General features: G+C 73.8%; 44 protein-coding genes, 1 pseudogene and 1 riboswitch (1 of these 46 running past the window's edge). Of the genes and pseudogenes, 34 read left to right on the forward strand and 11 right to left on the reverse strand.

Going from position 1 to position 57,671, the window contains the following annotated elements:
• Nucleotides 1–213: 213 nt before the first annotated feature.
• The 12 genes from SM450_RS11210 to SM450_RS11265 all read left to right on the forward strand — a co-directional run bounded on the left by SM450_RS11210 (nt 214) and on the right by SM450_RS11265 (nt 12,161).
• Nucleotides 214–621, forward strand: coding sequence for a hypothetical protein (locus SM450_RS11210; protein WP_281584384.1), 408 nt, complete (start codon nt 214–216; stop codon nt 619–621).
• Entirely contained in the window at nt 621–830 is a 210-nt protein-coding gene (locus tag SM450_RS11215) for a DUF6186 family protein (RefSeq protein WP_282288781.1), read from the forward strand. The genes SM450_RS11210 and SM450_RS11215 overlap by 1 nt, the downstream gene beginning before the upstream one ends.
• A 661-nt stretch (nt 831–1,491) precedes the next feature.
• Nucleotides 1,492–2,001, forward strand: a complete 510-nt coding sequence (locus SM450_RS11220) for a P-loop NTPase family protein (protein ID WP_474619659.1) — start codon at nt 1,492–1,494, stop codon at nt 1,999–2,001.
• 47 nt (nt 2,002–2,048) lie between these two features.
• Complete coding sequence (locus tag SM450_RS11225; RefSeq protein WP_474619660.1) at nt 2,049–3,374, forward strand: MATE family efflux transporter; 1,326 nt, start codon at nt 2,049–2,051, stop codon at nt 3,372–3,374.
• Between the two features lie 94 nt (nt 3,375–3,468).
• Complete coding sequence (gene truB, locus SM450_RS11230; protein ID WP_474620056.1) at nt 3,469–4,311, forward strand: tRNA pseudouridine(55) synthase TruB; 843 nt, start codon at nt 3,469–3,471, stop codon at nt 4,309–4,311.
• Between the two features lie 57 nt (nt 4,312–4,368).
• Nucleotides 4,369–5,295 carry a bifunctional riboflavin kinase/FAD synthetase gene (locus SM450_RS11235; protein WP_474619661.1) on the forward strand — a complete coding sequence of 309 codons (927 nt, stop codon included), beginning with the start codon at nt 4,369–4,371 and terminating at the stop codon, nt 5,293–5,295.
• 172 nt (nt 5,296–5,467) lie between these two features.
• On the forward strand, nt 5,468–5,737 hold the full coding sequence (gene rpsO / locus SM450_RS11240) for a 30S ribosomal protein S15 (RefSeq protein WP_184683203.1): 270 nt from the start codon (nt 5,468–5,470) through the stop codon (nt 5,735–5,737).
• A gap of 216 nt (nt 5,738–5,953) precedes the next feature.
• Entirely contained in the window at nt 5,954–8,323 is a 2,370-nt protein-coding gene (locus tag SM450_RS11245; protein WP_474619662.1) for a polyribonucleotide nucleotidyltransferase, read from the forward strand.
• Between the two features lie 121 nt (nt 8,324–8,444).
• Complete coding sequence (locus tag SM450_RS11250) at nt 8,445–9,776, forward strand: M16 family metallopeptidase (RefSeq protein ID WP_474619663.1); 1,332 nt, start codon at nt 8,445–8,447, stop codon at nt 9,774–9,776.
• A gap of 58 nt (nt 9,777–9,834) precedes the next feature.
• Nucleotides 9,835–10,608, forward strand: coding sequence for a 4-hydroxy-tetrahydrodipicolinate reductase (gene dapB, locus SM450_RS11255; protein ID WP_474619664.1), 774 nt, complete (start codon nt 9,835–9,837; stop codon nt 10,606–10,608).
• A 72-nt stretch (nt 10,609–10,680) separates the two neighbouring features.
• Nucleotides 10,681–11,628: a helix-turn-helix domain-containing protein gene (locus SM450_RS11260; protein WP_474619665.1), complete on the forward strand. Its 948-nt coding sequence runs from the start codon at nt 10,681–10,683 to the stop codon at nt 11,626–11,628.
• Between the two features lie 65 nt (nt 11,629–11,693).
• Nucleotides 11,694–12,161, forward strand: coding sequence for a GNAT family N-acetyltransferase (locus tag SM450_RS11265; protein WP_474619666.1), 468 nt, complete (start codon nt 11,694–11,696; stop codon nt 12,159–12,161).
• Between the two features lie 70 nt (nt 12,162–12,231).
• Here the strand turns inward: SM450_RS11265 and SM450_RS11270 are convergent, their stop codons facing one another.
• Entirely contained in the window at nt 12,232–14,346 is a 2,115-nt protein-coding gene (locus SM450_RS11270) for an amylo-alpha-1,6-glucosidase (protein ID WP_474619667.1), read from the reverse strand.
• 147 nt (nt 14,347–14,493) lie between these two features.
• On the opposite strand from SM450_RS11270, the gene SM450_RS11275 reads away from it, so the two are divergent.
• From SM450_RS11275 to SM450_RS11290, 4 genes are all read left to right on the forward strand, one after another.
• The gene (locus tag SM450_RS11275) at nt 14,494–15,483 is read left to right on the forward strand and encodes a LacI family DNA-binding transcriptional regulator (RefSeq protein ID WP_474619668.1); all 990 of its coding nucleotides are present in this window, start codon (nt 14,494–14,496) and stop codon (nt 15,481–15,483) included.
• Nucleotides 15,484–15,509: 26 nt separating this feature from the next.
• Entirely contained in the window at nt 15,510–16,757 is a 1,248-nt protein-coding gene (locus SM450_RS11280; RefSeq protein ID WP_474619669.1) for a sugar ABC transporter substrate-binding protein, read from the forward strand.
• An 83-nt stretch (nt 16,758–16,840) separates the two neighbouring features.
• Nucleotides 16,841–17,959, forward strand: coding sequence for a carbohydrate ABC transporter permease (locus SM450_RS11285; RefSeq protein WP_474619670.1), 1,119 nt, complete (start codon nt 16,841–16,843; stop codon nt 17,957–17,959).
• A gap of 1 nt (nt 17,960) precedes the next feature.
• Nucleotides 17,961–18,845, forward strand: coding sequence for a carbohydrate ABC transporter permease (locus tag SM450_RS11290; RefSeq protein WP_474619671.1), 885 nt, complete (start codon nt 17,961–17,963; stop codon nt 18,843–18,845).
• Here the strand turns inward: SM450_RS11290 and SM450_RS11295 are convergent.
• Nucleotides 18,803–19,411 carry an N-acetyltransferase family protein gene (locus SM450_RS11295; RefSeq protein ID WP_474619672.1) on the reverse strand — a complete coding sequence of 203 codons (609 nt, stop codon included), beginning with the start codon at nt 19,409–19,411 and terminating at the stop codon, nt 18,803–18,805. The genes SM450_RS11290 and SM450_RS11295 overlap by 43 nt on opposite strands.
• A gap of 35 nt (nt 19,412–19,446) precedes the next feature.
• Here SM450_RS11295 and SM450_RS11300 point away from each other — a divergent pair, with 35 nt between their 5' ends.
• Nucleotides 19,447–20,760: a glycosyltransferase 87 family protein gene (locus SM450_RS11300; protein ID WP_474619673.1), complete on the forward strand. Its 1,314-nt coding sequence runs from the start codon at nt 19,447–19,449 to the stop codon at nt 20,758–20,760.
• Here the strand turns inward: SM450_RS11300 and SM450_RS11305 are convergent.
• Entirely contained in the window at nt 20,659–21,210 is a 552-nt protein-coding gene (locus SM450_RS11305) for an N-acetyltransferase family protein (protein WP_474619674.1), read from the reverse strand. The genes SM450_RS11300 and SM450_RS11305 overlap by 102 nt on opposite strands.
• Nucleotides 21,211–21,289: 79 nt before the next feature.
• On the opposite strand from SM450_RS11305, the gene SM450_RS11310 reads away from it, so the two are divergent.
• The 6 genes from SM450_RS11310 to SM450_RS11335 all read left to right on the forward strand — a co-directional run bounded on the left by SM450_RS11310 (nt 21,290) and on the right by SM450_RS11335 (nt 28,736).
• On the forward strand, nt 21,290–22,519 hold the full coding sequence (locus tag SM450_RS11310) for a winged helix-turn-helix domain-containing protein (RefSeq protein ID WP_474619675.1): 1,230 nt from the start codon (nt 21,290–21,292) through the stop codon (nt 22,517–22,519).
• The gene (locus tag SM450_RS11315) at nt 22,509–23,138 is read left to right on the forward strand and encodes a DUF2752 domain-containing protein (RefSeq protein ID WP_474619676.1); all 630 of its coding nucleotides are present in this window, start codon (nt 22,509–22,511) and stop codon (nt 23,136–23,138) included. The genes SM450_RS11310 and SM450_RS11315 overlap by 11 nt, the downstream gene beginning before the upstream one ends.
• A gap of 421 nt (nt 23,139–23,559) precedes the next feature.
• Nucleotides 23,560–24,297 (forward strand): FAD-dependent thymidylate synthase, encoded by a 738-nt coding sequence (gene thyX / locus SM450_RS11320; protein WP_474620057.1) that lies wholly within the window; start codon nt 23,560–23,562, stop codon nt 24,295–24,297.
• Nucleotides 24,298–24,349: 52 nt separating this feature from the next.
• Nucleotides 24,350–25,276, forward strand: a complete 927-nt coding sequence (gene dapA / locus SM450_RS11325) for a 4-hydroxy-tetrahydrodipicolinate synthase (RefSeq protein ID WP_474619677.1) — start codon at nt 24,350–24,352, stop codon at nt 25,274–25,276.
• 51 nt (nt 25,277–25,327) lie between these two features.
• Nucleotides 25,328–27,016, forward strand: a complete 1,689-nt coding sequence (locus SM450_RS11330) for a ribonuclease J (RefSeq protein ID WP_474619678.1) — start codon at nt 25,328–25,330, stop codon at nt 27,014–27,016.
• A 175-nt stretch (nt 27,017–27,191) separates the two neighbouring features.
• Nucleotides 27,192–28,736, forward strand: a complete 1,545-nt coding sequence (locus tag SM450_RS11335) for a S1 family peptidase (RefSeq protein WP_474619679.1) — start codon at nt 27,192–27,194, stop codon at nt 28,734–28,736.
• A gap of 70 nt (nt 28,737–28,806) precedes the next feature.
• Here the strand turns inward: SM450_RS11335 and SM450_RS11340 are convergent, their stop codons facing one another.
• Together SM450_RS11340 and SM450_RS11345 are read right to left on the reverse strand one after the other, a co-directional pair.
• Entirely contained in the window at nt 28,807–30,393 is a 1,587-nt protein-coding gene (locus SM450_RS11340) for a YbjN domain-containing protein (RefSeq protein WP_474619680.1), read from the reverse strand.
• A complete protein-coding gene (locus SM450_RS11345; protein ID WP_474619681.1) occupies nt 30,390–30,869 on the reverse strand; it encodes a type III secretion system chaperone family protein in 480 nt (159 codons plus the stop codon). The genes SM450_RS11340 and SM450_RS11345 overlap by 4 nt, the downstream gene beginning before the upstream one ends.
• Before the next feature lie 113 nt (nt 30,870–30,982).
• Between SM450_RS11345 and SM450_RS11350 the strand changes: the two are divergent.
• Nucleotides 30,983–34,906: pseudogene (locus tag SM450_RS11350) on the forward strand (DNA translocase FtsK 4TM domain-containing protein); the annotation flags it as partial.
• An 80-nt stretch (nt 34,907–34,986) separates the two neighbouring features.
• Here the strand turns inward: SM450_RS11350 and SM450_RS11355 are convergent.
• Nucleotides 34,987–35,226 (reverse strand): hypothetical protein, encoded by a 240-nt coding sequence (locus SM450_RS11355; protein WP_474619682.1) that lies wholly within the window; start codon nt 35,224–35,226, stop codon nt 34,987–34,989.
• 85 nt (nt 35,227–35,311) lie between these two features.
• Nucleotides 35,312–35,626, reverse strand: coding sequence for a DMT family transporter (locus SM450_RS11360; protein WP_474619683.1), 315 nt, complete (start codon nt 35,624–35,626; stop codon nt 35,312–35,314).
• A 51-nt stretch (nt 35,627–35,677) separates the two neighbouring features.
• Nucleotides 35,678–35,741, reverse strand: a riboswitch (guanidine-III (ykkC-III) riboswitch).
• 95 nt (nt 35,742–35,836) lie between these two features.
• Here SM450_RS11360 and SM450_RS11365 point away from each other — a divergent pair.
• The 7 genes from SM450_RS11365 (at nt 35,837) to pspM (ending at nt 41,969) form a co-directional block, all read left to right on the forward strand.
• Nucleotides 35,837–36,760, forward strand: coding sequence for an ornithine cyclodeaminase family protein (locus SM450_RS11365; RefSeq protein WP_474619684.1), 924 nt, complete (start codon nt 35,837–35,839; stop codon nt 36,758–36,760).
• Nucleotides 36,761–36,823: 63 nt separating this feature from the next.
• Entirely contained in the window at nt 36,824–38,320 is a 1,497-nt protein-coding gene (gene rimO / locus SM450_RS11370) for a 30S ribosomal protein S12 methylthiotransferase RimO (RefSeq protein ID WP_474619685.1), read from the forward strand.
• A 47-nt stretch (nt 38,321–38,367) separates the two neighbouring features.
• Nucleotides 38,368–38,949: a CDP-diacylglycerol--glycerol-3-phosphate 3-phosphatidyltransferase gene (pgsA, locus tag SM450_RS11375; protein ID WP_474620058.1), complete on the forward strand. Its 582-nt coding sequence runs from the start codon at nt 38,368–38,370 to the stop codon at nt 38,947–38,949.
• Between the two features lie 50 nt (nt 38,950–38,999).
• Entirely contained in the window at nt 39,000–39,548 is a 549-nt protein-coding gene (locus SM450_RS11380; protein WP_474619686.1) for a CinA family protein, read from the forward strand.
• A gap of 211 nt (nt 39,549–39,759) precedes the next feature.
• On the forward strand, nt 39,760–40,209 hold the full coding sequence (locus SM450_RS11385) for a helix-turn-helix domain-containing protein (RefSeq protein ID WP_474619687.1): 450 nt from the start codon (nt 39,760–39,762) through the stop codon (nt 40,207–40,209).
• A gap of 127 nt (nt 40,210–40,336) precedes the next feature.
• Entirely contained in the window at nt 40,337–41,188 is an 852-nt protein-coding gene (locus SM450_RS11390) for a PspA/IM30 family protein (RefSeq protein ID WP_474619688.1), read from the forward strand.
• A 16-nt stretch (nt 41,189–41,204) separates the two neighbouring features.
• Nucleotides 41,205–41,969 (forward strand): phage shock envelope stress response protein PspM, encoded by a 765-nt coding sequence (gene pspM, locus SM450_RS11395; protein WP_474619689.1) that lies wholly within the window; start codon nt 41,205–41,207, stop codon nt 41,967–41,969.
• 559 nt (nt 41,970–42,528) lie between these two features.
• Here pspM and SM450_RS11400 read toward each other — a convergent pair.
• Complete coding sequence (locus tag SM450_RS11400; RefSeq protein ID WP_474619690.1) at nt 42,529–46,152, reverse strand: multicopper oxidase domain-containing protein; 3,624 nt, start codon at nt 46,150–46,152, stop codon at nt 42,529–42,531.
• Nucleotides 46,153–46,319: 167 nt separating this feature from the next.
• Entirely contained in the window at nt 46,320–47,111 is a 792-nt protein-coding gene (locus tag SM450_RS11405; protein WP_474619691.1) for a DNA-formamidopyrimidine glycosylase family protein, read from the reverse strand.
• Nucleotides 47,112–47,218: 107 nt separating this feature from the next.
• On the opposite strand from SM450_RS11405, the gene SM450_RS11410 reads away from it, so the two are divergent.
• Entirely contained in the window at nt 47,219–48,454 is a 1,236-nt protein-coding gene (locus SM450_RS11410) for a hypothetical protein (protein ID WP_474619692.1), read from the forward strand.
• 151 nt (nt 48,455–48,605) lie between these two features.
• Here the strand turns inward: SM450_RS11410 and SM450_RS11415 are convergent, their stop codons facing one another.
• Nucleotides 48,606–49,415, reverse strand: coding sequence for an SAM hydrolase/SAM-dependent halogenase family protein (locus SM450_RS11415; RefSeq protein WP_474620059.1), 810 nt, complete (start codon nt 49,413–49,415; stop codon nt 48,606–48,608).
• Nucleotides 49,416–50,190: 775 nt separating this feature from the next.
• Nucleotides 50,191–54,789, reverse strand: a complete 4,599-nt coding sequence (locus SM450_RS11420; protein WP_474619693.1) for an ATP-dependent helicase — start codon at nt 54,787–54,789, stop codon at nt 50,191–50,193.
• A gap of 176 nt (nt 54,790–54,965) precedes the next feature.
• Between SM450_RS11420 and SM450_RS11425 the strand changes: the two genes are divergently transcribed.
• Both SM450_RS11425 and SM450_RS11430 read left to right on the forward strand, forming a co-directional pair.
• On the forward strand, nt 54,966–55,319 hold the full coding sequence (locus SM450_RS11425; protein WP_474619694.1) for a hypothetical protein: 354 nt from the start codon (nt 54,966–54,968) through the stop codon (nt 55,317–55,319).
• A gap of 175 nt (nt 55,320–55,494) precedes the next feature.
• Nucleotides 55,495–57,671, forward strand: partial view of a Na+/H+ antiporter subunit A gene (locus SM450_RS11430; protein ID WP_474619695.1) — the 5' portion only. 637 nt of this gene lie beyond the right edge of the window; the window shows 2,177 of its 2,814 coding nt (coding positions 1–2,177); its start codon is at nt 55,495–55,497; the stop codon falls past the right edge of the window.

The raw sequence follows: 57,671 nt of genomic DNA on the forward strand, positions 1-57,671 counted from the left end.
GAGGCCGCCCAGACCGTCCAGGTGTCGGCCTACCCGGACGCCTACGCCCAGTGGGAGAACCAGGCCACCGACCTCGTCACCACGCACTGGAACAAGTAACAGACACGCAGAAGGCCGGCACCCCGTCACGGAGTGCCGGCCTTCACGCGTTTCGGACCAATCACGAGGCGTGCCGGTCTTCCCGCCTTACGTCACGCTGGGGACAATCGGGTGATGGATCACTCCCGCGAGCTCACCGTCGAGGCGCCCCGGGTCTGGGACCGCCCCGTCGTCTCCGTACCGGTGTTGATCTGCCTCTCCCTTGTCGGTGGTCAACTGCCGTCGTTCTCGACCGCGGCGAACCTCTACATCCTCGGCACCGGTGGGGGGCTGATCTGGGTCGGCCTGAACAACCGGGTGCCCCGGCGGCCGGCGCCGCGCCGGCTGCCGTCGGCGGCGCTGTGGTGGCTGCTGCCGGTCACCGTCTTCGGGGTCTTCGAGGGGGCGACCTTCGTGCTGTCCGTGGGCGACGACTTTCCCACGTTCTCCCGGCTGGCCGACCCGCTGCTGGAGGACCACCTGGTCCGCTCGGCGGCCTGGTTCACCTGGCTGGCCGCGTTCTGGGGACTGGTCCGCCGGTGATGCGCGCACTTGCCATCGGCGGGTTCCTGGCCGCGCTGCTGCTGTTCGCGGTCGTCGAGTGGGCCGCGCGCCGGGAGGGCTCGCGGATCCCGTCCCTGGCCGACGTCTGCGCCTTCGTCATGCGATACGAGGTGGGCCCGGTGCCGGTGGGCCGGATCGGTCTGTTCGGCTTCTGGTGGTGGCTGGGCTGGCACTTCCTGGCCCGCTGAGACGTCCTCCGACGACGGTTTGTCCTGTCCGCATCGCGGGAACAGTGGGCAGTATCTGGAAAGTGAACGTTAATTTGGGTGAGGGACCGGCGCTTCGCGGCGCTGGTCACGGGCGGTGGTGCCACACCCGGCATCCCCTCCCTCCAGGGTCAGACCGACCCGGGCTCACGCTGCCAGGCGAGCCGCTCCGGTGATCCCGGACCGCTGCCGGGCGCTCAGCAGGCCGACGACTTCCGGTCGCGGCGCGACTGTCGTCGCGGCGAGCCGGAGCGTCGGGCGCCCGTAGGGCCGCCGTGCCTCGGCGGTCCGCACCCTGGAAGGACACTCACATGCCCAGCAAGCGCAAGCCGCAGACCGAGACCACCACCGACGAGGCGCGCGAGCAGATGCGCCGCGCGCTGCAGACGTCGATGGACACTCGTCAGTGACGCACGCCGCCCGGCGGTGACGCCGGCTGGTCCCGGCGCCGCAGCGCGGCGTCCGACCACGTGCCGACGTCACCGCCGCACCGGTCACCGGAGCCCACGCCAAGGCTGAACAGCACCGACATCACCACCGCCTCCGGCCGGACAGCGCCGCCGCCGGACAGCGTGTCACCGTCGGGACTGCGTCACCGCCATGCCGGTCGCCCGACGAGGGGCGACGACGCTACCGTCCTCCCGTGCGCCGCATCCTGGTCGTCGGCAGCTCCGGCGCCGGCAAGACCACACTCGCCGGCGAGTTGGCCCGGCGGCTCGACCTTCCCCTGATCCATCTCGACCGGCACTACTGGCGGCCCGGCTGGACCGCGCCGGCCGGTGCCGACTTCCGCGCCGAGGTGGCCGCGCTGGCCGCCCGTCCGGCCTGGGTGATGGACGGCAACTATGCCAGCACCCTCGATCTCCGGCTGCCCCGCGCCGACCTGCTTGTGCTCTGCGACCCGTCCCGGTGGCGATGCCTGGCCCGGGTGCCGCGTCGCCGCTGGGCCCGCCGTGCCGCGCCCCGGCCCGATCTTCCCGACGGCTGCCCGGAACGGGTCGATCTCGGTCTCCTGCGCTATGTCTGTCGCTACCCCCGCGACTCCCGTCCCCGGGTGCTGGCGGCGGTCGCCGAGTACGCCCCCACCCTGCCGGTTCATCGCGTCCGCGGCCGGCGCGACGTGGCACGCCTCCGGAGCAGCCTGAGTAAGTAGTCACGAGGCTTGCGTACCTTACTTGTCTCGTGTCAGGATCGGCGGCGATGAGCACGATCACCGCCCTACCCGCCACCGCCGCCTCGCCCCGGCGGATCGCCGCGCTCGCGCTGCCCGCCCTGGTGGTGCTGGCCGCCGAGCCGATCTACGTGCTCGTAGACACGGCGGTGGTCGGCCACCTCGGCCGGGTGCCGCTCGCCGCGCTCGCGATCGGCGGCACCGTCATGACGTTGACCGCCTGGATCGGCGCGGTCGTCGCGTACGGCACCACCGGACGGTCCGCCCGCCGGTTCGGTGCGGGTGACCGTGCCGCCGCGGTGGCCGAGGGCGTCCAGGCGTCCTGGCTGGCGCTTACCGCCGGGGTGCTGGTGGCGGTCGCCATGGCGATCGGCGGGGGCGCGCTGGCGCGTACCCTCGTCGGCGGCCCCGGCGAGGTGGCCGACGCCGCCGCCGGATGGCTGCGGATCGCGGTGCTCGGCGCGCCCGGCCTGCTGCTCGCCGCCGCCGGCAACGGCTGGTTGCGGGGGATCCAGGACACCCGCCGGCCGCTCCTGTTCGTGCTCGCCCCCAACCTGCTCTCCGCGCTGCTATGCCCGCTGCTTGTCTATCCGGCCGGGCTGGGCCTGGTCGGTTCGGCGGTGGCGAACGCGGTCGCGCAGACGCTCTCCGGCTGTCTCTTCGCGGCGGCGCTGGTGCGCGAGCGGGTCCCGCTGCGGCCCCGGCCCCGAGTGATCGTCCAGCAGTTGGTGCTCGGCCGTGACCTGCTGGTCCGGGGCGTGGCGTTCCAGGCGAGCTTCCTGTCCGCGACCGCCGTCGCGGCCCGGTTCGGCGCCGCCGCGGTCGGGGCGCACCAGATCGCCGTACAACTCTGGTTCTTCACCACGCTGGTGTTGGACGCCCTCGCGATCGCCGCGCAGTCGCTCGTCGGGGCCGCGCTCGGCGCCGGGGACGCGGCCGGCGCGCGGTTCCTCGCCCGCCGCGTCGCCCTGCTCGGCGGGCTGTGCGGTGTGGCGTTCGCGGTGCTTATCGCCGCCGGCGCCGGCCTGGTGCCGGGCTGGTTCAGCTCCGATCCGCAGGTACGGGAGCAGGCCATGGTGGCCTGGCCATGGCTCGCGGCGCTCCAGCCGATCGGCGGCGTGGTGTTCGCCCTCGACGGGGTGCTGATCGGCGCCGGCGACGTGCGCTACCTGCGCAACCTGACCATCGTGGCGGCGTTCGGCGGGTTCCTGCCGGCGATCTGGCTGGCCTACGGCCTCGACCTCGGGCTGGGTGGGATCTGGGCCGGGCTGACGCTGTTCGTGGTGCTCCGGCTGGTCGCCCTGCTGCTGCGGCTGCGTTCCGGCGCGTGGGCGGTGGTCGGCGCGGTCCGCTGACGCGGTATCCCCCGGCCGGGCCGATCGTCGCCATCTGGCAGGCTTTGCGGTCGTGAGCGCAGACGGTCTGATCGTGGTCGACAAGCCCGGCGGCATGACGTCGCACGACGTGGTGGCCCGCGTCCGGCGGCTGGCCCGGACCCGTCGGGTGGGGCACGGCGGCACGCTCGACCCGATGGCCACCGGCGTGCTGGTGATCGGGGTGGGCCGGGCGACCCGGCTGCTCACCTACGTGATCGGCGCCGGCAAGAGCTACGCCGCGACGATCCGGCTGGGCCAGTCCACGGTCACCGACGACGCCGAGGGTGACGTGGTCGCGAGCACGCCGGCCGGCGCGGTCACCGACGACGCGGTGCGCGCCGCGCTGGCGGCGCTGACCGGCGAGATCGACCAGGTGCCGAGCGCGGTCAGCGCCGTCAAGATCAACGGTGAGCGGGCGTACAAACGGGTCCGCGAGGGGGAGAGCGTCGAGTTGCCCGCCCGCCGGGTCACCATCGCCGAGTTGGACGTGCGGGCGATCCGCCGGGACACCCCGGACGTGGTGGACGTGGACGTGGACGTGACCTGCTCGTCCGGGACGTACATCCGGGCCGTCGCCCGGGACGCGGGCCTGGCGCTCGGGGTCGGCGGGCACCTCACCGCGTTGCGCCGCACCGCCGTCGGCGGCTTCGACCTGGCCGAGGCGGCCACCCTGGCGCAGTTGGAGGAACGCGCGCCGGAGGTGGTGAACCTGCCGCTCGACGCCGCCGCCGGGCGGTTCTTCCCGCGCCGGGACGCGACCGAGGCGGAGGCCCGCACGCTGTCGCACGGCGGACCGCTGGACCCGGCCGGGATCGCCGGCCCGTACGCGGTGTTCGGGCCGGCGGGCGGCTTGATCGCTATCGTCAGCGAGCGGGACGGGCGGGCCCGCGCGGAGATCGTCCTGGCCCCGGCCTGACGGCGCGGGCAGAGCGCGCCCCGGCCTGACGGCGCGGGCGGACAGGGGAGGAGCGGCATGCAGCGGTGGCGGGGGTACGAGGCGGCGCCCGGCGGTTGGGGGCGCTCGGTGGTCACCATCGGCGTCTTCGACGGGGTGCACCAGGGGCACCAGGCCACCATCGGCCACGCCGTGGCCCGCGCCCGGGAGTTGGGCGTCAGGTCGGTGGTGGTGACGTTCGACCCGCACCCGGCCGAGGTGGTGCGCCCTGGCTCGCACCCGGCGGTGCTCACCGAGCCGGCCCGCAAGGCGGAGCTGATCGAGGCGCTCGGCGTGGACGTGCTCTGCGTGGTGCCGTTCACCGCCGAGTTCTCCCGGCTGCCGGCCGAGGCGTTCGTGCACGACATCCTGGTCGAGCACCTGCACGCCGCGCTCGTGGTGGTCGGCGACAACTTCCGGTTCGGGCACCGGGCGGCCGGCGACGTGGCGCTGCTGGAGCGCCTGGGCCGCACGTTCGGCTTCGGCGTCGAGGGCGCCCCGCTCGTCGCCGAGGCGGGCACCGTCTTCTCGTCCACGTACATCCGGTCCTGCGTCGACGCGGGCGACGTGCGGGCGGCGGCGGTCGCGCTCGGTCGCCCGCACCGGGTCGAGGGCGTGGTGGTCCGCGGTGACCAGCGCGGGCGTGAGCTGGGTTACCCCACCGCCAACCTGCTCACCCACAGGTACGCGGCGGTGCCCGCCGACGGCGTCTACGCGGCCCGGCTGGTGCGCCGTGGCGGCGACCCGCTCGCGGCGGCGGTGTCGATCGGGACGAACCCGACCTTCTCCGGCCGGGAGCGCCGGGTCGAGGCGTACGCGCTGGACTTCACAGGTGACCTGTACGGCGAGCGGCTGGCCCTGGACTTCGTGGCGCACCTGCGCGAGCAACGGACGTACGACGCGATCGAGCCGCTGGTCGCCCAGATCGCCGAGGACGTGGAGCGTACCCGCCGGGCGGTGTCCTGACCGCGCGCCGGCCGCCCCGGGCCGGGGCTGGTAGGCTGACGGAGACGTCGGCTGACCGACGGGGGCCTCGCGTGCCTGCACGACGCCGCGGGTGCGAGGAACCGGTCCGTCGCACCGGTCATCACGACCGCTCCGACGAACCTCATCGAACCACCCACGAAACAGGGAGAACATGGCGCTCGACCAGGAAGCCAAGGCCAAGATCCGCCAGGAGTACGCGACCGCCGAGGGCGACACCGGTTCGCCGGAGGTGCAGGTCGCGGTCCTGACCAAGCGGATTGCGGAGCTGACCGAGCACCTGAAGGTGCACAAGCACGACCACCACAGCCGCCGTGGGCTGCTGCTGCTGGTCGGCCGGCGCCGTCGGCTGCTCAACTACGTCCAGAAGAAGGACATCAGCCGCTACCGGTCGCTCATCGAGCGGCTCGGCCTGCGCCGATGACCTGACGGGGGAGTGGCCGCTCGGTCGCTCCCCCGTTCCGGTACCACTGAGAAATCCGGCCGCGACGACCCGAGAGGGAGCCGGTCAGCACCGGTCTCCGGTAGTGGCCCCCGGGAACCCGGCAGACAAGCCGGCCCCCGGGCGCTTCGATCGAAGACCGGCCGCCTGAGCAGTTCCCGTGTCGTCGGCCGACGACGCGAAGGAGCACCACAGCACATGACCGAGACCAACCTCGGCACCGAATCCCGCACCGCCGTGATCGACAACGGGTCCTTCGGCACCCGTGAGATCACCTTCTCCACCGGCCGGCTGGCCCGGCAGGCCGCCGGCTCCGTCGTCGCCCAGCTCGGCGAGACGGTCGTCCTCTCCGCCACCACGGCCGGGAAGCAGCCGCGCGAGTCGTTCGACTTCTTCCCGCTGACCGTCGACGTCGAGGAGCGGATGTACGCCGCGGGCCGGATCCCCGGCTCGTTCTTCCGCCGCGAGGGCCGGCCCAGCGAGGACGCCATCCTCACCTGCCGGCTGATCGACCGGCCGCTGCGCCCGTCGTTCGTCAAGGGCCTGCGCAACGAGGTCCAGGTCGTCGAGACCATCCTCGCGCTCGACCCGCTGCACCCGTACGACGTGGTGGCCATCAACGCCGCCTCGATGTCGACCAAGCTCTCCGGCCTGCCGTTCTCCGGCCCGATCGGGGCGACCCGGGTCGCGCACGTGGACGGCCAGTGGGTCGCCTTCCCGACCCTGGAGGAGCTGGCCCGGGCCACCTTCGACATGGTCGTGGCCGGCCGCACCCTGGCCGACGGCGAGGTCGCGATCATGATGGTCGAGGCCGAGGCCACCCCGAACGCGGTGACCCTGATCTCCGGCGGCGCCACCGCGCCGACCGAGGAGATCGTGGCCAGCGGCCTGGAGGCCGCCAAGCCGGCCATCCGCGAGCTGTGCCGGGCGCAGAGCGAGCTGGCCGAGGTGGCCGCCAAGCCGGTCGCCGAGTTCCCGATCTTCCTGGACTACCAGGACGACGTGTACGCCGCGGTGGCCGACGTGGCCCGCGCCGACGTCACCGAGGCCCTGAAGATCGCCGGCAAGGCCGACCGCGAGGAGGCCCTGGACCGGATCAAGGCCAAGGTCGCCGAGGAGCTGACCGGCCGCTTCGAGGGCCGCGAGAAGGAGCTGTCCGCCGCCTTCCGTTCGCTTACCAAGTCCGAGGTCCGCAACCGGGTGCTGCGCGAGCAGGTCCGCATCGACGGCCGCGGCCCGCGTGACATCCGCCCGCTGACCGCCGAGGTCGGCGTGCTGCCGCGGGTGCACGGCTCGGCGCTGTTCGAGCGCGGCGAGACCCAGATCCTGGGCGTCACCACGCTGAACATGCTGCGCATGGAGCAGATGGTGGACACGCTGTCCCCGGAGAACCGCAAGCGCTACATGCACAACTACAACTTCCCGCCGTACTCCACAGGTGAGACCGGCCGGGTCGGCTCGCCGAAGCGGCGCGAGATCGGCCACGGCGCGCTTGCCGAGCGGGCGCTGATCCCGGTGCTGCCGTCGCGCGAGGAGTTCCCGTACGCCATCCGGCAGGTCTCCGAGGCCCTCGGCTCCAACGGCTCCACCTCGATGGGTTCGGTCTGCGCCTCGACGCTGGGCCTGCTCTCGGCCGGTGTGCCGCTGAAGGCGCCGGTCGCCGGCATCGCCATGGGCCTCATCTCCGACGAGGTCGACGGCAAGACGCAGTACGTCACGCTCACCGACATCCTCGGCGCCGAGGACGCGTTCGGTGACATGGACTTCAAGGTCGCCGGCACCCGGGACTTCGTCACCGCGCTCCAGCTCGACACCAAGCTGGACGGCATCCCGTCGGACGTGCTCGCCGCCGCGCTCCAGCAGGCGCACGAGGCCCGGCAGACCATCCTCGACGTGATGCAGCGGGCCATCGAGACGCCGGCCGAGATGTCGGACTACGCGCCTCGGGTCACCACCGTCAAGATCCCGGTCGACAAGATCGGCATGGTGATCGGCCCGAAGGGTCAGACCATCAACGCCATCCAGGACGAGACCGGCGCCGAGATCTCGATCGAGGACGACGGCACGATCTACGTCGGCGCGACGAACGGCCCGTCGGCCCAGGCCGCGGTGGACCGGATCAACGGCATCGCCAACCCGACCCTGCCGAAGGTGGGGGAGCGGTTCCTCGGCACCGTGGTGAAGACGGCCGCGTTCGGCGCGTTCATCTCGCTCCTGCCGGGCCGCGACGGGCTGCTGCACATCTCCAAGGTGGGCGACGGCAAGCGGGTCGACAAGGTCGAGGACTTCCTCAACGTCGGCGACAAGGTCGAGGTCGAGATCGCGGACATCGACGCCCGCGGCAAGATCTACCTGGACAAGACCCGTCCCGAGGGCGCCGAGGCGCCGGCCGCCGGTGAGGCCGCCGGCGGCGAGCGTCCGGCCGGCCGGGACCGCGGTGGCGACCGTGGCCCGCGCGACCGGGGCGACCGCGGCGGTGACCGCGGTGGCGACCGGGAGCGCGGCGAGCGTCGCCCGGAGGGTGGCGACGGCGGCGACCGCCCGCGTCGCCGGACCCGGCACAGCTGATCGACCGACCGGCCCGGGCGACGTGCGCGTCGCCCGGGCCGGCACACGGCTCCAGGCCGCGCCGCGGGCTGGAGCCGTTGTTCGTCCCACCCGTCCCTCGTCGTACGGAGAGCAGGTCCTCGTGAGTTCGTCTTCCCCGGGACGGGCGGTCACCCGCACCCTCAGCGACGACCCGCTCGGCGGCACCGTCCGCCGCACCGTGCTCCCCAGCGGCCTGCGGGTGCTCACCGAGGCGATCCCGGCGATGCGCAGCGTCTCGTTCGGCATCTGGGTGGCGGTCGGCTCGCGGGACGAGACCGGGCCGCAGGCCGGCGCCGCGCACTTCCTGGAGCACCTGCTGTTCAAGGGCACGAAGAAGCGCAGCGCGCTGGAGATCTCGGCCGAGATCGAGGCGGTGGGCGGCGAGACGAACGCGTTCACCACGAAGGAATACACCTGCTACTACGCCCGCGTGCTGGACGAGGACCTGCCGCTCGCCATCGACGTGATGTGCGACGCGGTCGCCGACTCGGTGCTGGCCGCCGCCGACGTGGAGACCGAGCGCGGCGTCATCCTCGAAGAGATCGCCATGCACGACGACGAGCCCGGCGACGAGGTGCACGACCTGTTCGCCCGCGCGGTCTACGGCGACCACCCGCTGGGCCGGCTCATCTCCGGCACCGAGGAGACTGTCACGCCGATGACCCGGCGGCAGATCCAGGGCTTCTACCGCAGCCGCTACACCGCGCCGCAGATCGTGATCGCCGCCGCCGGCAACCTCGACCACGCCGCCGTGGTCAAGCTGGTCCGGCAGGCGCTGCGGGGCACCCCGCTGGACACCGAGCCGGCCGTGCCGGCGCCGCACCGCCCGACCACCCCGGCGGTACGCACGCAGCCGGCCGCCACGCTCGTCGAGCCGAAGGAGACCGAGCAGGCGCACATCCTGCTCGGCTGCCCGGCGATCGACCGCACCGACGACAGGCGCTTCGCCCTGGGCGTGCTCAACAACGTGCTCGGCGGCGGCATGTCCAGCCGGCTGTTCCAGGAGATCCGGGAGCAGCGCGGCCTCGCCTACTCGGTCTACTCCTACGCCAGCCAGTACGCCGACAGCGGCGTGTTCGCCGTCTACGCCGGCTGCGCGCCGGGCAAGGTGGACGAGGTGCTGGACCTGACCCGCGCCGAGCTGGCGCGGGTGGCCGCCGACGGGGTCACCGAGGCGGAGCTGGCCCGGGGCAAGGGGATGAGCAAGGGCTCGTTCGTGCTCGGCCTGGAGGACACCGGGTCCCGGATGAGCCGGCTGGCCAAGGGCGAGCTGCTCTACGGCAACCTGATGCCTGTGGACGAGCTGCTGGCCCGGGTGGACGCGGTGACCCTGGCGGATGTGAACGCCCTCGCCGCCGAGCTGCTGGGCCGGCCGATGTCGCTGGCCGTGGTCGGCCCGTTCGACTCCTCCGCCTTCACCGTCCCGGGCTGACCCCGGCGTACCCCGTCCGCCCGGTGCGGCGCGTCCCGATTGGGATAGGTTGTGCCCCGTGACTGACGTGCGGGAGAAGGGCCCGGCCGAGTCGGCCCGGGTCGGCGTGCTGGGTGCCCGGGGCCGGATGGGCATGGAGGTCTGCAAGGCGGTCGACGCCGCGTCCGACCTGGAGCTTGTCGTGGCTGTGGACCAGGGCGACGACCTCGCCGAGGTGGCCGACGCCGGCGCCGGCGTGGTGGTCGACTTCACCACCCCCGACGCGGTGATGGACAATCTGCGCTGGTGCGTGGAGCGGGGCATTCACGCCGTGGTGGGCACCACCGGCTTCACCGAGCAGCGGCTGGACCAGGTGCGCGACTGGCTGGCCGACCGGCCCGGGGTGGGCGTGGTGATCGCCCCCAACTTCGGCATCGGCGCGGTGCTGATGATGCAGTTCGCCGCCCGCGCCGCCCGGCACTTCGAGTCGGTGGAGATCGTCGAGCAGCACCACCCGCGCAAGCTGGACGCGCCGAGCGGCACCGCCACCCACACCGCGCGGCTGATCGCGGCGGCCCGGGCCGAGGCCGGTCTCGGCCCCGCGCCGGACGCCACCCGCGACGAGGTGGCATGCGCCCGCGGCGCCGACATCGACGGGGTACGCGTGCACGCGGTCCGCGCCACCGGCTTGGTCGCCCACCAGGAGGTGCTGTTCGGCACCACGGGCGAGACGCTCACCATCCGGCACGACTCGTACGACCGGGCCTCGTTCATGCCCGGCGTGCTGCTGGCGGTCCGCGAGGTCGGCCGCCGGCCGGGTCTCACCGTCGGCCTGGACGCGCTGCTCGACTGAGCGCGTCCCGCGCTCCTCAGGTGCGCAACGGCGATCAAGCGGTACCGCCCGTGGCGGGTGCACGCTGAGCGCATGAACCGGAACGACGGACTCACCGGCCTCCTCGACCTCCTCCAGGTCGCGCTCGACGATCCGGCGGCGGGCCCGGCCGGCCTGGCCGCCCGGGCCCACCTGTCCCGGTTCCATTTCGACCGCCTGGTCGCCGCGGCCACCGGGGAACCGCCGGGCGCGCTGCGCCGGCGGTTGCTCCTGGAGCGCGCGGCGCATCGGCTCGTCACAAGCGACCGGACCGTCCTCGACATCGCCGTCGAGGCCGGGTACGGCTCGCACGAGGCGTTCACCCGCGCCTTCCAACGGTCGTACGGCTTCGCCCCGACCGCGGTCCGGCGGCGCCCGCCGCTGGTCTTCGGCGAGCTGGAGCTGCCCTGCCCCAGCGGCGTCCACTTCCAACCGCCCGGTGGCCTGCGGCTGCCGGCCGCACGTCAGGAGACTGCGATGAACGTTCTGCAACACCTGGTCGACCATCACGTCGAGACCCTCACCGCGATCATCGACCGTGCCGGCGGACTCGACGAGCGGGTGCTCGACCAACCCGTCACCGTGTCCGTGGAGACGATCGACGAGCAGCCGACGCTCCGGTCGCTGATCAACGCCATGGTCACCCAGGAGGAGCACTGGCTGTCGGCTCTGCGCGGCGGCGCGTGGCCCGACGAGAGCGACCGTTCGGTGACCGGCCTGGCCGCCCGGCACGCGGTGGCCGGGCGCGACTGGCGGGCCTTCGTGGCCCGGACGCTTGCCGCCGGCACGCTTGCCGACACCTTTGTCGACACCACCTGCACGCCTCCGACCACCCACACGCTCGGCGGCACCATCGGTCACGTGATCACCTTCGCCGCCGTGCGCCGAACCCTGGCGATCGGCGCCCTGCGCAGCGCCGGTGTCACCGATCTCGGCGCCGGCGACCCGCGCCCGTACCTCGACTCAGCCGCGCGCAGCCAGCCCTCGCCTCCTGCGGGTTAGGAGGGGGCCCCTCTTATGCAGAATGCGTTAACAGGGGGCCCCTCCTAACTCCTAGGCTGGCCGACATGATCGACTCTGGGGAGCGTGACCGCACCGGCCGCCGGGTGACCCTGCGGCCGGTGGGCGAGGACAACTGGCGGCCGGTGGCCGACGTGGCGCCGCGCGACGACCAGCGGGCCTTCGTGGCGGCGCTGGCCGCCCGATACCTTCTGCTGAGCGCACACTCGGACGTCTGGACCTCGCTTGCCGTGTACGCCGACGAGACCGTGGTGGGGCACGTCATGTGGGGCGTGGACGACGACGACTCCCGGTGGATCGGTGGCATGGTGATCGATGCCGCCGAGCAGGGCCGGGGCCTGGGCCGTGCCACGGTGCGCACGCTGGCCGGCCGGCTGGCCGAGGCCGGCCACCCGATCCGCCTGAGCTACCACCCCGACAACACCGCCGCCGCCACCCTCTACACCGCACTGGGCTTCCGCCCGACAGGCGCCATGGAGGACGACGAACTGGTGGCCGAACTCCTCCCGTCCTGACCCCGACCCGCTCCGTCGATCATGAAGTTGACGGCGGTTGGGGAGATCCACAAGGCCGCCAACTTCATGATCAACGCGCTGAGGGGGTGGGGGTGGAGGTGGGGGCGCTGCGGGGGGTGGGGATGTGGGTGGGGTGCAGGGTGGGCGGGAGGTTGAGCAGGGTGGGGTGGCCGGTGTGGGTGACCGTGGCCGTGACCGGGGTGCCGGCGATCCGCAGGTTGTGTGCGCTCAGGGCGCCCAGCTCGGGGCCGGCCAGCGGGCGCAGGTCGACCCGGCCGTTCGGCACGTCGGGATAGACGCCCAGACCGGCCTGGAGCAGCAGCACGGCCGCCGCCGCCGACCATGCCTGCGGGCGGCAGGCAGCCGGGTAGGGCACCGGCCGGCCGAGCGTTTCCCGGTCGTCACCGCCGTACAGCTCGGGCAGGCGGTAGTCGAACGCCTCGGCGGCGGCGAGCAGGCCGTCGGCGAGCCGTAGCGCCGCCGCCCGGTGCCCGTCGCGGGCCAGCCCGGCGAGCACGATCGCGGTGTCGTGTGCCCAGATCGAACCGCAGTGGTACGACAGCGGGCTGAACCCGGCGTCGTCGGCGGACATGGTGCGCAGCCCGAAGCCGCCGGCCATCGCCTCGGTGGAGAGCAGCGCCGCCACCTGGGCCGACTCGTCGTCCGACAGCAGCCCGGTGCCGAGCAGGTGGCCGATGTTGCTGGTCAGCGAGTCGACCGGCCGCTTGTCCCGGTCCAGGGCCAGCGCGGGCTGCGGGCCGTGCCTGCCGTCGACCCAGAACGTGGACCGGAACCGCCGGGCGAGCCGGTCGGCGTAGCCGCGCCAGCGGTCGGCGTCCGGGCGGCCGAACGCGTCAAGCAGGTCCGCCCCGTTCGTCGCCGCCTGGTACGCGTACCCCTGCACCTCGGACAGCACGATCGGCGGCGCGGCCAGCCGGCCGTCGCGGAAGCGCACCGCGTCGCCGGAGTCCTTCCAGCCCTGGTTGGCCAGGCCGTGGCCGCTTGTGTCGACGTATTCGACGAAGCCGTCGCCGTCGGCGTCGGCGTGGTCGCCGAGCCAGCGCAACGCCGCCTCCAGGTGCGGCAGCAACGGCTCGATCCGGTCGGCGGGCAGGCCCCAGCGCCAGGCGTCGTGCAGCAGGCCGACCCAGAGCATGGTGGCGTCGACGGTGCCGTAGTAGGCCGGCGGCAGCCGGCGCTCGTCGTCGAGGGCGAACTCGTGCCGGCGCAGTTCGTGCAGGATCTTGCCGGGTTGCTCGCCGGTGGTCGGGTCGACGCGGGCGCCCTGTCGCCGGGCCAGCACCCGCAGCGTGCCGGCGGCCAGCTCGGTGCCGAGCGGCAGCATCATCCGGGCGGCCCAGAGGCTGTCCCGGCCGAAGAGGGTGAGGAACCAGGGCACGCCGGCGCCGAGGAAGACGTCCTCCGGGTGGGCCGGCTCGGCCAGTCGCAGCCCGCGCAGGTCGGCCAGGGACCGGTCGAGCAGGCGCCGTAGGCGGCGGTCGTCGGCGTCGACCCGCGGCTCGGCCCAGCCGGCGTCGGGTGGCGCGGCGGTCACCACGGCGCGCGGGTCGGTGACGGCGAGCCGCCAGCGCAGCGTGGCCGGGGCGCCGGGGCGGACGGTGACCGGCCAGCTCAGTCGCGGTGCGGCGGCGCGCTCGCCGGTGGCGTCCACGGTGGCCCCCTCGCCGGTCACGGTCACGGTCAGCCCGTCGGCGGCCCACCGCACCCGGCCCGGCCGGTCGGCCTCGGCCTCCAGCGGCTCGCCCACGTGGCCGGCCTTGACCTGCTCGATCGGGGCGAGGTCGCAGGCCAGGTCGACGGTGACTGTGGTGCGGACCGGGTCGGCGGCGGTGGACGACACCACGATGTCCTCGGTGAGGCCGTTCGGGCCGGCCTGCCGGGTGCGCTCGACCCGGACGGTCGGGTCGGGGGTGGGATCGCCGAGCCAGCGGGCCAGGCCGACGAAGCGGGCGCCGTGCGGGCCGATGTCGCCGTGGCCGATCGTTTCCGGCTCCCGCTCGTCGAGGTTCAGCTCGGCGCGGGAGAGCACCCGGGCGTCGGCGTGGAAGACGCCCTGGACGCCGTGCGGGCGGAGTTGACCGGCCGCGTCGCCCAACGCGCTGGTGGGGGCGTGCGCCACGCCGACCAGGTCGTGCAGCAGCGGTTGGAGGTGGCGTTCGGTCACGGGGGAACTCCTGGTGCTGATCGGTGGCGACGGGCGTCTTGACAGAAGGCCGTAGCCGGGTGCAAAGTGCGAAACATTCCAGAAACTTTGAACGATCTAATCCTGCCCCATCGGCATTGGATCGTTCAAGACGGCGAGAGGTATTTCGTGGGAGAAAAGGTAACCATCGCGACCGTGGCCCGGCACGCCCAGGTCAGCCGGCAAACCGTCTCCAACGTGCTCAACACGCCGCACATCGTCCGCGAGGACACCCGGCGCCGGGTGCACGAGGCGATCGAAGCGCTCGGCTACCGCGCCAACCAGGCCGCCCGGCAGATGCGGACCGGGCGGTCCCGGCTCATCGCGGTACGCATCGAACCCACCCGGGACGGCATCAACGGCTCGGTCCTCGACCGCTTCCTGCACGGCCTCACCGAGACCGCCGACGCCGCCGGCTACCGGGTGCTGCTCTACACCGCCGTCGGCGACGACCAGGAGATCGCCACCTACGACGACCTGCTCGGCGCGTACGACCTGGACGCGTTCGTGCTCACCGGCACCAAGCACGGCGACCCGCGCACCGCGTGGCTGGCCGAACGCGAGGTGCCGTTCGTGACCTTCGGTCGGCCCTGGGACACCCCCGACGCGCACTTCTGGGTCGACGTGGACGGCGCGGCCGGCACCGCCGAGGCCACCCGGCACCTGCTCGCCGCCGGTCACCGTCGAATCGCCTTCCTCGGCTGGCCGGCCGGCTCCGGCGTCGGCGACGACAGGCGCGCCGGATGGCGTACCACCATGGCGGAGATCGGCCTCGACGGCGCCGCACCGGACCGCGCCACCGAGGACGGCATCGCCGAGGGGGAGCGCGAGGCGCGGGCGTTGCTCGCCCTCGACGCGCCCCCGACGGCGGTGGTCTGCGCCAGCGACTCGCTCGCCCTCGGCGCGTGGCAGGCCGCCCGGGACACCGGCACCGACCTGGCCGTCGTCGGCTTCGACGACACCCCGGTGGCCGCCGCGGTCGGGCTGACAAGCGTCAGCCAGCCGCTCGGCGAGGCCGCCGCCCGCTGCGTCGAACTGCTCACCGGCGTGCTCGACGGCCAGCCCCGCGACCCCCAGCTCCTGCTCCATCCCTCGCTCGTGCTCCGGCACTCGGCGTGACCCCCGTCCCCCACCAGGAGAACCAGATGACACCTCGTACGCTCACCCGGGCCGCGGTGGCCGGCGTCGCCGCCGTCGCCCTGCTCGGCTCCGCCGCCTGCGGCGGCGGCTTCGACGACCCGGCCGGCGACGCCAAGCAGTCGAGCGGCCCGGCCAACCTCCAGATCCTGATCGGCTCCTCCGGCGACGCCGAGACCAAGGCCGTCAAGGACGCCGCCGCCGCGTGGGCCGGCTCCTCCGGCAACAGCGCCACCGTCACGCCCGCGCAGGACCTCACCCAGCAGCTCGGCCAGGCGCTGGCCGGCGGCACCCCGCCGGACGTGTTCTACGTCGACGCGACCCGCTTCGCCGACTACGCGAGCGTCGGCGCGCTGGAGCCGTACGGCGACAAGGTCAGCAACCCCGACGACTTCTACGAGAGCCTGCGCACCGCGTTCACCTACGACGGCAAGCTCTACTGCGCGCCGAAGGACTTCTCCACCCTGGCCCTCCAGATCAACACCGACCTGTGGACCAGGGCCGGCCTGACCGACGCCGACGTGCCGACCACCTGGGACCAGCTCACCGCCGTCAGCCAGAAGATCAAGGCGAAGGGCCAGGTGGCTCTCGCGCTCGGCGACACCCGGGACCGCATCGGCGCGTTCCTGACGCAGAACGGCGGCTGGCTGATGAGCGCCGACGGCAAGCAGCCGACCGCCGACACCCCGGAGAACCTCCAGGCCCTCCAGTACGTCAAGTCGCTGCTCACAAACGGCTACGCGAAGTTCCCGAAGCAGCTCGACTCCGGCTGGTCCGGTGAGGCGTTCGGCAAGGGCAAGGCGGTCATGACGATCGAGGGCAACTGGATCAAGGGCGCCCTTCAGAACGACTTCCCGAACGTCAAGTACAAGGTCGTGCCGCTGCCGGCCGGCCCGAAGGGGCAGGGCACGCTCTCCTTCACCCAGTGCTGGGGCATCGCCGCCAAGTCCGCGCACAAGGAGCAGGCGATCAAGTTCGTCGAGGCGATGACCGCCGGCGACCAGCAGATGACCTTCGCCAAGGCGTTCGGCGTGATGCCGTCCCGCCAGTCGGTGCGCGACAAGTACAGCAGCGCCTTCCCGGCGGACAAGCCGTTCATCGACGGCGTCGAGTACGCCCAGGGTCCGGTGAACGCGCCGAAGATGGACAGCGTGCTGCGTGACCTGGAGGCCGGCCTCCAGGGCCTGGCCACCGGCGACCCGAAGAGCATCCTCACCACCTTCGACAAGAACGCCAAGGCGGCGCTCGGCGGCTGAGGTGTTAGGCGGGGGCCCCTGTTAACAGACGGGTGTTAAGCGGGGCCCCCGCCTTACACCTCCACCGAGCGAAGGAGGAGGGAATGGCAACGGACACGCTCGCCGCCCGGGGCACCGCGCCGGCCGGCCCGCCGCGCCGCCGCCGCGGCGGCATCCGCGGCAACGAGAACCTCGCCGGCTGGCTCTTCGTCGCGCCGGTGATCCTGATCCTCGGGCTCTTCCTGCTGCTGCCGATCCTGATGGCGCTCTGGGTGAGCCTCACCGACTGGAACGGCCAGGGCAGTCCGTTCACCGGCGACGTGCCGTTCGTCGGCGGCGACAACTACAGCCGGCTGTTCACCGACGACGGGCTCGCCCGCCGCGACTTCATGACCGCCATCCGCAACAACATCTACTACGTCGGGATCGTGGTGCCGGTGCAGACCGCGCTCGCCCTCGGTCTCGCCCTGGTGGTCAACAACCGGCTGCTCAAGGGGAAGGGCTTCTTCCGCAGCGCCTTCTACTTCCCCTCGGTCACCAGTTCGGTGGCGATAAGCGTGGTGTTCCTGTTCCTGTTCGCCAACTCCGGCGCGGTCAACCGGCTGCTCGCCCTGCTCGGCCTCGACGGGCCGGAGTGGTTCGCCGACGGCCGGGGAGTGTTGCACCTGCTGCTCGGCGCGTTCGGCGTGGACAGCCCGCCGGCCGCGCTCACCTCCGGCGGCCCGCTCGGGCTGAGCTGGTGGGACTGGCTCTCCGGCCCGAGCGTGGCCATGACGTCGATCATCTGCCTGGTCATCTGGACCACCTCCGGCACGTTCATGCTGATGTACCTGGCCGCGTTGCAGAACGTCCCGGTGGCGCTCGACGAGGCCAGCACGCTCGACGGGGCGACCCGCTGGCAGCGCTTCCGGTACGTCACCCTCCCGCTGATCAAGCCCACCACGTTCCTCGTGGTCACGCTGGGACTGATCGGCTCCTGGCAGGTCTTCGACCAGGTGTACGTGATGAGCCAGGGCGACCCGGCCAAGACCACGCTCACCCCGGCGTACCTGTCGTACCGGACCGCGTTCCGGGACTTCGACTACGGCTCCGGCGCGGCCATCTCGTTCGTGCTGTTCCTGATAATCATCCTGCTCACCCTGTTCCAGCGCCGGCTGATGGCCGACCGGGACGGGACCCGGCGTGGCCGGTGGTGGCGTCGACGCGTACCGGAAGGGTCCTGACATGGCCGTGCCGACCGACCCGGCGGCGCCTGCCGCGCGCCGCGACGCCCGCGGGGCGCGGGCCCGGGTCAACCGCGTCCTCGGGTACGCCGTCCTGATCTTCTTCGGGCTGGTCTTCCTCTACCCGTTCGTGATCCAACTCGGCAACTCGTTCAAGACCGAGCCGGACGCGGCGGGCAACCCGCTCTCGCCGATCCCCGACCCGCTCACCCTGGCCGGCTTCGAGCGGATCTTCGCGGGCACCGCCTTCCCGCTCTGGCTCGGCAACTCGCTGCTTGTCACCGTGCTGGTGACGCTCGGCCGGGTGTTCTTCGACTCGCTCGCCGGCTACGCGCTGGCCCGGCTGCGGTTCCGGGGGCGGGCCGGGTTGTTCGCCGCCGTCATCGCGGTGATGGCGGTGCCCGGCGTGGTGCTGCTGATCCCGAAGTTCCTGGTGCTCAAGCAGATCGGCCTCTACGACAGCTACGCCGGCCTGATCGTGCCGCTGCTCGCCGACGCGGCCGGCGTGTTCATCATGAAGCAGTTCTTCGAGTCGATCCCGGTGAGCGTGGAGGAGGCGGCCCGGATCGACGGCGCTGGCGTGTTCCGCACGTTCTGGTCGGTGGTGCTGCCGATGGCCCGACCGGCGTTGATCACGTTGACCATCCTGTCGTTCCAGGGCTCCTGGAACGAGTTCCCGCACAGCCTCGTCGCGGTGCAGGACCCGGACCTGTTCACCCTGCCCCGCGGGCTGGCCGACCTGGTCAGCGGCTCGCTCGGCAAGGGCACGCAGTATCCGCTGAAGCTCGGCGCGGCGCTGCTTGCCACCATCCCGGTGGCGGTGCTCTTCGTGATCTTCCAGCGCTACTTCGTGCGCGGCGCCAACGAGGGCGCGGACAAGGGCTGACCCGCCTCCGGCACGGCCACGTGCAGCCGTAGCTGGGGGACCAGCATGTCGTCCACGTCAAGCGCCCGGGTCGCGCCGTCCGGCTCCCAGCCGGTCGAGCCGAGGAACGCCCGGGTGGCGGCGTCCGCGTCGAACGCCCACGCCACCGCCCGGGTGAAGCCGTCGTCCCGCCAGTGCTCGACCGCGGCGGCGAGCAGCCGGCTGCCGTGCCCGCGCCGGCCCCAGCGCGGCTCGACAAGCAGGTCGGTCACCGCCGCCAGGCCGGGCGTGAGCGCGTCGGCCGGCTCGCCGGGGGCCAGCGCCTCGGCGTCGGCCGGACCGGAGGCCGCGAACCCCACCAGATAGGATTGCGCCGCCTGTTCGACGGCGACGAGTACCCGGTGCGCGCCCGAGGGCGGCTCTTGCACCGCCGCGCCCCACCGCCGGGCGAGGTACGCCTCGTCCAGGTTGTCGAGCACGTGCCGGGGCAGGATCCGGCGGTACGCGACCCGCCAGGTCGCGAGCTGGATGCGTGCGATCTCGGCGACGTCCTCGGGACGCGCGGGGCGGACGTAGCCTGCAGCCATGGCACGTGAGCCTACGCAGGGCGAGGAGGGTGACGGTGGCGCAGGGTGCCGGGCGCACGACCGCGCAGGTCGTCGCCGTGCTGGCGCTCGCCGCGGCGGTCACCGTGTTCCTCGCCGTGGCGGCCGTCCGGCACGGCTTCTTCGACCTGCGGGTCTACTACGGCGCGCTCACCTTCTGGGCGCGTGACGGCGGGGAGATCTACGACTTCCTCAAGGCCGGCACCCAGTACGGCTTCACCTACCCGCCGTTCGCCGCGCTCGTCATGCTGCCGATGGCGTACCTGCCGTGGGGCGCGGCGATCGTGGTGAGCGTGGCGGCGACGGTGGTGGTCAGCGCCGTGGTGATCTGGTGGCTGCTGGACCCGGTCGCCCGCCGCTCCGGCTGGACCCGGTGGTTCACCCTCGCGGTCGCGCTCTGCCTGGCCGCCGCGTACGAGCCGATGCGCGAGACGGTCAACTTCGGCCAGGTCAACATGTTGCTGCTGTTCCTGGTGGCGGTGGACCTGCTGCGGCTGCTGCCGGCCGGCAACCGCTGGGCCGGCGTGGGCATCGGCCTGGCCACCGCGATCAAGCTGACCCCGGGCATCTTCGTCGTCTACCTGCTTGTCACCGGTCGCTGGCGGGCCGCCGCGACCGCGGTCGGCTCGGCCGCCGCCGCCACGCTGCTTGCCGCCGGTCTCTTCCCGGACGCCTCCCGGGAGTTCTGGACCGAGGCGCTGTGGAACACCGACCGGGTCGGTGAGCTGGCGTTCGTCTCCAACCAGTCGCTGCGCGGGGTGGTGGCCCGGCTCGACCCGGAGCACCCGAGCACGATCGCCTGGCTGGCGCTCGTGCTCGTCACCCTGGCGGTCTGGGGTTGGCGGTGCCGGGCCGCGGTGGCCGCCGGCGACGAGGCCACCGGCCTGGCCCTGACCGGTGCCGTGATGTGTCTGGTCAGCCCGGTGACCTGGGTGCACCACCTGGTGTGGCTGCTGCCGGGCCTGATCCTGCTCGTCGACAACGGCATGGCGGCGCCCGCGCGGGGACGCCGCCGCCGCGTGCTGCTGGCCGCCGCGTTGATCGGGTACGCGCTGCTGTGCAGCCGGATCGTCTGGTCCTGGGAGAAGGACTTCACCGGCGTGGACGGCTTCCTCGGCAGCAACACCTACGTCTGGATCAGCCTGGCGCTGCTGCTCGGCCTGCCGATCCGCCGCTCGGCGACACCTACCGGCGGCGGCCGGCCGACCGGGTCGGCGGGGCCGGCCGGGTCAGCCGTCGAGCCGGGCGGTGTAGCGCAGCTCGCGGAGCAGGACCGGGGCGCGCCCGCCGTGCAGCGGCACCGGATAGGCGGTCTCCTCGCCGTCCGGTGAGTGCCCGGCCCGCTCGTAGAAGCGGCGGGCCCGGGCGTTGTCGGCGAGCACCCAGAGCCGATACTCGCGCCAGCCCCGCCCGGCCAGGCCGGCCCGGGCCGCCGCGAGCAGCGCCGGGCCGGTGCCCGAACCCCAGTGCGCCGGCTCCAGATAGATGGCAAGCAGTTCGCCGTACGCCGGGTCGAGGTCGCCGCGGTCCTGGTTGTTGCGGTACGGCCCGAACGTGGTGAAGCCGGTGACCACGCCGTCGTCCTCGGCGACGAGCGTGGTGAACGGGTGCTCCGGGTCGGCGGTGCCGAGGTCGCGGCGGCGCTGCGCCCAGGCGGCCGGATTCAGCCGGCGCAGCACCTCGTCCGGCATGATCCCGGCGTACCCGGCCCGCCACCCGTGGATGTGCACCCGGGCGATCGCCTCGGCGTCGTCCGGCTCCTCCCGGCGGATGGTGGGCACACGTGTAGTTCTATGCCCGGACGGGCGACCGGTCCAGCCGCCGCACCAGTGTCGGTGGGCTGGATTAGGGTCGCGGGCGATGGCCGTACCGGATTCGCTCTCGCTCGCCCAGGCCCGCCGGGTCGCCCTGGCCGCCCAGGGCTTCGCCGACCCGCCGCCCACCGGCGTGCCCACCCGCCGCCACCTGCGTCGGGTGCTCGACCGGGTCGGGCTGATCCAGATGGACTCGGTGAACGTGCTGCAACGCGCGCACTACCTGCCGCTCTACAGCCGGCTCGGGCCCTACCCGACCGGCCTGCTCGACACCGCGGCCTACCGCCGCCCCCGTGAGCTGTTCGAATACTGGGCGCACGAGGCGTCGCTGGTCCCGGTCGGGTTGCATCCGGCGCTGCGCTGGCGGATGGCCAAGGCGCGCGACGACGCGTGGGGCGGGATGCGCCGGATCGCCCAGGAGCAGCCCGGGCTGGTGGCGTGGGTGCGCGACGAGGTGGCCGCCCGCGGCCCGCTCACCGCGGCCGAGATCGAACACGACGCCCCCCGCGAGACCGGCAACTGGGGCTGGAACTGGTCGACCGTGAAGCGGGCGCTGGAGTTCCTCTTCTGGTCCGGCGAGGTCACCGCGGCGGACCGCACCACCTCGTTCGCCCGCCGCTACGACCTGCCCGAGCGGGTGCTGCCGGCGGCCGTGCTCGACGCGCCCACCCCGACCGACGCGCAGGCGCACCGCACCCTGGTGGCGATCGCGGCCCGGTCGCTCGGCGTCGCCGCCGAGCCGGAGCTGCGCGACTACTTCCGGCTGCCGGTCACCGCCGCCCGGCAGGCGGTCGCCGAGCTGGTCGAGGCGGGCGAGCTGATCCCGGTCACGGTGCCGGGCTGGCGACTGCCGGCCTACCTGCACGCCGAGGCCCGGCTGCCCCGCTGGGTCCGGGGCAACACCCTGGTCAGCCCGTTCGACCCGCTGGTCTGGGAGCGGGCCCGGGCGGAGCGCCTCTTCGGCTTCACCTACCGCATCGAGATCTACGTGCCGGCGCCGCAGCGGGTCCACGGCTACTACGTGCTGCCGTTCCGGCAGGGCGAGCGCTTCACCGCCCGGGTCGACCTCAAGGCCGACCGGAAGGCCGGCGTGCTGCTGGTGCCGGCCGCCTGGGTCGAGCCGGGCGCCGACCCGGGAGAGACCGCGGTGGCGCTCGCCGCCGAGCTCTACCGGCTCGCCGGCTGGCTCGGCCTGGACGCGGTCGCCCCGCCGGCCGCCGGCGATCTGGCCGCTCCGCTCGCCGCCGCGCTTGTGGGCGTGGCCGGTGTACGGTGAGCGCGTGACAAGCGTCGACCGGCCCGCCACCGCGCCCGACCCTTACCGGGAGTCGCCCACGCACGGCGAGCCTTACGGGCACGGCGAGCCTTACGGGCACGGCGAGCCTTACGGGCACGCTGAGGGGCCCGGGGCGGTGTGGCCGGCCGGGGTGGCTTACCAGCCGGTCGAGCCCGACCGGTTCACCCGGATGGTGCTACGCCTGCACGCCCGCGCCCCGCGCTGGGCGGTGCCGCTGGCCGCGCTGGGCTGCGTCGGCCTCGGCATGGCGTACGCGCTGATCAGCGATCCCACCGTGAGCGACCCGGACGCCCGGCCGACCTGCCTGCTCAAGCTCACCACCGGGCTGGACTGTCCGGGCTGCGGCGGCACCCGCGCGTTGTGGTACGTGCTGCACGGCGACCTGCCGGCGGCTGCCCGGCACCACTTCCTCTTCGTCTTCGCGTTGCCGTTCCTGGCCTGGCTCTTCGTCGCCTGGGCCGGCAACCGGGCGTTCGGCTGGCGACTGCCGGAGCCGCAGTTCAGCCCGAAGGTGATCGGCGGCTTCCTGGCCGCCTGGGCGGCCTTCTCGGTGGTCCGCAACCTGCCCTGGGCGCCGTTCCCCTCGCTCTACGTCTGACCGCTCACCGACGCGGCTGCCCCGGCCCCGGCCGCCGGACGACCTGCCGCTGGTGCCCCTTTCGGGTTGAGTCGTCGGTGATATCGCGACCCCGGCGCCGCGCGCCCCGCCTCGCAGCCGTCGTCCGTGTTCACTGTCGTTCGGCCTCTGCTGTGACTGTGCAGCGAGATCTCGGAGAGTCGTCGTTCGCGGGCGAGCGGGAATCGCCACATCGCCGCAGGCTGGACTGAGCAACCGCCATTCGAGAATGATGTTCCACGAAGTGAAATCGACGGAGATCTTGGAAGGAAAGTGCCCCTCCAGGGGCCATTTCGTTCCAAGATCTCCGAGCCGAGCCGAGCCGAGCCGAGCTGAGCCGGTCGTCCGCGTGCCCGATTTCCACGCCGGGGGCGGGCCAACTACAGTCCTCGGCATGCCGGAGATGGTGCAGCCCCAGGTCAAGTTGATCGCGTGGACGCAGTTCCAGGCGCCGGACGAGGTGCCGTGGTCGACCGACGCCGACGGCGGGCAGGCGCTCGCCGAGTTCGCCGGCCGGGCGTGCTACCAGAGCTGGAAGAAGCCGAACCCGGCCACCGCGACAAACGCCGGCTACCTGGCGCACATCCTCGACGTCGGCCACCTGAGCGTGCTTGAGCACGGCTCGGTGAGCTTCTACTTCAGCGGCGTCTCCCGGTCGTTCACCCACGAGTTGATCCGGCACCGGCACTTCTCCTACTCGCAGTTGTCCCAGCGCTACGTGCCCGAGCGGGACGCGGCGATGGTCGAGCCGGCGGTGATCGCCGAGGACCCGGAGCTGCACAAGCGGTTCGTCGAGGCGTCCGAGGCGGCGGTGCGGGCGTACACCGATCTGCTGGAGGGGCTGGAGGCCCGCTTCACCGACGAGCCCAACCCGACGCTGCGCCGCAAGCAGGCCCGGCAGGCGGCCCGGGCGGTGCTGCCGAACGCGACCGAGACCCGGATCGTGGTGACCGGCAACTACCGCGCCTGGCGGCACTTCGTCAAGATGCGCGCCACCGAGCACGCCGACGTGGAGATCCGCGAGTTGGCCGTGGAGTGCCTGCGTCAGCTCAAGGGCGTCGCGCCGAACGTGTTCGCCGACTTCGTGATCTCGGCGCTGCCGGACGGCACCGAGGTGGCGGCGTCGCCGCACGCCGAGTGACTCGTCGCCCTTCGCCGCCGGGCCACCGGTGGTCGTCCGCTAGGTTGTGAACATGACGCACGACCACTCCGCCACCCCGCGCCCGGGGGTGTCGCGCCCGTTCGGGCGGATGATCACGGCCATGGTGACGCCGTTCACCCCCGACGGCGCACTCGATCTGGACGGTGCCACCCGACTGGCCCGATACCTCGTCGACGAGCAGGGCAACGACGCGCTTGTGCTCAACGGCACCACGGGCGAGTCCCCGACCACCACCGACGCGGAGAAGGAGAACCTGATCCGCGCCGTGGTCGAGGCGGTCGGCGACCGGGCCCGGATCGTCGCCGGGGTGGGCACCAACGACACCCGGCACACCGTCGAGCTGGCCGCGCAGGCGGAGAAGGCCGGCGCGCACGGCCTGCTTGTGGTGACGCCCTACTACAACAAGCCCCCGCAGGCCGGGCTGCTGCACCACTTCACCACCGTCGCGGACGCGACCGGCCTGCCGGTCATGCTCTACGACATCCCGCACCGCTCCGGGGTGGCGATCGCCACCGAGACGCTCGTCAAGCTCGCCGAGCACGGCCGGATCGTCGCGGTCAAGGACGCCAAGGGTGACCTGATGGCCACCTCCGAGGTGCTCAGCCGCACCGACCTCGCGTTCTACAGCGGCGAGGACGCGCTCACCCTGCCGTTCCTGTCGATCGGCGGGGCCGGCGTGGTCGGCACCTCGACGCACTTCATCGGCGTGCCGACGAAGCAGATGATCGAGGCGTTCGAGGCCGGCGACATCGCCGGCGCGCTCGCGCTGCACCGGCGGTTGCTGCCGCTCTACACCGGTATCTTCCGCACCCAGGGCACGATCCTGGTCAAGGCCGGCCTCGCGGCCCAGGGCCTGCCGGCCGGTCCGTTACGACCGCCGCTCGTGGAAGCCACCGGCGACGAACTGGCTCAGCTGCGCGCCGACTGCGCCGCGGCGGGCCTGCCCCTGCCCGAATAATCAAACGACACGACGGACGCCGCGCGACGGCGTCGCAGAATGAGGTGACGCGTGACCGAGGCGCACATCGAGGGTGAGCTGCCCCCGCCGCTGCCGGAGGGCGGCCTGCGGATCATGCCGCTCGGCGGACTCGGCGCCATCGGCCGGAACATGACCGTCTTCGAGTTCGACGGCAAGCTGCTGATCGTCGACTGCGGGGTGCTCTTCCCCGACGTCGAGCAGCCGGGCGTGGACCTGATCCTGCCCGACTTCGGTCCGATCCTGGACCGGCTGGCCGACGTGCAGGCGATCGTGCTCACCCACGGCCACGAGGACCACATCGGCGCGGTGCCGTACCTGCTCGCCCACAAACCCGACATTCCGCTGGTCGGCTCCCAGTTCACGCTGGCGCTCGTCGAGGCGAAGCTGGCCGAGCGGCGGATCCAGCCCTACACGCTCACCGTCCGGGAGGGCGGCCGGGAACGGCTCGGCCCGTTCGAGTGCGAGTTCTTCGCGGTGAACCACTCGATCCCGGACGCGCTCGCGGTGGCCATCCGCACCCCGGCCGGCCTGGTGCTGCACACCGGCGACTTCAAGATGGACCAGCTCCCGCTGGACGGGCGGATCACCGACCTGGCCGGCTTCGCCCGGCTCGGCGCCGAGGGCGTCGACCTGCTGCTGTCCGACTCCACGAACGCGGAGATCCCCGGCTTCGTCACGCCGGAACGGGAGATCGGGCCGGTGCTCGACTCGATCTTCGCGAAGGCGAAGGGGCGGATCATCGTCGCCTCGTTCGCCTCGCACGTGCACCGGGTGCAGCAGGTCTTCGACTCGGCGGCCGAGCACGGTCGCAAGGTGGCGCTCATCGGCCGGTCCATGGTCCGCAACATGGGCATCGCCCGTGACCTGGGCCTGCTCAACATCCCGGCCGGTCTGGTGGTCGGGATCGAGGAGGCCACCAACCTGCCGCCCGAGCAGATCGTGCTGATGTCCACCGGCTCGCAGGGCGAGCCGATGAGCGCGCTCGGCCGAATGGCGAGCGGCGACCACAGGCACATCACCATCGCGCCGGGCGACACCGTGGTGCTCGCGTCGTCGCTGGTCCCCGGCAACGAGACCTCGGTCTACCGGGTGATCAACCGACTGGCCCGGGCCGGCGCCGTGGTGGTGCACAAGGACGTGGCCAAGGTGCACGTCTCCGGTCACGCCCCGGCCGGCGAACTGCTCTACCTGCTCAACGTGGTGCGGCCGAGCAACCTGATGCCGGTGCACGGCGAGTGGCGGCACCTGCGCGCGCACGCCCGGCTCGGCATCGAGTCAGGCGTCGCGCCGGACCGGGTGGTGCTCTGCGAGGACGGCGACGTGGTCGACCTGGTCGAGGGCCGGGCCAGCCTGGTCGGGCGGGTGAAGAGCCGGTACGTCTACGTCGACGGCCTGGCCGTCGGCGACGTCAGCGAGTCGCTGCTCACCGAGCGCCGGATCCTCGGCGACGGCGGCTTCATCGCCACCACAGTCGTCGTCGACTCGGTCACCGGCAAGGTGGTCGCCGGCCCGACCGTCTCGGCGAAGGGCTTCTCCGAGGATCCGGCCGCGTTCAACCCGGTGGTGCCGCTTGTCACCGAGGCGCTGAACCGGGCCGCCGCGGACGGCATCACCGACCCGCACCAACTCCAGCAGATCGTCCGCCGGACGGTGGGGCGCTGGGTGAACGACGCGTACCGTCGTCGCCCGATGATCGTACCGACCGTCGTCGAGGTCTGACCCGACCGCTTCGCGCGCCGGCCCACCGTCCGCGGTGGGCCGGCGTCGTCGCTTTCCGGGTACGCCCCGACACGCCCCGTCGAAACCCGGTGCCGGGATTCAACCGATCGGCGTCCGTCTCCGTATTCCCGGTCGTCCGGCGTGCCCCCCGCGCCGGTCGGGAGGAGCGTGGCGGATGGACCGCAGACGGATGACAGCCATCGGCGTACTGGTGGCGGCGGCCGGACTGGCGGCGGCGGTGACCCTGCCGTCGTTCGCCGGTGAGGGACCCCGGCGGGCCGCCCCGTCCGCCGACGGCGTCGCGCCGGAGGTGCTTGACGCGCTGGGCCGCGACCTCGCGCTCACCCGCGACCAGGCGGTACGCCGGCTGCGCACCGAACGCTGGGCCGCCGGCACGGTCACCAGGCTGCGCACCGAACTCGGCGCCGACTACGGCGGTAGCTGGCTCAGCGCCGACGGCGCCACGCTCAACGTGGCGGTGGCCGACCCGGCGCAGGCGGCGCGCGTCGCGGCGGCCGGCGCGGTGCCGAAGCCCGTCGCGCGCGGCGTCGCCGAGCTGGACGCGGTGAAGACCCGGCTCGACGCGGCCGGCGCCGACGCCAGCCCGGACATCGCGGGCTGGTACGTCGACGTGGCCACCAACTCCGTGGTGGTGGTCGCCCGGCCCGGCGCGGAGGCCGCCGGTCGCCGGTTCGCCGCCGCCGGCGGGACGGGCGCGGTCCGGGTGCGGACCGCCGACGAGGCCCCCCGCCCGCTGTTCGACGTCCGGGGCGGCGACGCGTTCTTCATCAACAACGCCGGCCGCTGCTCGGTCGGCTTCTCGGTGGTAGGCGGTTTCGTCACCGCCGGGCACTGCGGCCGGCCGGGTGACCGCACCACCGGGTCGAACCGGGTCGCCCAGGGCACGTTCTCCGCGTCCTCGTTCCCCGGCGACGACTGGGCCGTGGTGGAGGTCAACGGCGACTGGACGCCGCAGGGCGTGGTGAACGACTTCAACGGCGGCACGGTGCCGGTGAACGGCTCCACCGAGGCCCCGGTCGGCGCCTCGATCTGCCGGTCCGGCTCCACCACCGGCACCCGGTGCGGGGTGGTCCAGGCGAAGAACGCCACGGTCAACTACCCGGAGGGGACGGTCACCGGGCTGACCCGCACCGACGTCTGCGCCGAGCCGGGCGACTCCGGCGGCGCGTGGCTCTCCGGCGACCAGGCGCAGGGCGTCACCTCCGGCGGGTCCGGCGACTGCACCCGCGGCGGGGTCACGTTCTTCCAGCCGGTCAGCGAGATCCTCCAACGCAACAACCTGACCCTGGTCACCGCCGGCGGCGGGCAGGCGCCCACGGAGCCGCCGGCCGGTGGCGGCGAGACGGTCCCGCCGGCCAGCGCGCCGCCCACGGATCCGCCGGCCGACGACGCCGAGTGCACCGGCCAGGTGAGCCGGACCGGCCGGATCGCCGCCGGGCGGGCCCAGGTGCAGCCGGACGGCCGCTTCTTCCGGGTGGCCGGCGGCGCCCAGGAGGCGTGCGTGGCCGCCCCGGACGGCGCCCGGGTGGTGCTGGAGCTGCAACGCTTCACCGGCGGCGCGTTCCGCACCGTGGCCCGCGCCGACGGCGCCGACGGCCCGGTCCGGCTGACCGCCGACACCCCGGCCGGCGCCTACCGCTACCGGGTCGTCGGGCTGGCCGGCTCCGGCGAGTACACGCTGGCGTTCTCCGCCCGCTGACCGCCGGCCCCGAGACCGCGGCCCCCGACTCACCACCGCCCGGTGGGTCGGGGGCCGCGCCGCGTCGGGCTCAGCCCAGCGCGGCGACCGCCTCGGCGTACGCCGTGCCGGTGCGCACCGCGGCGGCCACCAGCACGGCGAGCTGGGTGGGGGCGACCCCGCAGGACAGGTCGGTGGTGACACCGGCGGCCAGCACCAGCGTCCCGTCGCCGGGCTCGTGCACGTAGGCGCAGGGCAGCAGCCGGTCGTGGTTCCAGGCGTTGCAGAACGCGTACGCCTCGGCGCGCCGGCCGGGCGGCAGCCGGCGGGTCGCCACCACCCGGGCGTGCAGCACGTCACCCTGCCGGCCGAGCCGGCGGAACTGGATCGTCGCCTCGCCCCACCGCCCGACGAGCGTGCCGTCCGGCTCGACCGTGTACGGGTCGCCCCGGGCATCGAGCGCGGCGGTGAGCAGCGCCGCGTCGAGCGGGGCGGGCTCCTCCGGGTCGGGTGGACCGGGTTCGGCCGGGTCGACCGCCGGCTCGTCGTCGAACTCGCTCTCGGCGGCCAGCGACACCGGCCCGGCGAGCGGCCGTTCGGCCAGCCAGGAGGCGATCCGCCCGGACTGGTGCCCGGTGCCGTTGCGGGCGTCGAAGCTCCCGGCCAGCGCGGTCGCCAGCGCCTGGAGCTGCGCGCCGAGCGTGGCCACGTCCACCTCGGCCGCCGGTCGGGAGCCGTGCCCGGGGCGGTGGATCCGCCGGCCACCGAGGCCGGCCTCCGCGGCGAGCCCGCAGAGCAACGCGCCCGCGGCGGCGAACTCCATCGCGGACATGTCGTCCGCCGGGCGGTCCAGCCGGGGCAACTGCTCGGTCAGCACCTCCAGCCCGCGGTGCAGATACCCGCCAAGCGCGCAGAACCGCAGGTGCGCGGCGAGCAGCGGAAACGCGACCCGCTCCCGGCGGTGCCGGCGGTAGGCGCGCACGTGTGCCCGCGCCGCCTCCAGCACCGCGCCGGTGCGCAGCCACGGGAGCATCCCGGCGGTGAGGGAGCGTTCGGGCTGGTCGGTGCAGCCCGGCACGTCGACCGGCCCCGGCCCGAGCGCCGCGAGCGCCGCCTTCGCCTCGCCCCAGCCGGCCAGCAGCTCGGCCCGCCGGGCCGGGGCGCAACCCGGGCAGCCGCCCACCGGGTCCGCCGGATCCGCGGCCGTCCACCGCGGGTACGCGTCCCGGGCGGCCGGCTCGTCGCCGAGGTGGTCGGCGAGCCGGCAGCGCAGTTCGGCGACCGGCCCGGCGTCCGGGCCGAGTTCCTGGGCGAGCGTGTCCAGCAGGGACCGGGCTTGGTCCAGCCCCACCCGGGGGGTGCCGAAGAGCGCCTCCACCGCCTGCCGCTGGTGCCGGCGCAGCCGGGCCAGCTCGTCGGGGTGGGCGTCGAGCAGCCCCGGGTGCCGGGCCAGCGTGGCCCGCAGGCGGCGCACCGGCTCCACCGTCCGCCACCGCTCGCCCAGGTGCAGGTACGCCTCGACAAGCGCGAACCGCGCCGACAGCGCGGTACGCGGGTCGCCTGTGGCGTCGGCCCGGGCGGCGATCCGCTCCAGCTCGGCGCAGCGCTGCTCGCCGTCGGGCCGGTCCCGGGCGTCGGCGAGCGCGGCGGCCAGCCCCCGGTCGCGGGCCGTGGTCACCGGACCGACCCGCCGGGCAGGTCGGCGACGGCCTCGGCGAGCTGGCAGCCGGTGGTGACGCCACCGTCGACAAGCCGGTCGAGCTGGTGCGGGGTCACCCCGCGTTCCAGGTCGGTGGTGACCTCGCCGCAGACCTGGGCCACCCCGTCGTCGTCGACGTGCACGTACGCCTTGGGCCAGAGCCGGTCGTGGTTCCAGGTGTTGCAGAACGCGTGCAGCCCGGGCACCCGTTCGATGCCGAACCGGGGCGCGGCTACGGTGCGCACCTGGAGCAGTTCCCCGGCCGCCCCCCGCCGGTGGAACCAGATCAGGTTCCGTTCCCAGCGGCCGACAAGCGCGCCGTCGGGCTCCTGCGCCACCGCGTATCCCCGGTGGGCCAGCACGGCGGCGACAAGCGCACCGGTCAACGGTTGCAGCGCCTGCGGGTGTCCGGTCAGCGGACCGTCCGGACCATCCTCGATCTCCGGCGACGCCATCGGGCATCCCTTCTGAGGCGAATAACACAAACGACGGTCCGACCTGTGCTGCGACACGCGGACGCGACCCGGAAAGGCGGCGTTTCGCCGGGTGCCGCCGTTACCGTGACTCTATGGCGGGCCGTACCTCTCAGGCGAGCCGGCGGCGCGGCGCGTCGCCACGTGGCTCCACGAACAACCGTGCCCGCCAACCGGCGAAGAAGGCGGCGCGCAAGCCCGCCCGGCGGCGTCCGGCGTCCGGGCCGAGCCCGGCCGCGTTCGTCGGCCGGGCCGTCAACGCCATGTTCATGGGGCTGGCGCACTCGGTCGGCTGGTCGTTCCGGGCCGTCGGCCGGCAGGCCGCGTCCACCCGGGAGCTTGACCCGGAGCACCGTCGCGACGGCGCCGGCCTGCTGCTGTTCGGCCTGGCCATCCTCGCCGCGGTGGGTATCTGGGGTGGTGGCGCCGGGCCGGTGGGCCGGCACCTGGCCGACACCGTGCGGCTCTTCGTCGGGGCGATCTCGATCGTGCTGCCGGTGCTGTTCATGGTCGGCGCGTGGCGGCTCATGCGCACTCCGGTGGATCCGGAGCACCGCGGGCGCGGCCTGGTCGGCTGGGGTTCGATGTTGCTGGCGACCGCCGCGATGCTGCACATCGGGCAGAACCCGGTCGACGACGTCCAGCGCGACTACGCCGGCGGCCTGGTCGGCGCCGGGGTGGGCGACCTGCTGAAGTCGGCGGTGACCGCCTGGGTGGCCATGCCGCTGCTGCTCCTGCTGCTGGTGTTCGGCCTGCTCGTGGTCACCGCGACGCCGATCAACCGGATCCCGGAGCGGCTGGGGTTGCGCGCCGACCCGGACGCGCCCGAGGAGGTCGAGGAGGAGCGGGACGAGGTCGAGGCGCCGCCGAAGCCGGCGCGCAAGCGGCCGGCGAAGCGGCTTCCACCGCCGCTGGATCCGCTGGACCCGGACGACGAGTTGGCCGGCGTCGACCTCCAGGAAACCATCGTGCTGCCGCGCAAGATGCCCAAGGTGCCGGCGAACCGCAAGCCGGCCGAGCCGCCGGAGCACTCACCGCTGCCCACCCGCGCCGAGCAGCTCGCGCTCACCGGGCTGGCCGGGGACTACACGCTGCCGCCGGCCAACCTGCTCGGCAACGGCGCCGCGCCGAAGACCCGGAGCAAGGCCAACGACGAGGTGATCGCGGCGCTGACCGGCGTCTTCGACCAGTTCGACGTGGACGCGGCGGTCACCGGTTTCACCCGCGGCCCGACCGTCACCCGCTACGAGGTCGAGTTGGGGCCGGGCGTCAAGGTCGAGCGGATCACCCAGCTCTCGCGCAACATCGCGTACGCGGTGAAGTCGCCGGACGTGCGGATCCTCAGCCCGATCCCGGGCAAGAGCGCGGTCGGCGTGGAGATTCCGAACACCGATCCGGAGAACGTGTCGCTCGGGGACGTGCTGCGCTCGCGGGCCGCCACGAGCGACCACCACCCGATGGTGGTGGCGCTCGGCAAGGACATCGAGGGCGGCTACGTGGTGGCCAACCTCGCCAAGATGCCGCACATCCTGGTGGCGGGCGCAACCGGGGCCGGCAAGGCCCTGGCCCTCGACACTCCGATCGCCACCCCCACGGGCTGGTCGGCGATGGCGGACCTCCGCGTAGGTGACCAGGTGTTCGACGAGATGGGTCGACCCTGCAACGTGGTCGCGGCGACGCCAGTCATGCACGGGCGGCCTTGCTACGAGGTGGAGTTCTCCGACGGATCCGTCATAGTCGCTGACGCGGAGCACCAGTGGCGTACGACGACAAGGGCCGGCCGTACGCAGCGCAGGCATCGGTGGAAGGACGGCAGCTACTGGGCGGAGGATGACCGAAAACTGGTGACGCGTCGGGTTGGCGAGGTGCTGAGCGAGCCGGACCGGCCGGTGTCCAGCGGCGAGGTGGTCTCGGACCTCGGTGAGCAGTTCCGCAATGTCCTCTACCAGGTGCTGCGTCCAATACCGACAGAGGCGCGACTGGCCCGACGACTCTATGAGCGCGGTGGTCGTAGCCTCACTCGTTGGGTAGAAACGTACTCCCGCCACCGGGTGTACAAAGCGCTCTCCCAAAAGGTTCTCGCCCCCGGTCGTTCCACCAGACGTCAGATCCACGACGTGGCAGTGGTGACGACCCGACAGATCGCCGAGAGCCTACGCGTCGGTCCTCGTGGTGAGTGGACGAACCATGCCATTGACGTTGCCCAGCCGTTGGTCTGCCCCCAGGCGGAGCTGCCTATTGCGCCATACACGCTGGGCTGCTGGCTAGGGGACGGGACTACAGGAGCCGCCAGCATCACGAGCGCGGACGAGGAGATCCTCGACGGGATCAGGTTGGAGGGCTATGAGGTCCTCAAGCAACCTGCCAGCGAGCTTCTGTACACCATCTCCAACCGGCAGGAACGCGCGGATCGCATCCTGGCGGCCCTGCGCCTGGTGGAACAGGGGGTGAGCGGGCCGCAGGCTGCTCGTCAGGTCGGGGTCTCCAACACTGCGGTCTACCTTGCCCGCAAGGCAGGATTGCCCGTCGATGCAGCTCCGCCCGGTCCGGAGCGCACCGCGCCCGTCAGGCCGTACCGCACGATGCGGGCCATGTTCCGGGAGATCGGCGACAAGCACATCCCCCTCGCCTATCAGCGTGCCTCTGAGGCCCAGAGGCGGGCTCTGCTCGCCGGGCTCCTGGACACGGATGGCACGGTGTCGAAGCGCGGTGGGGTGGAGCTGGCCCTCACATCCGAACGGCTCGCACAGGACGCGTTCGAGTTGATTCTGGGCCTGGGGTACCAAGCGACCATGACCACCAAGCAGGTCGAGGGCCGATCCCTGGCGACCTCGACCTGTTACCGGATCCACTTCACGCCGCCGGACAAGGTGTTCCGGCTCACCCGGAAGGCCAGCAGGCAGGTCACGCAGATTCGTTCCAGCACGATGAGGCGATACATCGTCGCCGTACGGCCGGTCTCATCCGTGGCAGTGCGCTGTGTCGAGGTGGACAGCCCCAGTCATCTGTTCCTGGCCGGTAGGACTCTCATCCCAACTCACAATTCCAGCCTGCTCAACTCACTCCTGGTGTCGATCCTCACCCGAGCGACTCCCGATGAGGTACGTCTTCTGCTGGTGGATCCGAAGCGGGTGGAACTGACCAGTTACGAGGGCGTCCCGCACCTGGTCACGCCGATCGTGACGAACCCGAAGAAGGCGGCCGACTCGCTGGAGTGGGTCGTGCGTGAGATGGACATGCGCTACGACGACCTCGCCGCCAACGGGGTCCGGCACATCGACGACTTCAACCGCAAGGTGCGCAACGGCGAGATCAAGGCGCCGCCGGGCAGCGAGCGGGAGATGCGGCCCTACCCCTACCTGTTGGTGATCGTGGACGAGTTGGCCGACCTGATGATGGTCGCCCCGCGCGACGTGGAGGACTCCGTCGTCCGGATCACCCAGTTGGCCCGCGCCGCCGGCATCCACCTGGTGCTGGCCACCCAGCGCCCCTCGGTGGACGTGGTCACCGGCCTGATCAAGGCCAACGTGCCGTCCCGGCTCGCGTTCGCCACCTCGTCGCTCGCCGACTCCCGGGTCATCCTCGACCAGCCCGGCGCGGAGAAGCTGCTCGGTCGCGGTGACGGCCTGTTCCTGCCGATGGGCGCGTCGAAGCCGGTGCGGATCCAGGGCGCCTGGGTGACCGAGCGCGAGATCGCCGACGTGGTCAAGTTCTGCAAGGACCAGCGCGAACCGGAGTTCCGCAAGGACGTGCTCGCCCCGGCGCAGGACAACAAGAAGAAGATCGACGAGGACATCGGCGACGACCTCGACCTGCTCGTGCAGGCCGTCGAGCTGGTGGTCACCTCACAGTTCGGCTCGACCTCGATGCTCCAGCGCAAGCTGCGGGTCGGCTTCGCCAAGGCGGGCCGGCTGATGGACCTGATGGAGACCCGGGGCGTGGTCGGCCCGTCCGAGGGTTCCAAGGCCCGCGACGTGCTTGTGAAGCCGGACGAGCTGGAAGAGGTGCTGGCCGGCCTGCGCGGCGGCGAGGAATAGACCCGGTCACGAACGAGGGCCCGCCGGAATCCGGCGGGCCCTTCGTCGTGGTGGCGGGGCGGTCAGGCGTTCAGGATCGCGGCGGCGAGGATGAAGCCGAGGACGGCGCCGGCGACGCTCGCCGCGGCGGCGTACCAACCGAGCGGCTTGTCGCCGAGCACCGCGCCGACGATGCCGAGGACCAACCCGACCAGGCCGAGGAACGGTACGAAGATCGCGATGGCCGCGAAGACGAACCCGATGATGGTGCAGATCCGGGCGGCGTTGCTGCGGGGGCGGGCGGTGGCGTGAACGTCGGCCATGGTGTCCTCCGTGAGTGATCTTCTTGGTGAGCTGGAGAGCCACCTACCCCGGCGGGCCGGCCGTCCAAACCGGATCGCGCATCGATCAGTGGAACAGTTTCAGGCCGACCACGCCGGCGACCACGAGCAGCAGGCAGGCGATCCGGGGCAGGTTCGCCGGCTCGCCAAGTGCGAGCATGCCGACGAGCGCGGTGCCGACCGCGCCGATCCCGACCCACACCGCGTAGCCGGTGCCGACCGGGATGTCGCGCAGCGCGTACGACAGGCCGGCCATGCTGGCGACGAGCGTGCCGGCGAAGACAGCGGTGGGGAGGGGGCGGGTGAAGCCGGCGCTGCGGTCCAGGGCGACCGCCCACGCGGTTTCCAGCAGTCCGGAGAGCACAAGCACGATCCAGGCCATGAGTCACCTCTGACAGGCGGGCCCGGCGGTCGGCCGGGCGGTGGTCGTTTCCGCGGGGCGTCGTGCCTGACCGGGTACGCCCACCACTCGTCCGGGGCGGCCGTGGACCGCCGTGGCCGACGCTAGCACCGGCCGGGGCGGTCGGGCGGGGTGGTGACGAAGCCCACCATCGCTGGAGTTCACGCGAACTTCAGGTTGCACGATGGGGTCATGACCGTGCTCTTCTCCGACGAGGACGTCGCGGCGGCCGTGGACGCCCCGCTCACCGTCGCCGCCATGCGGGACGCGCTGCTGGCCGCGTACCACGGGCGGCTGATCGCCCCGCCCCGGGCGTCCGCGTCGTTGGGCGGGGGCCGGATGGTGCTCACCGCCGGGCACCTCACCGGCGAGTGGTACGGCTTCCGCTCGTACGACACGTTCGGGCACCCGGAGAGCGGGCAACTTGTGGTGCTGCACGACGCGACGAGCGGGGCGGTACGCGCCATCGCCGTCGGCGAGGAGCTGGGCTCCCGGCGTACCGGGGGACTTGGTGGCGTGGCGGTGGACGCGCTGGCCCGTCCGGACGCCGCCACGCTCGGCGTGCTGGGCTCGGGGCGGCAGGCGTGGACCCAGGTGTGGGCCGCGGCGGCGGTCCGGCCGCTGCGCGAGGTGACCGTGCACAGCCGGTCGGCCGCCCGGCGGGAGGCGTTCGCCGCCCGGGTCCGGGCCGAGCTGGGCGTGCCGGCCCGGGCCGTCGGCTCGGCCGCCGCCGCGGTGCGCGCCCGCGACCTCGTGGTGCTCGCCACCACAAGCACCACCCCGGTGCTGGCCGCCGCCGACCTGGCCCCGGGCACGCACGTCAACACCGTCGGCTTCAAGCAGGTCGACCGGCACGAGTTCGGCACCGACCTGCTCGACGCCGCCGATCTGCTGGTCACCGACTCGCCGGGGCAGGCCGCCGCGTACGCGCCGCCGATGCTCGCCGCCGTCGAGCCGTACGCCGGCCGGTTGCGCGACCTGGGCGCGGTGCTGGCCGGCGCGGCGCCGGGCCGGACCGGCGCGGACCAGATCTCGGTCTTCTGCTCCACCGGCCTGGCCGGCACCGAGGTCTTCCTCCTGGACCGGCTGTCTCGCGCCGCGGCTCTGGCGCGGTGAGAGGGTGACCCTTCTCTACCGCAGGCGTTAAGAAGGGCCCCTTCCTTGCACCTGTACCCTCGGATGGTGTCTGACTCCTCCTTGCCAACTGACGGGCGCCGGGTTGCGCTGCTGACTCTGGGCTGCGCCCGCAACGAGGTCGACTCGGAGGAGTTGGCCGCCCGGCTGCACGCCGACGGTTGGCAGGTGACCACCGACGGCGAGGGCGCCGACGTGGTGGTCGTGAACACCTGCGGCTTCGTGGAGAAGGCCAAGCAGGATTCGATCCAGACGCTGCTGGCCGCCGCCGACACCGGCGCCAAGGTGGTCGCCGCCGGGTGCATGGCCGAGCGGTACGGCCGTGAGCTGGCCACCAGCCTCCCCGAGGCGCAGGCCGTGCTGAGCTTCGACGACTACCCGGACATCGCGGCCCGGCTCGACGCGGTGGTGGCCGGCGAGGTGATCGACGCGCACGTCCCGCGCGACCGGCGCGAGCTGCTGCCGCTCACTCCGGTGAAGCGCCGGGAGGCGACGGTGTCGCTGCCCGGCCACGGCACCCCGACCCGGGTCGCGCCGGAGACCGACGCGCACACCCCGGCGCACCTGCGGCAGGTGCTGCGGCACCGGCTCGACACCGGCCCGGTGGCCTCGCTGAAACTCGCGAGCGGCTGCGACAGGCGGTGCGCGTTCTGCGCCATCCCGGCGTTCCGTGGGGCGTTCGTCTCGCGTACCCCGGACGAATTGCTCGCCGAGGCCGAGTGGCTGGCCGGGACCGGCGTCCGCGAGCTGGTGCTGGTGAGCGAGAACTCCACCTCGTACGGCAAGGACCTGGGCGACCCGCGCGCGCTGGAGAAGCTGCTGCCGCAGCTCGCCGCGATCGACGGGATCGTGCGGGTGCGGGCCAGCTACCTCCAGCCCGCCGAGACCCGGCCCGGCCTGGTCGAGGTGATCGCCACCACGCCCGGCGTGGCGGCCTACTTCGACCTGTCGTTCCAGCATTCAAGTGAGCCGGTGCTGCGCCGGATGCGCCGGTTCGGCTCGACCGACCGGTTCCTGGAGCTGCTCGCCTCGGCCCGCGCGCTGGCGCCGGCCGCGGGCGCCCGGAGCAACTTCATCGTCGGCTTCCCCGGCGAGACGAAACAGGACGTGGCCGAGCTGGTCCGGTTCCTGACCGAGGCGCGGTTGGACGCGATCGGCATGTTCGACTACAGCGACGAGGACGGCACCGAGGCCGCCGGGCTGCCCGGCAAGGTCTCCGCCGCCACGGTCAAGCGGCGGTACGACCGGCTCAGCGCGCTCGCCGACGAGCTCTGCTCGCAGCGGGCCGAGGAACGGCTCGGCTCGACCGTGGAGGTGCTCGTGGACTCGGTGGCCGACGGCGTGGTCGAGGGGCGGGCCGCCCACCAGGCGCCCGAGGTCGACGGTTCGACCACCCTCGTCGCGCCGGACGGCGGCGGGGTCGACCTGGCCGCGCTGCGCCCGGGTGACCTGGTCCGGGCCAGGGTGACGGCGACCGAGGGGGTCGACCTGATCGCGGTGCCGGATGAGATGATCTCGGCGGCGCCCGGCGCGGCCCGGTGACGGTGGGCCCGGACGGAGCGGGGGAGCGACGTGGGGCGATGCCGGACATGACCGGGGCGGAGCCGACGGTGGCAGCGCCCGTGCCGCTGCTCAACGCGGCAAACCTGCTGACCGCGGCGCGGCTCCTGCTGGTGCCGGTCTTCGCGGTCACCGTGGCCGCGTCCGGGATGAGCCACGCCGGCTGGCGGATGGTGGCCTGCCTGATCTTCGTGGTGGCCTCGGCGACGGACCTGGTCGACGGTTGGATCGCCCGCCGGTTCGGCCTGGTCACCTCGCTCGGCAAGGTCGCCGACCCGATCGCCGACAAGGCGCTCACCGGCGCCGCGCTTGTCCTGCTCTCCTGGTACGACCGGCTGCCCTGGTGGGTGACCGTGGTGATCCTCGCCCGGGAGTTGGGCATCACCGCGCTGCGCTTCTGGGTGATCCGGCACGGGGTGATCGCGGCCAGCCGGGGCGGCAAGATCAAGACCGCGTTGCAGATCCTGGCGATCACCTGGTACCTCTGGCCGATGCCGGACGCGCTGGCCCCGGTCGGCCCCTGGATCCTGGGCGCCGCAGTGGTGGTGACCGTCGTCACCGGCTTCGACTACGTCGCCCAGGCGCTGCGGCTGCGCCGTCCCCGGAGTTGATCCGGGCGGCCGGCGAGTAAGCCGGCACGACGCGGGAAGAAGGGGCGGTCATGGACGACACCGACGCGAGACACAAGCGGCCCGCCGGCAGCCCGGCCGCCGCCGTGGTGCACCGCCTGCACGACTGCGGGGAGACGCTTGCCACGGTCGAGTCGCTTACCGGTGGCCTGCTCGCCGCCGCGATCGTGGAGATCGCCGGGGTCAGCTCGATCTACCGGGGCGGCCTCGTGGTCTACGCCACCGAGCTCAAGGCGACGCTTGCCGGCGTGCCGGAGGACCTGCTCGCGGCGCGCGGCCCGGTCGACCCGGACGTGGCCGTCGCCCTCGCCGAGGGCGGTCGGCAGCGCTGCGGTGCCGTCTGGGGGCTGGCCACCACAGGTGTGGCCGGGCCGGAGCCGCAGGACGGCAAGCCGGTCGGCCTGGTCTACGTGGCGGTCGCCGGCCCGGACGGCACCCAGGTGCGCCGGCTCGACCTGGACGGTGGCCGGGACCACATCCGGACGACCGCGGTGATCGAGGCGCTGCGGCTGCTCGCCGAACGGGTCCGGGTCGTCCGCGACGGCGAGGTCGCCGACCCGGCGGGCACCGGCCGGCGCTGACCCCCTCCGACGCCGACACGCCCGACCGCGGGCCCGCCGGCCCGGTCCTTCCGACGGGATTGGACAGGCGGGGTGGGATGTCGTCGTGGCGGTCAGCGGGTACGGTTGCGGGAAGGCTCCGGCGGGCGACGCCGGCGCCGGGGCGGCGGCTCGCCGCGCTCGGCGCCGCGCGGCGCGGTCGGGCATGGTGACCCGTTCAGGGGGAGGTGCGATGGTCCTGCTACGCCGGGTGATCGGTGACGCACTGCGGGCGCGCCGGCAGGGGCAGCACCGCACCCTCCGCGAGGTCTCGTCCGCCGCCAACGTCAGCCTCGGTTACCTCTCCGAGATCGAACGCGGCCAGAAGGAACCATCGAGCGAGCTGCTGGCGGCGATCTGCGACGCGCTCGGCGCCCGCCTGTCCGAGCTGCTGCGCGAGGTGAGCGACACGGTCGCGCTGGCCGAGCAGATGCCCGGCGTGCTGGTGCCGGTGGTCGACGAGCCGGTCGAGCCGACGCCGGTGGGCCCGCCGGTCGTGCGCAAGGCGACGAACCGGGGGGTCCGGCAGGTCACCTCCGACGGCGCGGTGGCCGTCCAGGTCCGGCAGGATTCACCGCTCAAGGCGACGCTGCGCAGCACGCGCGTGCGCCCCGCCGAGCGGGACGTGGTCTGCGCCGCCTGACCGTGCCGCCCGCGCATGTCGCCGCTGGCGTCCACGTCGTAGTGTTGATCAGGGTCGTACGGGTGCCGGAGTGGCGTCCGACTGGGACGATGTAGGCGCGACGCTACTGTGAGGGGACGAGGCGGAGATGGCGAACCCGTTCGTCAAGGGTTGGAAATACCTGATGGCGGCCTTCGGCGCGAAGATCGACGAGCACGCTGATCCGAAGGTGCAGATCCAGCAGGCGGTCGAGGAGGCGCAGCGCCAGCACCAGGCGCTGGTCCAGCAGGCGGCGGCGGTGATCGGCAACCAGCGTCAGCTGGAGATGAAGCTGTCCCGGCAGATCACCGAGGTGGAGCAGCTCCAGGGCAACGCGCGGCAGGCGCTCACGCTGGCCGACCAGGCCCGGGGCCGGGGTGACGAGGCCGAGGCCGGGCGCTTCGAGCAGTCCGCCCAGATGCTTGCCACCCAACTGGTCTCCGGCGAGCAGGCGCTTGAGGATTTGAAGACGCTGCACGACCAGGCGCTCAACGCGGCGGCGCAGGCCCGCAAGGCGGTCGAGAACAACTCGATGATCCTCCAGCAGAAGCTCGCCGAGCGCACCAAGCTGCTCAGCCAGCTTGAGCAGGCCAAGATGCAGGAGAGCGTGGCCCGCTCGCTGGAGTCGATGTCGTCGCTCACCGCGCCGGCGAACACCCCGTCGCTGAACGAGGTGCGCGACCGGATCGAGAGCCGCTACGCCACCGCCATGGGCCGGGCCGAGCTGGCCGGCAACTCGGTCGAGGGCCGGATGCTGGAGATCCAGAAGGCGTCGATCGACTCGGCCGGGTCGGCCAGGCTGGAACAGATCCGGTCGAGCATGACCGGTAAGCAGCTCGACGGCGCGTCCGAGCGCCCCGCGGTCGGTCCGGCGACCGACCCGGCGGCGAGCGCCCGGCTGGACGAGCTCCGGGCAAGCATGAGCCGGGAACGTGGCACCGGAGAGAGCACCACCGGCTGACGGACGGGGAAGAGCGATGGCGGACGAGCGGGCGCGGCACTTCCGCCGGCTGGGCAAGCTGCGGCGCTCGGCGCGGCGATGGAGCGTCCTGGCCGGTGGGCTCGGCGGCGCCGCCGCGGTGCTCACCCCGTACGCCGGGCTGGGCCTGCCGGACGCGGCCTGGGCCGGCGCCGCGGGCAGCGCGATCGCGGTGGCGTTCTGGCGCTGGGCCGACCACCGGGCTCTCGCGGCCGTGCCGGCCCCGCCGGCGCTCGACCCGGCCGAAGCCGCCGCCCGCTCCCGTGCCCGGCTGGTCGCCGCCGTCGAGCGGCTGCCCGTGGGCCCGGGCGTCCTCGCCGAGGTACGCCGGGTCCGTTCCCGCCTCGCGTTGCGCGGCACCGCCGCGGCCGAGCCGTGGGCCCGGCTGGACCGGGCCGCGCTCACCCTGGGCGGGTTGGCCGGTCGGCTGACCGGGCTGGCCGAGCCGGCGGTCCGGGAAGCGGCCGAGGCCGACCACTCCCTGCGCGAGCTGGCCGCCCGGGTGGCAGGCGTGGAAGGCGCGGTGAAGCTGGCCCCGCAGGGACCGCTCGCCGAGGTGCACGCGATGCTCGTCGCCCAGTTGGAGGACGGGGTGGCCGCCTACGAGCGGCTGGTGGTGGCCGCCGCCGGATACGTGGCCGAGGACGCCCGCCCGAGCACCGCGCACCCCGCCGCCGCCCGCCTGACCGAGGCCACCGACATGCTGCACGGCGTGGCCACCGCCCTGGCCGAACTCCGCACCCCCCAGCCCCGCCCCTCCTGACGCGCCCTCCCCGTCCTCCCTCCCCTTCCCGCGGTGATCAAGGAGTTTGCGTCACCATCCGCCCCCGGCGAGCTGACGCGAACTCCTTGATCACCGGAGTGATGGCGGCCGTACCCATGGAGGGGTTCATTACTCGCCGGCGACAGGTGAGTGCGCTACACCGCCAACTTCATGGACGCCCGGCCGGGGACGCCCAGTGACCTCGCGCGTGATCCGCCGCCGACCATCCACCGCGCCGCTCCGGCGGCCCGTTCCTCCGCCGTGCCGTTACCGTCCAAGATCTCGTACGGTCACGTCGATCTTGGACTTGCGGCTCCTCTGATATAACCTCAAAACCGACATATAGTGGCACCATAAGTCCAAGATCGAAGAAGCGACCCCGCCCAACCCGCCCGCCCTTCAGGCGCCAGCGGGCGATCATGAGGTTGGCGGCGATGTTGATCTCGGATTCCGCCGCCAACTTCATGATCAGCCCAGCCCAGCCCAGCCCAGCCCAGCCCAGCCCAGCCCAGCCCAGCCCAGCCCAGCCCAGGGAGGGGAGGGGTTGGGAAGGGGTGGGTCAGGGTGGGGTGGTGATGCTGGTGGCGGGGGTCCAGGGGGAGGTGCCCACCACGTTCGTCGCGCGTACCCGGTAGTGGTAGGTGACGCCGCGGGACAGGCCGGTGTTGGTGAAGCCGCGGCCGGTCGCCCGGAAGGTGGCCGATTCCCGGGTGAAGGCCGCGTCGAGGGCGCGCTCCACGAGGAAACCGGCGCCCGGCCCGGCCGGCGGCTCCGCCGACCAGCCCAACGTCACCGAGGCGGTGTCCGGGGCCGGCGCGCCGGCGGTGGCGGTCACGCCCGAGGGCGCGGCCGGCCGGGGCGGAACGGTCACCGTGGCCACCGTGGACCAGGGCGACGCCGCGCCCAGGTAGGTGGTGCGTACCCGGTAGTAGTAGGTGGTGTCCGGGGCGACAGCCGGGTCCAGGTGGGTCTCGCCGACGGTGATCGCGGTGGTGCCCGGCCCGCTGGTGAACGTCGGGTTCGTGGCCCGCTGCACGTCCACCCCGGTGGCGAACGAGTGGTTCGCCCAGCGCAGCACCACCCGCACCGGCGCGGCCGGTGGCACCACCGCGGCCAGTCGGGCCGGCGCGGCCAGCCGCACCGAGGCCGGCGCGCTGTTCGACCAGGCCGAGCAGCTCACCGCGTTCTCGGCCCGGATCCGGTAGTGGTAGGTGACGCCCGGGGTGACTGTCGCGTCCGTGTACCGGGTCGCGGCGGCGGCCACGGTGATCTCGGTGCGGCCGGCGGTGAAGGCGCTGTCGGTGGCGCGTTGCAGCCGGTGGCTGGTGGCGGGTGGGCGGCTTCCGTTGCCGGTCCAGGTCAGCGCGATGGCGGGCAGCGCGGTCGCCGAGCCCGGCGCCGGGGTGGCGGTCAGCCCGGTCGGCGCCCGGGGCGACACCCGCAGCACCAGCGGCCGGCTCATGCCCTGGTCGCGCAGCCCCGCCGAGCGGGTCTGCCAGCGATACTCCCAACCCAGGTTGACCAGGTGGTTGACCACCACGGCGGGCCGCCCGTCGACCGGGCTCACCGGGCCGGCGTCCAGCCGCGCGCCGGCCGGCCGGGTCGGGTCGAGCAGCCGTACGCTGTCGCCGATCCGGAACGGCAGGTCGGGCGGGACCGGGCGCAGCGCCACGATCACGTCCTCCCGGGGATTGACCCGGACGGTGTCCTTCCAGCCCAGCTCGCCCGGGTCGGGCGGGCGGAGCGTGCCGTCCCAGCCGACCCGGTTGACCACCTGCACGTCGACGCCCTCGACGTGCACCGGGTGGGTGCGGTCGGAGTCGCCGACGATCCGCCAGAGCTGGGTGCCGTCCGCGGGCGCGCCCACCGGCACGGTCGGGTCGGTCGCGAAGAGCACCTCGGTGGCCGGGTCGGCCGGGCCCAGCGGCAGGACGGCGGGGACGAGCGGCCCGGCCATCGGGTGGCCGACGCCGAGCCGGCCCACCGCCCGGCCGTGCCGGGGCTCGAACACCTGCCCGACCGACTTCACCGTCAGGGGCAGCGTGACCGGGGCGGATCCGCCGGCCGGAGTGAACGTGACCGCGCCGGCCCGCGCCGGGACCAGCGTCGGGCCGGCGGTGCGGGTGCCGAACGCCGGGTCGTACGCCGGTTGCGGCACGATCGGCGGCGGCTGGCTCTCCGCGTACGCGCCGGGTAGCCGGGCGGCGAGCCGCCGCCTGTCGAAGCGCGCCGCCGGGGTGCCGGTCACCCGGATCTGGAGCAGCGTCCGCGTGTTCGGGCCGTAGCCGGGGCGGGTCGGCGGCAGGCCGCCGGTGGCGGTGCGGTCCGGCGCGCCGGTGTGGTGGTCGTAGCGGGGATCGAACCGGGGCAGCGGCGCCGGGCAGTCGTTGTAGAGGATCAGCGTGGCGCCCGGCGGCACGGTGGAGAAGTCCACCACCACGTCGGCGCGCTCGCCGGGGGCGAGCAGCAGCGTGTGCCCGTCCACGTTGAGCACGGTCGGGTCCTGCCTGTCGTACCGGTAGTCGACAGGTCGGTTGGCCAGCACCACCGGGGCCGGGAGCAGGCCGCCCTCGTTGCCGATCTGGATCAGCTCCGGGCCGGCGGCGGCCGGGTCGGGCACGCCGCCGTCGCGGCCGTCCGCCGGCCAGTCCGCCGGCCGGCCGGGCGCGCGGACCGCCTCGACCATCGGCACCTCGCCGGCGAGCGGGTCGGCCGGCCCGCCGTCGGGCGCCCACATCGGTCCGTCCGAGGCGGCCCGGTAGAGCTGGAGGTTGAGCGCGCGGTCCGCGCAGGCGTTGAGGATCCGGAACCGGTACGCCGTCGGCGTGACCTCCAGGTACGGGTAGGCCACGCCGTTGACGAGCGGGGTGTCCCCGTACGCCTCGGGGACCGCGGAGGGGTGCGGCACGGCCGGGATCAGCGGTGGCTCGTCCGGTTCGGTGACCGGGTCGTGGTGCGGGCTCGGCACCGGGGCGACCCAGGGGCTCGACCCGCCGTCCGGGTCGTGGGTCCACGGCCCGTAGTCCCAGCGGCCGGTCGGGTTGGTGCCGCTGAGCCGGTACGGGTTCTGCCGGGGCTGGTAGACGTGCGGGTGCCAGAGGCTGCCCTTGGCGCCCCAGCGGTCCCGGTCCCAGGTCGGGTCCTGGGCGGCGAGCTGCGCGTCGTCGGGCACGAACGTCTTGTCCTGGATCACCAGCGGGAGCTGGTCGGTGGGGAGCACGCCGTCGTCCACCAGCCGCTGTTCGGCCGGATCGGTGAGTAGCCAGAGCGCGAGCTGCCCGGAGTAGGTGGTGAGCCGGGACAGGCCGAGCGTGTTGTCGTGCAGCCACATCAGCCGGCCGCTCTGGTCGTTCGGGAAGTAGAGCGTGGTGGCGCCCGCGCCCGGCGCGGGCATGTCCGGCACCGGGACCACACCCACCCCGACCGGGTACGGGGTGATCTCGCCGGCCGGGGTCACCCACTGCCACGGGTTGCCGGCGCTTGTCCACGCGGTGCGCGCCCCGGCCAGGTGCGGCACGGCGCGATTCTGCGGGTACGGCGCGGGCCCGTCGAGCGGCCCGGCGCCGGCTCCGTCGAGCGTCTCGTCGACCGGCAGGAACAGTTCGCCGGCCCGGCCGGTGGGGAGCTGGTTGATGAACTTGACCCGCACCGGCCGGCCCCGCCGCGCCACGATCATCGGGCCGAGGTGCCAGGGCCGGTCGGGCGGGCTCACCGTGTTGTGGCCGGCCGTGTCGGTGCCCAGGTTGAGCTGGCGGTAGCCGCGCAGGCGGGTGGCCGGCAGGTCCCGGTGCAGGCGCTGTGCGTACTCCTGGAGCCCGATTTCGTAGTAGTCGCAGCCCGGCCACGTGATGGTGTCGGGCACGGCGACCGGCAGCCGGGCGCCGAGCCCGGCGGTGGCCGGCCGCCCGGGCGCCGGCAGCGGGTCGACGAACTTGCGGATGCCGGTGCCGGGCACCGGCCGGCCGTCCGGGTCGAGCGCGGGCAGCGGGCTGGCGGCGGTGTTGGGCACCGGGCCGAACAGGCGCGGCGCGGCGGCCGGGTCCAGGCTCGCCGGGCTCGCCGTGGTCGGCCCGGTCGGGTTTTCGTCGGTGGCGCGGGCGGTGGGTACGGTGGGCGCGGTCTCCTCGGCGACCGTGGCGGCCCGGTCCGGCCGGCCCGGCCGGAGTCTGCGGAACAGCACCATGGCTCTCCCCGGATCGGGGCGCGCGGCCGTCACCCCGGCGTGGCGGCGTACGCGCTGCTGACGAGCGGTGAGCGGTCCATCGCAGCATGCGACGCCGGAGGGGCGAGAGGGAAGTACCCAATCGTCCGTATCTCGGGGGATGTTAGGCGGTTCGTGGAAGTTCCACGTCACTCACGTTCCGGCTGGCAGGCCGGGCACCAGTAGGTCACCCGATCGCCCAGCTCCTCCTTGCGGATCGCCGTGCCGCACCGCCGGCACGGCTGGGCCCGGCGGCCGTAGACGTAGCTGGTCCCGCCCCGGCGCAGCACCCCGGTGGTGCTCTGCGTCCAGCGGCCCCGGTTGGCCGCCAGCAACCGCTGGGCCAGCGAGACGGTGCCGGTCAGGTCGGGCACCGCGCGCACCGGTGTCCACGGCGACACCCCGCGCAGGAATAGCACCTCGCACTTGTAGAGGTTGCCCACTCCGGCCAGGTTGCGCTGGTCGAGCAGGGCCTCGCCGATGCTCTGCTCCGGATGCCCGGCCAGCCGGCGGACCGCCTCCCGCGGATCCCAGTCGGGGCCGAGCAGGTCCGGGCCGAGGTGGCCGACGAGCGAGTCCTCCTCGGCGGTCCGGACCAGCGCCACCTCGTGCAGGTGGTAGCCGACCACGACCGCGCCGGGGGAGCGGAGCACCACCCGGATCAGGTGCGCCGGCCGGGCCGTCCACCGCTCGCCCGGCGCGTACGCCCGCCAGGCGCCGTCCATCCGCAGGTGCGAGTGCAGCGTCCAGTCCCTGGCGTCGGGGTCGGCCAGCCGCAGCAGCAGGTGCTTGCCGCGGCTGGCCGACTCCCGCACGGTCCAGCCGGTCAGGTCGGTGGTCGCGAGCTGTGGCACGCGGAAGTCCGACCCGGTGAGGCGGGCCCCGGCCAGCGCGCGTTCCAGGACGCGGGCGGTGTTCCAGACGGTGTCACCTTCGGGCACGCCACCATTCTCCCCGACCGAACGAAATTCGCGTGTTTCGCTATTTGTACCTATGTTCCGATTAATTCGATTAACGGCGAGGATCAGGGAGTTCTGAGGAGAATCCCATGGCCCGTGTCCGTCGTACCTCCGTCGCCCTGACCGCCCTGCTCACCGTGGCCGCCGGGCTGCCCGGCGCCCCCGCGCCGGCCACCGCCGCGCCGGCCCGTGCCGCCGCCCCCGGATCCGAGAACTGGTCCGCCGACCTCACCGTCGCGGGCGGTGACGACGTCAACGTCACCTGGCGATCCGGCCGCCTGCGGCTGGCCGATCCCCACCCCACCGACCACACCCGGCCCGCCGCCGCGGCCGGTCCGGTCGCCGAGGGCATCCTGCTCACCGCGCCGCGCGCGCTTGACCGCCCGGCCACCCGGGTACGCGCCCGGCTGACCGCCCGCACCGGCGCCGGCGGCACGGCGGCGGCCCAGGTACGCGGCTGGCGGGCCGGCGGCTGGACCGAATGGCGGGACGCCGACGAGGCGATCTTCGACCAGCCGGTCACCAAGGTGCAGGCACGTGTCGTGCTGACCGCCCCGGACGCCGCCGCGGAGGCCGCCGTGACCGGGCTGACTCTCGCCGCCGACGCAGCCGCCGCCACCACCGCCCCGTCGGCCGTCGCGCTCACCTACCGGGTGTACGCGACCCGGATCGGTCTCGTCGGCGGCGTCACCGCGAACGGGCACACCGTCGGCGTCCGGGACCACTTCGCGGCGCTGCCCTCCCGGCGCGGCCTCTCCCCGCGCGGAACCGGTGACTACACGGTCAAGGTCTGCACCACGAGCGGAAGCCGCTGCGAGTACGCGCCGGTCTGGGACGTCGGCCCGTGGAACACCCGGGACGACTGGTGGAACCCGTCGAACGTCCGGGAGAACTGGCGGAACCTGCCGCAGGGGCTTCCCGAGGCCCAGGCCGCCTACCAGAACGGATACAACGGTGGGCGGGACCAGTTCGGGCGTACCGTGCGCAACCCGGCCGGCCTCGACCTGGCGGACGGCACGTTCTGGGACGGGCTGCGGCTCACCGACAACGCGTGGATCACCGTGACCCTGCTCTGGACGGCCGGCGGAATCCGGGGCGTGGTCGGCTCCGGGCCGCTGAACCTGCGTACCGGCGCGGGCACGTCGTATCCGAGCCGCGGCCTGGCCGCCACCCACGCGCAGGTGCCGATCGACTGCTATGTGACCGGGCAGCGGGTCGCCGGGCCGTACCGCACCACGACCCGGTGGTACCGGTTGGTGGGCGGGCTGTACGTGAGTCACGCGTACCTGTCCACGATCCTCGGTGGCACGGCGCCACGCTGCTGACGGCGTCCCGGCCTGGTTGGCCGGCTCGGGGCCGACCTTCGGACCGACCCGACGTGGACTGGTCGGGCGGCGGCCCGCCTGGCCGGTCCCGGTGGCGGGCTCGCCTCGCCGGGTCTGCCTACGCTGAGCCGGGGCGGCGGTCCGGGGCGGCTCAGTCGCCGGTCACGGTGAGCACGTCGCCCGGCCCGACGCCGAGCAGGTCGACGGCGCGGCCGGTACGCACCGCCACCGCCACCAGCGCGGCCGAGTCGACGTACACCACCAGCTCGCCCGGTGCGGCGTCGCCGAACGTGCGGCCGTGCACGGCCGGCCGGCCGCTCACCCGCACCCGACCCGGCAACCCGTCGAGCAACGCGGCCGGCGCGGCGAGCTGCACGTTGCCGAAGTGGTCGACGGTCACCACCTCGGCGCGGAACCCGTCCGCGTCGGCGTGGACCACCGGCTCCGGCAGCCGGACCAGGGCCGCCGGGTCCACGCCCGGCCCGGCCCCGGCCAGCGGCGAGCCCATCGCCAGCCGGGCCGCCACCGGCGCGAACACGTCCCGCCCGTGGAAGGTGCGGGAGACCGTCGGCGCGAGCCACCACTCCGGGTTGGTCAACTCCACCGCCTCGGTCACCCCGCCGAGCGCCTCCGCCGCCGGCACGAGCAGCCCGTTGTCCGGGCCCACCAACAGCCCACCGGGCGTGGCGAGCGCGACCCCACGCCGCTCGGTGCCGACCCCCGGGTCGACCACCCCGACGTGCACCCCGACCGGCAGGTACGGCACCGTCTGCGCCAGCACCGCGGCGCCCCGCCGGACGTCGGCCGGTGGCACCAGGTGCGTCACGTCGATCACCCGGGCGGTGGGCGCGAGCCGGGCGAGGACCCCGTGGCAGGCCGCCACGAAGCCGTCCGCGAGCCCGTAGTCGGTGGTCAGCGAGACAACCGGCCCGTTCGCCGGTGGTGGATCGTCCGGATGGATCGCCACCGGCTCCTCCTCCCCGTGTCCGGCAACCCTAGCCAGCCCTCGGCCCGCCCTCCGCACCGTCCTCGCTCACTCCCGTCCGTCCTTCCGCGTCCCTCCCTCGGTCCTCTCCACATGCGTCCTCCTTCCGCCCTCATCCTTCCGCCCTCATCCTTCCGTCTTCTCTCCTTCCGTCTTCTCCCCTTCCAGTCCTACCCTTCTGTGCCTTACTCCTTTCCGTTCCTTCTTCCCTTTTGTCCATTCCTCCTTTTGTCCCGCCTCCGGCCCCGCCGATTCCGGACCTCAGCATCACCCTTCGAATCCACAGTGCAGGATTTCGCGTCCATTAAGTAGGATCCCGCAGATCTTGGTACGAAATGGCCCCCAGAGGGGCCATTTCGTACCAAGATCTCGTAGCCAGCGGGCAGGCGTGCCGAGTTGGGGCGACCGTCGGGCCGATCGGCGCCATTGGGGCCATCGGGGTGGGAACAGGTGCCGGGGCGGGGGTGAAGACCATGTGCCGCAGGTCCGAAGCCGCCGTGCCGCAGGTCCGGAGGCGCCGTGCCGCAGGTCCGGAGGCGCGGGGCCGGAGGCGCAGGGTCTGACATTCGGGTCCGGAGCCTACGGGTAAGCCCAGGGAGGGCCTGCTCCATCGGGTAAGCCCAGGGAGGGCCTGCTCCATCGGGCAAGCCCAGGGAGGGCCCGCTCCTCGGGCCAGCCCGGAAGGGCCCGCCCTCCTCGGGCCCGCAGGGCCGGAGGCTGGGCGCGAGTGCCGCAGGGGCCGGCGGGGTGGTCAGCCGCGTAGGCGTAGGCCCCGGGGAGTGGCCCGGAAGCCGGCCGCGGTGAGCGCGTCGCGCAGCGGGGAGGAGTGCACCGCCTCGCCGTCGGCGCGTTCCACCGAGATCGCGCCGAGCGCGCCGGAGTGCACCGCGTCGGCGAGCGCCTTGCCCGCCGCGCCGAGCGTGTCGGTGTCGTCGGTGAAGGAGAGGATCGTCCGGCCGCCCCGCTCGACATAGAGCACCAGGTCGCCGCCGACAAGCACCACGAGCGCGCCCGCCTTGCGCCCGGCCCGGTGCCCGGTGGCCGGTGCCGCGCCGTCACCCGAGTCGACCACACGTTCGGGCCAGGGCAGCGCGGCGCCGTACGGGTTCGCCGGGTCGGTGGCGGCGAGCACCACGGTCGGCCCGCCCCCGCTCCGACCGCCGTCGGCCGGGTCGGCCAGGGCGCGGATCCGGTCGACGGCGCCGGGCACCGCGAACTGCGCCGCGCCGAGCCCTTCGACGAAGTAGCCGCGTCGGGCCGCCCCGCGTTCCTCAAGCGCGGACAGCACCGGGTAGACCGCGGCGAAGCCGCCTGTGACCTGCTCGGCCATCACCGCGCCCCGGGTCACCACGCCGTGCCGTTCGAGCAGCAGGTCGGCCAGGGCGGCGGCCCGCCGGGTCGGGTCGAGGTCGCGGTCGGGCAGCCGGGACCAGCGGCCGGCCATGGTCGGCGGGCCGCCGCGGCTGGGCAGCGCCACCCGGCCGGGGCGGCGGTAGCGGGTGCGCGGGGCCGACGGCCGGGACCGGTGCGCCCCGCCGGCGCCAAGCGCGGCGCGCAGCGGCGCGAGTGTGTCGTTGGTGAGGTGGCCGGCCCAGACCAGGTCCCACACCACGGCCGACAGGGCGGCGTCGTCGGTCGCGCCGACCCGGTCGGACAGCGAGCGGAAGAAGAGCGCCTGCCCGTCGGCGAGCGCGTCGAGCACGGCCTCGTGCGGCGGGGTGAGCGTCAGGGCTTCGTCCGGTGGCGGCAGCAGCAGGGGCGCGACGTCGGCGTAGGCAAGCGTCACCCACCCGTCGCCGCCGGAGATGGCCCCGGCGCCGGCCCAGAGCACCTCGCCGCTGGCGCACATCTCGTCGAGCTGGGCGGGCGAGTAGTCGGCGACTCGGGCGGGCAGCACCAGGCGTTCCAGCGCCGACGCCGGCACGGTCACGCCCTGCAACTGCTCGACGGTGGCGGCGACCGCCTCGACCCCCCGGGCCGACGAGCCGACCTGCTGCCAGCGGGGCAGGAACGCGGCAAGCGCCCGGGGCGGCACCGGCTCGATCTCCCGGCGCAGCGCCGCCAGGGAGCGGCGGCGCAGCAGGCGCAGCACCTCGGCGTCGCACCACTGCGTGCCGACGCTGTCCGGGGCGAACTCGCCCGAGACCACCCGGCCGTTCGACGCGAGCCGGCGCAGCGCCTGCTCGACCACGAACACCCCGAGCCCGAACCGGGCCGCGCAGGTCGCCGCCGCGAACGGGCCGTGGGTGCGGGCGTACCTGGCGACCAGGTCGCCGAGCGGGTCGGCCACCGGCGTCAGGTATGCCTCGGCCACCCCGACGGGCAGCGCCACCCCGAGCGCGTCGCGCAACCGGGCCGCGTCCTCGACGACGACCCAGCGGTCCTCGCCGGCGATCCGCACCCGCAGCACCCGGCGGGCCGCCGCCAGCTCCGCCGGCCACTCCTCCGGCACCCCCCGCTCGGCCAGCTCGGCCGGACTCAGGTCGCCGACCACCCGGAGCAGCTCGACCACGTCCTCGGCGTCGCGGGGCCGCCGCTGGTCAGTGCGCCAGCGCAACTGCCGTTCGGTCTCGGCGAGCACCGCCGGGTCGAGCAGTTCCCGCAGGTCGACCCGGCCGAGCAGCTCGCCGAGCAGCCCCGAGTCGAGCGCCAGCGCGGCGGCGCGCCGCTCGGCCAGGGGGGCGTCACCCTCGTAGAGGAACGCGCCGACGTAGCCGAAGAGCAGCGACCTGGCGAACGGGGACGGGCGTTCGGACTCCACCTCGACCAACCGGACCTTGCGGGCGGCCAGGTCGCGCATCAGCTCGGCCAGGGCCGGCTGGTCGAAGACGTCCTGGAGGCACTCCCGGGCGGCTTCGAGCGTGACGGGGAAGTCCGCGTATTCCCGGGCCACGTCGAGGAGCTGCGCGGCGCGTTGGCGTTGCTGCCACAGCGGCTGCCGGCGGCGCGGGTCGCGGCGGGGCAGCAGCAGCGACCGGGCCGCGCACTCGCGGAACCGGGAGGCGAACAGCGCCGACGTGCCGACGGACTCCTCGACGAGCTGGGCGACCTCGTCCGGGTCGAAGACCACCACGTCCGCGCCGGGCGGCTCCTCGGCGGTGTCCGGCAGCCGGACCACGATGCCGTCGTCGGAGGGCATGACCTGCGCGTCCACGCCGTAGCGCTCGGCCAGCCGGCGACCGATGGCGAGCGCCCACGGGCCGTTGACCCGGGCGCCGAGCACCGAGTGCACGGCGAGCCGCCAGTCGCCCAGCTCGTCGCGGAACCGTTCGACCACCACCGTCCGGTCGTCGGGCAGCGACCGGGTGGCCGCCTTCTGCTCGCGCAGGTAGGTCATCAGGTTGCCGGCGGCCCAGTCGTCGAGCCCACCGGCGCGCAGCGCCGCCACCGCGTCGGCGTCGGACTGCCGCAGCAGCGCGCGGACCCGGGCGCCGATCGCCCGCCCCAGCTCGACCGGGCGGCCGAGCTGGTCGCCCTTCCAGAACGGCATCCGGGCGGCCTGACCCGGGGCGGGGGAGACAAGCACCCGGTCGGGGGTGATCTCCTCGATCCGCCAGGACGACGAGCCGAGCAGGAACACGTCGCCGACCCGGGACTCGTAGACCATCTCCTCGTCCAGCTCGCCGACCCGGGCCGCCCGCTCGGCCCCGGCCAGGAAGACCCCGAACAGGCCCCGGTCGGGGATGGTGCCGCCGCTTGTCACGGCGAGCCGCTGGGCGCCGGGCCGGCCGGTCAGCACGTCTGTCGCCCGGTCCCAGACCAGCCGGGGCCGCAGCTCGGCGAAGGCGGTGGACGGGTAGCGGCCGGAGAGCATGTCGAGCACCGCGTGCAGCGCCGAGTCGGGCAGCTCGGCGAAGGGCGCGGCCCGGCGCACCAGCACGGCCAGGTCGCCGAGCTGCCACGGCTCCAGCGCCACCATCGCGACGATCTGCTGGGCGAGCACGTCGAGCGGGTTGCGCGGGTAGTGCAACTCCTCGATCGCGCCGACGCCCATCCGCTCGGCGACCACCGTGCAGGAGAGCAGGTCACCGCGGTGCTTGGGAAAGACCACGCCCCGGGAGACGGCGCCGACCTGGTGCCCGGCCCGGCCCACCCGTTGCAGCCCGGCCGCGACGCTCGGCGGCGCCTCGATCTGCACCACCAGGTCGACCGCGCCCATGTCGATGCCCAGCTCCAGGCTTGAGGTGGCGACCACGGCGGGGAGTTGGCCGGACTTGAGCGCCTCCTCGATGTGCTTGCGCTCCTCCCGGGAAACGCTGCCGTGGTGCGCCCGGGCGATCACCGCCGGCGCGCCGGCCGCCGCGCCGGACTGCGCCATCACCTCGGCCGGCTGCCGGGGCACGCGCACCGGCTCACCGCCCGGCGCCACGGGGCTGCCCTCCGGCGCGGTCGCCGCCTCCGCCTCCTCGGCGGCCAGCTCGTTGAGGCGGGCGCAGAGCCGTTCGGCGCCGCGCCGGGAGTTGGTGAAGACGATCGTGGACCGGTGCGCGCGGATCAACGCGAGCACCCGCTCCTCGACGGCCGGCCAGATGGAGGGCCGGCGCGGACCGGGCCCACCCAGCGCGTCCTCCGGTGGCTCCTGCTCGTCGAGGCGGGTCATGTCCTCCACCGGGACCTGGACGCTGACCTCGATGGTCTTGTCGGCCGGCGGCTGCACCACGTCGACCGGGCGGGCGCCGCCGAGGAAGCGGGCGCAGACGTCGATCGGTCGGACCGTGGCGGAGAGCCCGATCCGTTGGGCGGGCCGGTCGAGCAGCGCGTCCAGCCGTTCCAGGGAGAGGGCCAGGTGGGCGCCGCGCTTGGTGCCGGCCACCGCGTGCACCTCGTCGATGATCACCGTGTCCACCCCGCGCAGCGAGTCCCGGGCGGCGGAGGTGAGCAGCAGGAACAGCGACTCGGGCGTGGTGATGAGCACGTCCGGCGGGGTGCGGGCGAAGGCCCGGCGTTCGTCGGCCGGTGTGTCGCCGGTGCGCATGCCGACAGTGATCTCCGGCGGGACGAGGTCGAGCCGGGTGGCGGCCTGGCGGATGCCGATGAGCGGGGTGCGCAGGTTGCGCTCCACGTCGACGGCGAGCGCCTTGAGCGGGCTGACGTAGAGCACCCGGCAGCGTCGCCGGGGATCGGCCGGCGGTGGCTCCTTGCCCAGCCGGTCGAGCGACCAGAGGAACGCCGCGAGCGTCTTGCCGGAGCCGGTCGGCGCGACCACCAGGGCGTTGCGCCCGGCCGCCACCGCGCGCCAGGCCCCCTCCTGGGCCGGAGTGGGCGCGGCGAACGCCGCGGTGAACCACTCCCGGGTCGCCGCGCCGAAACTCGCCAGCACCCCGCCTGCCGGGGCCGCCTCGTCCACCACGCCCCCATCCTGCCGCGCCGGTACGACATCCGGCTCGGCAGCGGTTGGTTCTGTCCCGCCCCAATCATTCCCGCCGGGAATTAGGCAATTGTCACGTTAAGTCTTACTTAACTGCTTGCTCGTGAGCGACAACATAAAGTAACTTCACTCGCAACGCGGCGTGGGTGGAGGCGTGGATGACCGTGGAGGATCGGGGCTTCAGGCCCGGCACCGACGTGCTCATTCGCAAGGTCGACAGCCGGCTCGCCGTGCTCCGCGCCGGCCTGCACGGCCCGGAGCTCGAACTGGCCGAGGAACTGGCCCGGCGCCTGCGGGAGATGGTGGTCGCCACGGCCCGCTCCAGCGCCGCCGACCGGGCCCTGGTGCGGGCCGCGGTGCACTACTTCGTCCTGCGGCGGGAGAGCCGGGACGCCCGGCTGCCGCTCCGCTCGCTGGCGGGCGCGCAGCGCGTGGTCGACCGGACGGCCCGCCAGCTCAACCGTCCGAACCAGGCGGCGCAGTCCCGCCGGAACGCCGCGCCCTTCCGCTGACGGCCCCCGCCCGGCGGCGACCGAGGACCGCGCGTCGCGGACCGGCGCGGGCCCGGGCCGGGGCAGCGGGGTGGGTGGGTTTCGGGGAAAACGGCGCGGCTGAGGGATAAGTGGCGTCTGATCGGTCGTGCACCCAGCGTGCCCCGGCGCGCTGTCACCTCGACCGGGAGCGCGCGTGCTCGTCCTGCTGATCCTGCACCTGGTGGCGGCCCTGCTCGCGCCGTTGCTGGTCCGCCGGTGGGGTCCGCGCGCCTGCCTGCTGCTCGCGCTCGCCCCGGCCGCCACGGCCGGCTGGGCGGTGGCGCACACCGGTGCGGTACGCCACGGCGGCGCGGTGGTCGAGACGTACCCCTGGATCCCGCAGTTGAAGGTCGACGTCGCGCTGCGCGTCACCACGCTGTCCTGGCTGATGCTGCTGCTTGTCGGCGGCGTCGGCGCGCTCGTGCTCGTCTACTCGGCCCGTTACTTCCGGGCCGGCTCGATCGGCCTGGGCCGGTTCGCCGCGGTGATGGTGGCCTTCGCCGGCGCGATGCTCGGGCTTGTCGTCTCCGACAACCTGCTGCTGCTCTACGTCTTCTGGGAGCTGACCACCGTCTTCTCCTACCTGCTGATCGGCCACAGCGCCGAGCGTCGGTCCAGCCGGTGGGCCGCCGCGCAGGCGCTCACCGTCACCACGCTTGGCGGGCTGGCCATGCTCGTCGGGTTCCTGCTGCTCGGGCACCACGCCGGTGGCTACCGCCTGTCGACGGTGGCCGCCGCGCCGCTGCCCGGCGGCGGGTACCTGGTCACCGCGGTGCTGCTCATCCTGACCGGCGCGCTTGCGAAGTCCGCGGTGTTCCCCTTCAACGCCTGGCTGCCGGTGGCGATGGCGGCGCCGACGCCGGTCAGCGCGTACCTGCACGCGGCGGCGATGGTGAAGGCGGGCGTCTTCCTGGTCGGGCTGCTCGGCCCGACGCTCGCCCCGGCCGGGCCGTGGCGGCCGGTCACCGTGGTCGCCGGGCTGGTCACGCTTGTCGGCGGCGGATGGGCGGCGTTGCGGCAGTGCGACCTGAAGCTGCTGCTGGCGTACGGCACGGTCAGCCAGCTCGGCCTGCTCGCGGTGGCGCTCGGTGCGGGCACCCCGGCCGCGGCGCTCGCCGGCGTGACCATGCTGGCGGCGCACGCGTTGTTCAAGTCCGCGCTCTTCCTCGTCGTCGGGCTGCTCGACCACCAGGCGGGCAGCCGGGACCTGCGGGAGCTGTCCGGGGTGGGGCGGGCCGCCCCGGTGCTTGCCACCGTCGCCACGCTTGCCGCCGCGTCGATGGCCGGCGTGCCGCCGCTGCTCGGGTTCGTGGCCAAGGAGGCGGTGCTCGCCGCGTTCGCCGACCGGCCGTGGGTGCTCGCGGTGCTTGTCGCCGGCAGCGCGCTGACGGCCGCCTACAGCATCCGCTTCCTGTGGGGCGCGTTCGGCACCCGGCCCGGCATGCCGGCCACCGAGGTGGACCGCTCGCCCGCGGCGATGCTGCTACCGCCGGCGGTGCTCGCCGTGGCCGGGCTCGTCGCCGGGCCGGCCGCCGGTTGGCTGGGTGGCCTGTTCGACCCGTACGCCGAGCTGTTCGGCCCGGTCGAGGAGCACCTGGCGCTCTGGCACGGGCCGACCGCGGCGCTCGGCCTCTCCGCCCTGGTGCTGGCCGGCGGCGTGGTGCTGCACCTGGCCCGTGCTCCGCTCGCGCCCGTGCTTGCCGCGCTGCGTTTCCCGGTGTCCGGCAACCAGGGGTACGAGTGGGTGACGCACCGCTTCGACCGGTTCGCCATCCAGGTCACGAGCGTCACCCAGCGTGGCTCGCTGCCGCAGTATCTCGGCGCGGTGCTCGTCGTCCTGGTGCTGGTGCCGGGCGTGGCGATGGTGACCACCGAGCCGTGGCGGGTCGACCTGGTGCCCTGGGACAACCCGGCGCAGCTCGTGGTCTGCGTGGTGATCGCGGTGGCCGCGGTGCTCGCGGTCGGGGCGCGCCGCCGGCTCACCGCCATGCTGCTCGTCGGCGTGACCGGCTACGGCACCGCGATGATGTTCGTCCTCTACGGCGCGCCGGATCTGGCGCTCACCCAGTTCCTGGTGGAGACCGCCACCATCGCCGTCTTCGTGCTGGTGCTGCGTCGGCTGCCGGAACGGTTCTCGGCCCGTCCGCTGCGCCGCAGCCGGTGGGTCCGTCGGGTCGTCGGGGTCGCCGCCGGCCTGGTGGCGGCCGGTCTGACGCTTACCGCCGCCGGGGCCCGGCGGGCGCCGTCGATCTCCGCGGCCTTCCCCGACCTGGCGGTCACGCAGGGGTACGGCCGCAACGTGGTGAACGTGACCCTTGTCGACATCCGGGC

Source organism: Micromonospora marincola, from assembly GCF_056150385.1.

Bases quoted from the DNA above. Each gene is read 5' to 3' on its own strand.
- SM450_RS11310 (WP_474619675.1), top strand. From the start codon at position 21,290: ATGGCCGTACCGGATTCGCTCTCGCTCGCCCAGGCCCGCCGGGTCGCC.
- pgsA (WP_474620058.1), top strand. From the start codon at position 38,368: ATGACCGGGGCGGAGCCGACGGTGGCAGCGCCCGTGCCGCTGCTCAAC.
- SM450_RS11400 (WP_474619690.1), bottom strand. From the start codon at position 46,152: ATGGTGCTGTTCCGCAGACTCCGGCCGGGCCGGCCGGACCGGGCCGCC.
- SM450_RS11290 (WP_474619671.1), top strand. From the start codon at position 17,961: ATGGCCGTGCCGACCGACCCGGCGGCGCCTGCCGCGCGCCGCGACGCC.
- thyX (WP_474620057.1), top strand. From the start codon at position 23,560: ATGGTGCAGCCCCAGGTCAAGTTGATCGCGTGGACGCAGTTCCAGGCG.
- SM450_RS11265 (WP_474619666.1), top strand. From the start codon at position 11,694: ATGATCGACTCTGGGGAGCGTGACCGCACCGGCCGCCGGGTGACCCTG.
- SM450_RS11365 (WP_474619684.1), top strand. From the start codon at position 35,837: ATGACCGTGCTCTTCTCCGACGAGGACGTCGCGGCGGCCGTGGACGCC.
- dapA (WP_474619677.1), top strand. From the start codon at position 24,350: ATGACGCACGACCACTCCGCCACCCCGCGCCCGGGGGTGTCGCGCCCG.
- SM450_RS11425 (WP_474619694.1), top strand. From the start codon at position 54,966: ATGACCGTGGAGGATCGGGGCTTCAGGCCCGGCACCGACGTGCTCATT.
- truB (WP_474620056.1), top strand. From the start codon at position 3,469: ATGACGTCGCACGACGTGGTGGCCCGCGTCCGGCGGCTGGCCCGGACC.
- pspM (WP_474619689.1), top strand. From the start codon at position 41,205: ATGGCGGACGAGCGGGCGCGGCACTTCCGCCGGCTGGGCAAGCTGCGG.
- SM450_RS11390 (WP_474619688.1), top strand. From the start codon at position 40,337: ATGGCGAACCCGTTCGTCAAGGGTTGGAAATACCTGATGGCGGCCTTC.
- SM450_RS11410 (WP_474619692.1), top strand. From the start codon at position 47,219: ATGGCCCGTGTCCGTCGTACCTCCGTCGCCCTGACCGCCCTGCTCACC.
- SM450_RS11295 (WP_474619672.1), bottom strand. From the start codon at position 19,411: ATGGCTGCAGGCTACGTCCGCCCCGCGCGTCCCGAGGACGTCGCCGAG.
- SM450_RS11210 (WP_281584384.1), top strand. From the start codon at position 214: ATGGATCACTCCCGCGAGCTCACCGTCGAGGCGCCCCGGGTCTGGGAC.
- SM450_RS11345 (WP_474619681.1), bottom strand. From the start codon at position 30,869: ATGGCGTCGCCGGAGATCGAGGATGGTCCGGACGGTCCGCTGACCGGA.
- SM450_RS11280 (WP_474619669.1), top strand. From the start codon at position 15,510: ATGACACCTCGTACGCTCACCCGGGCCGCGGTGGCCGGCGTCGCCGCC.
- rimO (WP_474619685.1), top strand. From the start codon at position 36,824: ATGGTGTCTGACTCCTCCTTGCCAACTGACGGGCGCCGGGTTGCGCTG.
- SM450_RS11380 (WP_474619686.1), top strand. From the start codon at position 39,000: ATGGACGACACCGACGCGAGACACAAGCGGCCCGCCGGCAGCCCGGCC.
- SM450_RS11260 (WP_474619665.1), top strand. From the start codon at position 10,681: ATGAACCGGAACGACGGACTCACCGGCCTCCTCGACCTCCTCCAGGTC.
- SM450_RS11225 (WP_474619660.1), top strand. From the start codon at position 2,049: ATGAGCACGATCACCGCCCTACCCGCCACCGCCGCCTCGCCCCGGCGG.
- SM450_RS11245 (WP_474619662.1), top strand. From the start codon at position 5,954: ATGACCGAGACCAACCTCGGCACCGAATCCCGCACCGCCGTGATCGAC.
- SM450_RS11355 (WP_474619682.1), bottom strand. From the start codon at position 35,226: ATGGCCGACGTTCACGCCACCGCCCGCCCCCGCAGCAACGCCGCCCGG.
- SM450_RS11235 (WP_474619661.1), top strand. From the start codon at position 4,369: ATGCAGCGGTGGCGGGGGTACGAGGCGGCGCCCGGCGGTTGGGGGCGC.
- SM450_RS11285 (WP_474619670.1), top strand. From the start codon at position 16,841: ATGGCAACGGACACGCTCGCCGCCCGGGGCACCGCGCCGGCCGGCCCG.
- SM450_RS11385 (WP_474619687.1), top strand. From the start codon at position 39,760: ATGGTCCTGCTACGCCGGGTGATCGGTGACGCACTGCGGGCGCGCCGG.
- SM450_RS11335 (WP_474619679.1), top strand. From the start codon at position 27,192: ATGGACCGCAGACGGATGACAGCCATCGGCGTACTGGTGGCGGCGGCC.
- rpsO (WP_184683203.1), top strand. From the start codon at position 5,468: ATGGCGCTCGACCAGGAAGCCAAGGCCAAGATCCGCCAGGAGTACGCG.
- SM450_RS11360 (WP_474619683.1), bottom strand. From the start codon at position 35,626: ATGGCCTGGATCGTGCTTGTGCTCTCCGGACTGCTGGAAACCGCGTGG.
- SM450_RS11215 (WP_282288781.1), top strand. From the start codon at position 621: ATGCGCGCACTTGCCATCGGCGGGTTCCTGGCCGCGCTGCTGCTGTTC.